General features: G+C 64.1%; 61 protein-coding genes (2 of these 61 cut by a window edge). 18 read left to right on the top strand and 43 right to left on the bottom strand.

The window, feature by feature from the left end; genetic code table 11:
* The 9 genes from ABIE04_RS12430 to ABIE04_RS12390 form a co-directional block, all read right to left on the bottom strand.
* A protein-coding gene (locus ABIE04_RS12430) for a M28 family metallopeptidase (protein ID WP_354550587.1) crosses the window boundary here: on the bottom strand, positions 1–684 show its beginning. It extends 981 nt beyond the left edge of the window; the window shows 684 of its 1,665 coding nt (coding positions 1–684); its start codon is at positions 682–684; its stop codon lies off the left edge, out of view.
* A gap of 205 nt (positions 685–889) precedes the next feature.
* Complete coding sequence (locus ABIE04_RS12425) at positions 890–2,656, bottom strand: tetratricopeptide repeat-containing diguanylate cyclase (RefSeq protein WP_354550585.1); 1,767 nt, start codon at positions 2,654–2,656, stop codon at positions 890–892.
* Positions 2,657–2,708: 52 nt separating this feature from the next.
* Positions 2,709–3,008: a hypothetical protein gene (locus ABIE04_RS12420; RefSeq protein ID WP_354550583.1), complete on the bottom strand. Its 300-nt coding sequence runs from the start codon at positions 3,006–3,008 to the stop codon at positions 2,709–2,711.
* Positions 3,009–3,435: 427 nt separating this feature from the next.
* Positions 3,436–5,217, bottom strand: a complete 1,782-nt coding sequence (locus tag ABIE04_RS12415; protein ID WP_354550581.1) for a sensor domain-containing diguanylate cyclase — start codon at positions 5,215–5,217, stop codon at positions 3,436–3,438.
* Positions 5,218–5,252: 35 nt separating this feature from the next.
* On the bottom strand, positions 5,253–5,534 hold the full coding sequence (locus ABIE04_RS12410) for a hypothetical protein (RefSeq protein WP_354550579.1): 282 nt from the start codon (positions 5,532–5,534) through the stop codon (positions 5,253–5,255).
* 82 nt (positions 5,535–5,616) lie between these two features.
* On the bottom strand, positions 5,617–5,883 hold the full coding sequence (locus ABIE04_RS12405; protein WP_343852200.1) for a hypothetical protein: 267 nt from the start codon (positions 5,881–5,883) through the stop codon (positions 5,617–5,619).
* 145 nt (positions 5,884–6,028) lie between these two features.
* Positions 6,029–6,850 carry an SAM-dependent methyltransferase gene (locus tag ABIE04_RS12400; protein ID WP_354550576.1) on the bottom strand — a complete coding sequence of 274 codons (822 nt, stop codon included), beginning with the start codon at positions 6,848–6,850 and terminating at the stop codon, positions 6,029–6,031.
* Between the two features lie 65 nt (positions 6,851–6,915).
* On the bottom strand, positions 6,916–7,692 hold the full coding sequence (locus tag ABIE04_RS12395) for a slipin family protein (protein ID WP_354550574.1): 777 nt from the start codon (positions 7,690–7,692) through the stop codon (positions 6,916–6,918).
* A 37-nt stretch (positions 7,693–7,729) separates the two neighbouring features.
* Entirely contained in the window at positions 7,730–9,121 is a 1,392-nt protein-coding gene (locus ABIE04_RS12390; protein ID WP_354550572.1) for an NfeD family protein, read from the bottom strand.
* A 156-nt stretch (positions 9,122–9,277) separates the two neighbouring features.
* Between ABIE04_RS12390 and ABIE04_RS12385 the strand changes: the two genes are divergently transcribed.
* Positions 9,278–9,733, top strand: a complete 456-nt coding sequence (locus ABIE04_RS12385) for a cupin domain-containing protein (RefSeq protein ID WP_354550570.1) — start codon at positions 9,278–9,280, stop codon at positions 9,731–9,733.
* 7 nt (positions 9,734–9,740) lie between these two features.
* On the opposite strand, the gene ABIE04_RS12380 is transcribed toward ABIE04_RS12385, so the two are convergent.
* From ABIE04_RS12380 to ABIE04_RS12370, 3 genes are all read right to left on the bottom strand, one after another.
* Entirely contained in the window at positions 9,741–10,148 is a 408-nt protein-coding gene (locus tag ABIE04_RS12380) for a hypothetical protein (RefSeq protein WP_354550567.1), read from the bottom strand.
* A 234-nt stretch (positions 10,149–10,382) separates the two neighbouring features.
* Positions 10,383–10,988: an RNA 2',3'-cyclic phosphodiesterase gene (thpR, locus tag ABIE04_RS12375; protein WP_354550565.1), complete on the bottom strand. Its 606-nt coding sequence runs from the start codon at positions 10,986–10,988 to the stop codon at positions 10,383–10,385.
* Positions 10,989–11,018: 30 nt separating this feature from the next.
* Positions 11,019–11,864 carry a DUF3014 domain-containing protein gene (locus ABIE04_RS12370; RefSeq protein ID WP_354550563.1) on the bottom strand — a complete coding sequence of 282 codons (846 nt, stop codon included), beginning with the start codon at positions 11,862–11,864 and terminating at the stop codon, positions 11,019–11,021.
* Between the two features lie 223 nt (positions 11,865–12,087).
* On the opposite strand from ABIE04_RS12370, the gene ABIE04_RS12365 reads away from it, so the two are divergent.
* Positions 12,088–12,777 carry a class I SAM-dependent methyltransferase gene (locus tag ABIE04_RS12365; protein ID WP_354550561.1) on the top strand — a complete coding sequence of 230 codons (690 nt, stop codon included), beginning with the start codon at positions 12,088–12,090 and terminating at the stop codon, positions 12,775–12,777.
* Between the two features lie 150 nt (positions 12,778–12,927).
* Positions 12,928–13,425, top strand: coding sequence for a hypothetical protein (locus ABIE04_RS12360; protein ID WP_354550559.1), 498 nt, complete (start codon positions 12,928–12,930; stop codon positions 13,423–13,425).
* A gap of 8 nt (positions 13,426–13,433) precedes the next feature.
* Here the strand turns inward: ABIE04_RS12360 and ABIE04_RS12355 are convergent, their stop codons facing one another.
* The 3 genes from ABIE04_RS12355 to ABIE04_RS12345 form a co-directional block, all read right to left on the bottom strand.
* Positions 13,434–14,195 (bottom strand): ABC transporter permease, encoded by a 762-nt coding sequence (locus tag ABIE04_RS12355; RefSeq protein ID WP_354550556.1) that lies wholly within the window; start codon positions 14,193–14,195, stop codon positions 13,434–13,436.
* Positions 14,192–15,082 carry an ABC transporter ATP-binding protein gene (locus ABIE04_RS12350; RefSeq protein ID WP_436410388.1) on the bottom strand — a complete coding sequence of 297 codons (891 nt, stop codon included), beginning with the start codon at positions 15,080–15,082 and terminating at the stop codon, positions 14,192–14,194. The genes ABIE04_RS12355 and ABIE04_RS12350 overlap by 4 nt, the downstream gene beginning before the upstream one ends.
* A 246-nt stretch (positions 15,083–15,328) precedes the next feature.
* The gene (locus ABIE04_RS12345) at positions 15,329–18,238 is read right to left on the bottom strand and encodes a TonB-dependent receptor (RefSeq protein WP_354550552.1); all 2,910 of its coding nucleotides are present in this window, start codon (positions 18,236–18,238) and stop codon (positions 15,329–15,331) included.
* Between the two features lie 634 nt (positions 18,239–18,872).
* Here ABIE04_RS12345 and ABIE04_RS12340 point away from each other — a divergent pair.
* Positions 18,873–19,412 (top strand): lipocalin family protein, encoded by a 540-nt coding sequence (locus ABIE04_RS12340; RefSeq protein WP_354550550.1) that lies wholly within the window; start codon positions 18,873–18,875, stop codon positions 19,410–19,412.
* A gap of 243 nt (positions 19,413–19,655) precedes the next feature.
* On the opposite strand, the gene ABIE04_RS12335 is transcribed toward ABIE04_RS12340, so the two are convergent.
* The 3 genes from ABIE04_RS12335 to ABIE04_RS12325 are packed head-to-tail and all read right to left on the bottom strand — an operon-like array spanning position 19,656 to position 20,948.
* Entirely contained in the window at positions 19,656–19,841 is a 186-nt protein-coding gene (locus tag ABIE04_RS12335) for a hypothetical protein (protein WP_354550548.1), read from the bottom strand.
* A 12-nt stretch (positions 19,842–19,853) separates the two neighbouring features.
* A complete protein-coding gene (locus ABIE04_RS12330; protein WP_354550546.1) occupies positions 19,854–20,138 on the bottom strand; it encodes a hypothetical protein in 285 nt (94 codons plus the stop codon).
* A gap of 51 nt (positions 20,139–20,189) precedes the next feature.
* Positions 20,190–20,948, bottom strand: a complete 759-nt coding sequence (locus tag ABIE04_RS12325) for a hypothetical protein (RefSeq protein WP_354550544.1) — start codon at positions 20,946–20,948, stop codon at positions 20,190–20,192.
* Between the two features lie 124 nt (positions 20,949–21,072).
* Here ABIE04_RS12325 and ABIE04_RS12320 point away from each other — a divergent pair, with 124 nt between their 5' ends.
* From ABIE04_RS12320 to ABIE04_RS12300, 5 genes are all read left to right on the top strand, one after another.
* Positions 21,073–21,540, top strand: a complete 468-nt coding sequence (locus tag ABIE04_RS12320; RefSeq protein ID WP_354550541.1) for a MarR family winged helix-turn-helix transcriptional regulator — start codon at positions 21,073–21,075, stop codon at positions 21,538–21,540.
* Between the two features lie 99 nt (positions 21,541–21,639).
* Entirely contained in the window at positions 21,640–22,065 is a 426-nt protein-coding gene (locus ABIE04_RS12315) for an organic hydroperoxide resistance protein (RefSeq protein ID WP_354550539.1), read from the top strand.
* Positions 22,066–22,226: 161 nt separating this feature from the next.
* Positions 22,227–23,597 carry a sensor domain-containing protein gene (locus tag ABIE04_RS12310; RefSeq protein WP_354550537.1) on the top strand — a complete coding sequence of 457 codons (1,371 nt, stop codon included), beginning with the start codon at positions 22,227–22,229 and terminating at the stop codon, positions 23,595–23,597.
* Positions 23,598–23,764: 167 nt separating this feature from the next.
* Positions 23,765–24,532: an ATP-binding cassette domain-containing protein gene (locus ABIE04_RS12305; protein ID WP_354550534.1), complete on the top strand. Its 768-nt coding sequence runs from the start codon at positions 23,765–23,767 to the stop codon at positions 24,530–24,532.
* The gene (locus ABIE04_RS12300; protein WP_354551454.1) at positions 24,532–26,055 is read left to right on the top strand and encodes an ABC transporter permease/substrate-binding protein; all 1,524 of its coding nucleotides are present in this window, start codon (positions 24,532–24,534) and stop codon (positions 26,053–26,055) included. The genes ABIE04_RS12305 and ABIE04_RS12300 overlap by 1 nt, the downstream gene beginning before the upstream one ends.
* Before the next feature lie 7 nt (positions 26,056–26,062).
* Here ABIE04_RS12300 and ABIE04_RS12295 read toward each other — a convergent pair whose 3' ends face one another.
* Positions 26,063–26,407: a zinc ribbon domain-containing protein YjdM gene (locus ABIE04_RS12295; RefSeq protein WP_354550532.1), complete on the bottom strand. Its 345-nt coding sequence runs from the start codon at positions 26,405–26,407 to the stop codon at positions 26,063–26,065.
* Positions 26,408–26,527: 120 nt separating this feature from the next.
* On the opposite strand from ABIE04_RS12295, the gene ABIE04_RS12290 reads away from it, so the two are divergent.
* Positions 26,528–26,890: a VOC family protein gene (locus ABIE04_RS12290; protein WP_354550530.1), complete on the top strand. Its 363-nt coding sequence runs from the start codon at positions 26,528–26,530 to the stop codon at positions 26,888–26,890.
* Positions 26,891–26,939: 49 nt separating this feature from the next.
* Here ABIE04_RS12290 and ABIE04_RS12285 read toward each other — a convergent pair whose 3' ends face one another.
* Positions 26,940–28,460 carry a carbohydrate-binding protein gene (locus ABIE04_RS12285; protein WP_354550528.1) on the bottom strand — a complete coding sequence of 507 codons (1,521 nt, stop codon included), beginning with the start codon at positions 28,458–28,460 and terminating at the stop codon, positions 26,940–26,942.
* Between the two features lie 399 nt (positions 28,461–28,859).
* Between ABIE04_RS12285 and ABIE04_RS12280 the strand changes: the two genes are divergently transcribed.
* Positions 28,860–29,414, top strand: coding sequence for a beta-lactamase hydrolase domain-containing protein (locus ABIE04_RS12280; RefSeq protein ID WP_354550525.1), 555 nt, complete (start codon positions 28,860–28,862; stop codon positions 29,412–29,414).
* Positions 29,415–29,562: 148 nt separating this feature from the next.
* Positions 29,563–30,450 carry a DMT family transporter gene (locus ABIE04_RS12275; RefSeq protein WP_354551452.1) on the top strand — a complete coding sequence of 296 codons (888 nt, stop codon included), beginning with the start codon at positions 29,563–29,565 and terminating at the stop codon, positions 30,448–30,450.
* A gap of 9 nt (positions 30,451–30,459) precedes the next feature.
* On the opposite strand, the gene ABIE04_RS12270 is transcribed toward ABIE04_RS12275, so the two are convergent.
* A complete protein-coding gene (locus ABIE04_RS12270) occupies positions 30,460–31,122 on the bottom strand; it encodes a 2'-5' RNA ligase family protein (RefSeq protein WP_354550523.1) in 663 nt (220 codons plus the stop codon).
* Between the two features lie 224 nt (positions 31,123–31,346).
* Entirely contained in the window at positions 31,347–31,613 is a 267-nt protein-coding gene (locus ABIE04_RS12265) for a DksA/TraR family C4-type zinc finger protein (protein WP_354550521.1), read from the bottom strand.
* A gap of 266 nt (positions 31,614–31,879) precedes the next feature.
* Here ABIE04_RS12265 and ABIE04_RS12260 point away from each other — a divergent pair, with 266 nt between their 5' ends.
* Both ABIE04_RS12260 and ABIE04_RS12255 read left to right on the top strand, forming a co-directional pair.
* Positions 31,880–33,649, top strand: coding sequence for an acyl-CoA dehydrogenase family protein (locus ABIE04_RS12260; protein WP_354550519.1), 1,770 nt, complete (start codon positions 31,880–31,882; stop codon positions 33,647–33,649).
* A 42-nt stretch (positions 33,650–33,691) separates the two neighbouring features.
* The gene (locus ABIE04_RS12255; RefSeq protein ID WP_354550516.1) at positions 33,692–34,102 is read left to right on the top strand and encodes an OsmC family protein; all 411 of its coding nucleotides are present in this window, start codon (positions 33,692–33,694) and stop codon (positions 34,100–34,102) included.
* A 28-nt stretch (positions 34,103–34,130) separates the two neighbouring features.
* On the opposite strand, the gene ubiM is transcribed toward ABIE04_RS12255, so the two are convergent.
* A complete protein-coding gene (gene ubiM, locus ABIE04_RS12250) occupies positions 34,131–35,351 on the bottom strand; it encodes a 5-demethoxyubiquinol-8 5-hydroxylase UbiM (protein ID WP_354550514.1) in 1,221 nt (406 codons plus the stop codon).
* A 96-nt stretch (positions 35,352–35,447) separates the two neighbouring features.
* Complete coding sequence (locus ABIE04_RS12245) at positions 35,448–35,687, bottom strand: hypothetical protein (protein ID WP_354550512.1); 240 nt, start codon at positions 35,685–35,687, stop codon at positions 35,448–35,450.
* Positions 35,688–35,849: 162 nt separating this feature from the next.
* On the opposite strand from ABIE04_RS12245, the gene ABIE04_RS12240 reads away from it, so the two are divergent.
* Both ABIE04_RS12240 and ABIE04_RS12235 read left to right on the top strand, forming a co-directional pair.
* Positions 35,850–36,509 carry a glutathione S-transferase family protein gene (locus ABIE04_RS12240; protein WP_354550510.1) on the top strand — a complete coding sequence of 220 codons (660 nt, stop codon included), beginning with the start codon at positions 35,850–35,852 and terminating at the stop codon, positions 36,507–36,509.
* Positions 36,510–36,530: 21 nt separating this feature from the next.
* Positions 36,531–37,202, top strand: coding sequence for a DUF899 domain-containing protein (locus ABIE04_RS12235; protein ID WP_354550508.1), 672 nt, complete (start codon positions 36,531–36,533; stop codon positions 37,200–37,202).
* A gap of 149 nt (positions 37,203–37,351) precedes the next feature.
* On the opposite strand, the gene cycA is transcribed toward ABIE04_RS12235, so the two are convergent.
* From cycA to ABIE04_RS12155, 16 genes are all read right to left on the bottom strand, one after another.
* Positions 37,352–38,749 (bottom strand): D-serine/D-alanine/glycine transporter, encoded by a 1,398-nt coding sequence (gene cycA, locus ABIE04_RS12230; protein WP_354550505.1) that lies wholly within the window; start codon positions 38,747–38,749, stop codon positions 37,352–37,354.
* Between the two features lie 95 nt (positions 38,750–38,844).
* Entirely contained in the window at positions 38,845–39,744 is a 900-nt protein-coding gene (locus ABIE04_RS12225) for a c-type cytochrome (RefSeq protein ID WP_354550503.1), read from the bottom strand.
* Positions 39,745–39,933: 189 nt separating this feature from the next.
* On the bottom strand, positions 39,934–40,326 hold the full coding sequence (locus tag ABIE04_RS12220; protein ID WP_354550501.1) for a VOC family protein: 393 nt from the start codon (positions 40,324–40,326) through the stop codon (positions 39,934–39,936).
* A 66-nt stretch (positions 40,327–40,392) separates the two neighbouring features.
* A complete protein-coding gene (locus ABIE04_RS12215; protein WP_354550499.1) occupies positions 40,393–41,547 on the bottom strand; it encodes a GGDEF domain-containing protein in 1,155 nt (384 codons plus the stop codon).
* Between the two features lie 122 nt (positions 41,548–41,669).
* Positions 41,670–42,125 (bottom strand): VOC family protein, encoded by a 456-nt coding sequence (locus ABIE04_RS12210; protein WP_354550497.1) that lies wholly within the window; start codon positions 42,123–42,125, stop codon positions 41,670–41,672.
* Positions 42,126–42,193: 68 nt separating this feature from the next.
* Positions 42,194–42,715 (bottom strand): GNAT family N-acetyltransferase, encoded by a 522-nt coding sequence (locus tag ABIE04_RS12205; protein WP_354550495.1) that lies wholly within the window; start codon positions 42,713–42,715, stop codon positions 42,194–42,196.
* Between the two features lie 468 nt (positions 42,716–43,183).
* Positions 43,184–43,429 carry a hypothetical protein gene (locus ABIE04_RS12200; protein WP_354550493.1) on the bottom strand — a complete coding sequence of 82 codons (246 nt, stop codon included), beginning with the start codon at positions 43,427–43,429 and terminating at the stop codon, positions 43,184–43,186.
* Positions 43,430–43,816: 387 nt separating this feature from the next.
* A complete protein-coding gene (locus ABIE04_RS12195; RefSeq protein ID WP_354550491.1) occupies positions 43,817–44,107 on the bottom strand; it encodes a hypothetical protein in 291 nt (96 codons plus the stop codon).
* Between the two features lie 1,329 nt (positions 44,108–45,436).
* Positions 45,437–45,880, bottom strand: a complete 444-nt coding sequence (locus ABIE04_RS12190) for a hypothetical protein (protein ID WP_354550489.1) — start codon at positions 45,878–45,880, stop codon at positions 45,437–45,439.
* Positions 45,881–45,943: 63 nt separating this feature from the next.
* The gene (locus ABIE04_RS12185) at positions 45,944–46,354 is read right to left on the bottom strand and encodes a hypothetical protein (protein WP_354550487.1); all 411 of its coding nucleotides are present in this window, start codon (positions 46,352–46,354) and stop codon (positions 45,944–45,946) included.
* Between the two features lie 82 nt (positions 46,355–46,436).
* Positions 46,437–46,841: a hypothetical protein gene (locus tag ABIE04_RS12180; protein ID WP_354550485.1), complete on the bottom strand. Its 405-nt coding sequence runs from the start codon at positions 46,839–46,841 to the stop codon at positions 46,437–46,439.
* Positions 46,842–46,903: 62 nt separating this feature from the next.
* Entirely contained in the window at positions 46,904–47,275 is a 372-nt protein-coding gene (locus tag ABIE04_RS12175; RefSeq protein ID WP_354550483.1) for a hypothetical protein, read from the bottom strand.
* Between the two features lie 109 nt (positions 47,276–47,384).
* Entirely contained in the window at positions 47,385–47,726 is a 342-nt protein-coding gene (locus ABIE04_RS12170) for a hypothetical protein (protein WP_354550481.1), read from the bottom strand.
* A 1,038-nt stretch (positions 47,727–48,764) separates the two neighbouring features.
* Positions 48,765–49,484, bottom strand: a complete 720-nt coding sequence (locus ABIE04_RS12165) for a glutathione S-transferase family protein (protein WP_354550478.1) — start codon at positions 49,482–49,484, stop codon at positions 48,765–48,767.
* Positions 49,485–49,665: 181 nt separating this feature from the next.
* Positions 49,666–50,388, bottom strand: a complete 723-nt coding sequence (locus tag ABIE04_RS12160; RefSeq protein ID WP_354550475.1) for a M23 family metallopeptidase — start codon at positions 50,386–50,388, stop codon at positions 49,666–49,668.
* A gap of 2 nt (positions 50,389–50,390) precedes the next feature.
* Entirely contained in the window at positions 50,391–51,425 is a 1,035-nt protein-coding gene (locus ABIE04_RS12155) for a L,D-transpeptidase family protein (protein WP_354550470.1), read from the bottom strand.
* A gap of 153 nt (positions 51,426–51,578) precedes the next feature.
* Here ABIE04_RS12155 and ABIE04_RS12150 point away from each other — a divergent pair, with 153 nt between their 5' ends.
* Positions 51,579–52,295: a DUF899 family protein gene (locus ABIE04_RS12150; RefSeq protein ID WP_354550466.1), complete on the top strand. Its 717-nt coding sequence runs from the start codon at positions 51,579–51,581 to the stop codon at positions 52,293–52,295.
* Between the two features lie 54 nt (positions 52,296–52,349).
* Here the strand turns inward: ABIE04_RS12150 and ABIE04_RS12145 are convergent, their stop codons facing one another.
* From ABIE04_RS12145 to ABIE04_RS12135, 3 genes are all read right to left on the bottom strand, one after another.
* Entirely contained in the window at positions 52,350–52,712 is a 363-nt protein-coding gene (locus tag ABIE04_RS12145) for a YciI family protein (RefSeq protein WP_354550462.1), read from the bottom strand.
* A gap of 117 nt (positions 52,713–52,829) precedes the next feature.
* Positions 52,830–53,405: a peroxiredoxin family protein gene (locus ABIE04_RS12140; RefSeq protein WP_354550458.1), complete on the bottom strand. Its 576-nt coding sequence runs from the start codon at positions 53,403–53,405 to the stop codon at positions 52,830–52,832.
* Positions 53,405–54,001: a protoglobin domain-containing protein gene (locus ABIE04_RS12135; RefSeq protein ID WP_354550454.1), complete on the bottom strand. Its 597-nt coding sequence runs from the start codon at positions 53,999–54,001 to the stop codon at positions 53,405–53,407. Before ABIE04_RS12135 ends, ABIE04_RS12140 begins: the two co-directional genes overlap by 1 nt.
* A 118-nt stretch (positions 54,002–54,119) precedes the next feature.
* On the opposite strand from ABIE04_RS12135, the gene ABIE04_RS12130 reads away from it, so the two are divergent.
* On the top strand, positions 54,120–54,517 hold the 5' portion of the coding sequence (locus ABIE04_RS12130; RefSeq protein ID WP_354550450.1) for a winged helix-turn-helix transcriptional regulator. It continues 16 nt past the right edge of the window; the window shows 398 of its 414 coding nt (coding positions 1–398); the start codon lies at positions 54,120–54,122; its stop codon lies off the right edge, out of view.

Raw genomic sequence — 54,517 nt, 5'->3', positions numbered from 1 at the left:
CAGGCTCAGCTGCGGCCCGACCGAACCGTTCTGCAGTACGCTCCACGGATAGCCGGCCGCGGCGTCGCTGGTGTGCACGATGAAGCAGGCGGCAGCGCCCTGCAGCGCGGCCTCCGCGTACTTGTATGGCCAGCGGCCGTACCAGGTCATCGCGCGGCCGTTGAACAGCTTCGGATCGCGGCTGGCGAAGCCGGGGTCGTTGACCAGCACGATCACCGTCTTGCCCTTCACGTCGACATCCCGGTAGTCGTTCCAGTGCCAGGTGGGCGCATTCGCGCCGTAACCGAGGAACACCACCGGCGAGTCCTTCAGCGCGACCTCGGGTTTCGCCTGCAGGGTCTGCGCCACCATGTCGGTGCGGTACGCCAGCTTCAGCGGCTTGCCGCGGGCGGTGACGTCCAGGGTGACGTCGGTATTCAGCAGCAAGGTGGAGTCGGCCGGCACGGTCTGGTACCACGAGCCGTGGTTGCCCGGCTGCAAACCCATCCGCTTGAACTCGGCCACCAGGAAATCGGTGGTGCGTTGCGCGCCGATCGTGCCGGGTTTTCGCCCGCCGAACGCGTCGGAACTGAGCGTCTTGTCGAAGCGCGCGAAATCCGCAGCGTTGATCGACGGCGACCGCTCGACCCTCGGTCCCGTTGCCGCCTGCAGCGGAAACACGATCAGGCCCAGGGCAGCCAGCAAGACAGAACTCCTGATGCGCATCGGAACACTCCCCACCGGTGAAATCGACCACCTTTGTAGCGCGCGCCTACCCGGCTGTCCATGCAGCGGGTCCCGCCCGCGATCGCCTGCTGCAGCGGCAAACGTGCAAACGCGGCCACCGTCCTGGCACGAAGATGTTGGCGCCGGCGTGAGGGCGGCAGACTCTCACGCGTCCGCACGACATTCAGCCGCGCATACCGGCCTCGAAAAGGCTGACCCGGTTGCGCCCCTCGTGCTTGGCCTGGTACAGGGCGCAGTCGGCATCGATCATCAGTTGCCGCAGCTCATAACCGGAGGTGGCCGCGGCGGCCACGCCAAAGCTGGCCGAGATCGGTATGCCGGGCGCATCCCTGGCGCCCGAAACGGCGGCGATCGCCGCGCGCATCTGCTCGACCCGCGCCAGCACGTTGTCCAGCGTGCACTCGGGCAACAACATGCCGAACTCCTCTCCGCCGAGACGGCCGAACACGTCGGTGGAGCGCAGGTGCGCCAGGCAGGCATCGACCGCGCGCCTAAGCACACGGTCACCCACCGCATGCCCATGGGTGTCGTTGACCGCCTTGAAGTGATCCAGGTCGATCAGCACCAGGCAAACATCGCGCGACGATTTGCGGCAATAGCGCAACTGCCGCTCGGCCTCGTTGACGAAGTGCTGCCGGTTGAAGATGCCGGTAAGACCGTCGCGCCGCGCCAGCCGCATGAAGCGCAATTGCGAACGCTTGATGCGGTATGTCCACAATGCAATGGATGCCAGCACCAGCAGCAGCAACGCGATGTACAAGCGGCTGGTTTCCACCGCCTTGCGGTCCAGCTCTCCCTGAAGGGTGAGAATCCTGTTCTTCTTGTCGAGCCCGTCGATCTGCAGTTTCTTTGCCAGCATCTGCTGCTTGACGATCTGATAGGCGAGCGCTTTCGCGCTGAGCCGGCTCTGATAGTCATCATGGGCAGCTACGTATTTTTCAAGGTATGCCAGGGAGCCCTTGCTGTCGCCCAGTTCCTTGTCGACTTCGTAAAGCACCCGATAAGCATTGGTCGTCGACTCCGAATACTGCCGGTTGGCATTCGTCACCAGGGCGTCATTGGCAAACTTCACCGCCGAAGCAAGGTCGCCGCTCTTCCAATAAGCCGTGGCCAAGGAAGCCTCGAACTGGGAAACCTGGGGGGGAAAACCTGCTTGCAACACCTTGGGGTAGCTCGCTCGCAACACACGGATAGCCGACTCAGTGTGCCCTTGCCGCAGGTCGAAGCTCGCCAGCAAATACTGAAAACTGAGCGCAAACAGTGTATCGCCGGCCTTTCCACATGCCTCCATGCCCTCGTGAAGTTGATCGGCAGGAAGCTGTGCACTGCCACTTTCAAACAGCGCATCCGACTTGTAGAACCAACCCCGGCATGCACTTTGGGCGTCGGTACTTTCCTTGATTATTTGATTGGCATAGCGAACGGACGAATCGTATTGACCTGCCTCGTTGTACAACTGCGCCGCAACACCGAACCCCTGCATTCGGACGTCGCCTTCCTTCATGGTAGGTAACTGGTCAAGCAACGGATTGAGCCTGGCAAAAGCCTCCTCATACCGGGATTGGGTCACCAGTAGGTCGATCACCGTGGCGCTGGCGCGAAACGCCAGAACAGGATCCACAGCTTGATCGGCGATCGCCTTCAACGATGGCATGGCTCCTTCATAGTTGCCTGCAAAGGCGATCTGCCGTGCCATAAGGTAACGTTGATGCAGCTTCTGCTGCGGCGAAAGCCGCATCGCCATTTGATCGAGTCGCCCCATGAGCTCATCGAACTCGGCTCGATTGGAGGGTTGCGCACTTTCGGCCTGTTTTAGCAATTGCGCAGGATCGTTGGATACGAGCGCGGTCGCAGCAGTCGCGCACCCAACAGACAAGAACAGGAGTCCGCAGGAAGAAAACACTCGTCTGCATCTGCCTGCCTGGTTCATGAGTTATCCAGTGATCACAGGACCAGGAGTGGCAAGTCGTGAAGCCAGGCCTTTACTCTTCACCCTTTCCCTTATCACTATCATTCTCCTTGTCCTTCTCCTCTTCATCATCTTCGCAGCTGCCGTCGCATTCTTCCTGTTCCCCGTCTGGCTTGGCTGGGTTGATCAGGCAACAGAAGGGACCCTGTCCCAGCAGCGCCTGCAGACCCGGTTCATTCCTGGCAAGGATCGCCACCCGCAATTCCGGATCAATCTCTGCGCCGGCCAGCGCAAGCCCCACTTCATCCTGCGATGCATGACGCAATTGCGCGTCCTGCCCCATCCTTTCCAGAAAATCGATCACATCGAACATCGGCCACTCCCCTCATCAGAACGATTGATGGCCGGCGACCCAATGATGGCCACATCAATCTGTCCTGCAGGTCTCGTCCCCCACTACCCCATGCCCTGCCCGCTGCAAGCAGCACCCCCACCACAACGGGCCGAAAATACACCATCCCTTCGACGGCGCGCATGACGAACCGGCTTTTCTTGGCCAGTCATAGGTAACCCCGAGCTGCCACCGGTCCCGTCGTAACCCTTTCCAGTACAAGACCCGTTGTCCGAGCTTATCGGCACATTCGACCCGTCGATCCCGCCCTCGGACGGATAACACTTCCGTCACCGGACTTTTCGCATGGCTCCAGCGATAGCTCGACTCGGCACCGAAAGCCATACCGCCCCTTGTGATCGACCTGCATGGAGCCATGGCCCCCAGGCAGGCAGACAAACGGAGGTCACTACACCCCGTCGGTCACCGCGCCAACGGCACTCAGGTGTGGTTTTGCGCGACCGTCGCTCACGCTGACCCGGTTACGGCCTTCGCGCTTGGCCTGATACAGCGCGTCGTCGGCGTGGATCAGCAACTGGCGTAGTTCATAGCCGGAACAGGTGGTGCTGGCCACGCCAAAGCTGGCCGAGACGCAAATGTCGGGAGCATCGTCGTCACGAGCCACCGCCACGATCGCCAAACGGATCCGTTCAGTCCGGCCCAGCACCTGCTCAAGCGTGCACTCAGGCAACACAATGCCGAACTCCTCACCACCCAGACGGCCGAAAATGTCGGTGGAGCGCAGATGCGCCTGGCAGGCTGCCACAGCACGTTTCAGCACGCGATCGCCCACCGCATGCCCATGGGTGTCGTTGACAATCTTGAAGTGATCCAGGTCGATCAGCACCAGACAGGCTTCCCGCCCGGATTTTCGGCAGTACTGCAACTGCTGTTCGGCTGCATGGACGAAGTGCTGCCGATTGAATATGTCCGTGAGTCCGTCACGACGTGCCAGGCGCATGAAACGCAGCTGCGAGCGCTTTATGCGGTAGGTCCAGAAGCCAATGAAAGCCAGCACGGTGAGCAACAGCAGAATATACAGACGGCTCGTCTCGGAAGCCTTCTTGTCGAGGTTCCGCTGGAGCTGCAGAATTTGATTCTGCTTGCTCAAGGTATCAACTTGCAGCTTCTTAGCCAGCAGTTGTTGTTGCACAGTCTGATATGCCAACGCCCTGGCATTCACCGCGTTCAAATAGCCCTTGTTGGCATCCATGTACTGCTCGTGATAGGCAAGTGCAGCCTCCATGTGTCCTTGCTGCTTCTCGGTCAGATACAAGACTTGATAGGCAATACTCAGCGACTCGGCAAACCTGTTGATTTTGCTCTGGTCGACTACTGCAAGTGCATACTGCCGAGCCAACGTTAGACGGTTGGTTTTTCTATACGCCTCCGCCAATGATGCGTCGAACTGGGAGATCAGCATCTGATATTTGGTATGTTGGACATCGGCGTAGTTGCTCTTCAATATCTGGAGAGCAATATCAGTTTGACCTCGCTGCAGAGCCAAGCTCGCTTCATAGAACCTGATTCCATTGGCATAAACCAGGTCACCCACCTTGGTGCAGATGTCGATGCCCTTCTGAAACTTGCGATCGATATCTTCCAGTCTATCGCTCTTGTACAACGCCGCGAGTTCCGCGTGGCTAGCAATACAACTGTATTCACCAATTTCCGGAGTCTCTTTGAACAGCTGATCGGCATACGTAAATGCCAGATCGTACTGCCCGGCCTCTTCGTACAAATAGGCCGCAATGACAAGCGCCTGCCTGCGCGCGTCGGGATCGGTAATCTTTGGCAGTTCAGCAAGCAACAAACTTTGCCGTTGAAACGCCTCTTCGTACCGCGATCGCTCCGCCAATGTATTGACGAGCAATACCCCGGCCCTGAAATGAAGGGTCACGTCCGTGGAGTGATTCAGAAGGCCCTTGAGAAGGGAATCCGATAACTTGTAGTCGCCTCGGTACGCTGCCCCCCAAGCCTGCAGGTAACGAAGATAGTCCAGCTGATCGGGTGGCAAGCGCGCGCTGTCATTACCCAAGACATCGAGTATTTCGAGAAATTGCCCCTGATCCGACAACTTGATGCTGTCCGCTTGCCTGAGCAATGACACGGGATCATTGATAGACGCGGGTATGGCCGCCATGGCCATACCCGCGAATGACAACCCAAGCAGGATCCATCCCAGGATCATTCCCCGACGCTGCGTGCCGGACGTGAACACTGAACTTAGTCCGCGAAATCTGACACCGAACGTTCCTCGCCATCATCGGGGGAGGGGGTTTCTCCAGAATCATCCTCTTCCTGCTCTTCCCCTGGCGCCAAGAAACCACAGACAGGTGCAACCCCCATCAGAGCCCCCAGCTTCGCTCGGTCCCCGCCACAAATCGCACTCTGCAGCATCGGGTCAAGGCCAGCCAACATCAGCGCAAAATCGGGTGAGCCCTTTGTTGCGCAATTCAACTGCGCGTCCCGCCCCACCTTTTCGAGAAACTCAATGACATCGGACATACAACCCCCTGATTGCTGACGTAATCAGCGTCCCTGGCAATGCGGACCCTCTTTCACTGCGCGTCAGCGAATCCGTCTCGCCTCAAGCACGCCGCTCTTCGTAGTGTTCATCTTCGTCGTTGATCCCCGGAACCAGCAAGCACCGTACCTGCGCGGGAACCAGCAAGCAGCATACATTCTGCGCCCCCACCAGCGCAGTCAATCGTTGCTGATCCCTGGCCAGCACAGCTTGCTTGATATCCTGATCCAGCTGGCTATTGACCAGCATGTGCTGCATTTCCCCGTTGGAAGCGTAGCGCAGATTGGCATCCTGACCGATGGTTTCCAGGAAATCGATGATATTGGACATGGCGTTCTCTCCTCGAGTGTACGGTTGGTTGGAATACGCAGGCTGCCCGGCCATAGGAACGGGGTAAGCCCGTCCGATTACCGGCAACTGCAAGCCTGCGCCAAACCATCCTAGAGACGCCGCCAACACCAACTTGTCTACCTGCTCACAGAATATCCACTTGGGCTGTGGCCTCCGCCCGGTCCAGCTCGGCCAGACGCGCACGGATTTCCGTATTCGGCTGCAGCGGACCTGCAGGGGGCACGACCACCGTATCCTCCATCTCGACCTTCGCCTGCGGCAGGTCGCCCAGCCGCACCCGTTCGATCCGCGCCTGCTGGATCGGCAAGGTGGCGCTGCGGTAGATGGTGATCTCGTGATCGAGCGGGTAGTCGCGCGCCAGCACGTCGACCAGTACCTGCTTGTACGCGGGGCCCGTCGAGAAGCGGGCCAGCGACTGATCGCCCACCAGGCCCACCTGCCACAGCACCAGATAAGCGGTCGGGTCGATCCGGCGCCGGTAGAACAGCAGCTGGCTGGCCTCGAAGTGCTGGCAGCCGTAGCGACCCGGGTCGATGCCGAGGTCCGCGTAGAGGCAATCCTCGGCGGAAATGCCCGGCTCCATGTGCGCGGGGTAACCCTCGCTGCGGGCCACCTCGATCGACTTGTGCGGCGCCCAGGCGAACACGCCGGGATGGCCGTAGAACACCCCGCACACGCGCTTGCCTGCACGCACCTCGGTGAGGATGGCCTCGACCATCTCGCGGTAGGTCTGCATGCGCGACTTGCCCTCGTGGTAGTACGGCTGCAGGCTGCGCACGTCCGGATGCATCTTGTTCAGCCACAGCTCGACGATGCCGTCGGAGAGCCCGGCGAACACCACGTCCGCCTGTTCGATATGGCTGCGCGCCAGCGGACCGAGGTGCGAGCCCAGGGTCATGCCGAGGCCCACGCAGACCAGGCTTCCGGGTGAACGTGCTGCATCCATGGTGATCGCTCGTCTTGGCAGGAGGTGAGCGGCATTATTCACCCGCTTTGAACGGCTGCGCCAGTTCAGCGATTCGAGGCCGGATCGGACTTTGCCGGGAACGCCTCCATCAGCGGCCGGATCAGGTCCAGCGGCAGCGGAAACACGATGGTCGAGGACTTGCCGTTGTTGGACATGTCGGCCAGCGTCTGCAGGTAGCGCAGCTGCAAGGCCTGCGGCTGCTGCGACAGCATCGCGGCGGCGTCACGCAATTTCTCGGCAGCCTGCATCTCGCCCTCGGCGTGGATCACCTTGGCGCGGCGCTCGCGCTCGGCCTCGGCCTGACGGGCGATCGCGCGCACCATGGTTTCGTTGAGGTCGACGTCCTTGATCTCCACGTTGGCGACCTTGATGCCCCACGGGTCGGTGGCTTCGTCGAGGATGGTCTGCAAGGTGTGGTTGATCGAATCGCGCTGCGACAGGATCTCGTCCAGCTCGTGCTGGCCCAACACCGAGCGCAGCCGCGTCTGCGCCAGCTGGCTGGTCGCCTGCAGGAAGTTCTCCACCTGCAATACGGACTTGTCGGGTTCCACCACACGGAAATAGACCACCGCGTTGACCCGCACCGAGACGTTGTCGCGCGAAATCACGTCCTGCGGCGGCACGTCCATCACGGTCACGCGCAGGTCGACGCGGATCATCCGCTGCACGAACGGCACCAGCAGCACCAGTCCGGGGCCCTTGGTCCCGGTGTAGCGGCCCAGGGTCAGGATCACCCCGCGCTGGTACTCCGGCAGGATCTTCACCGCGGAGAACAGCAGCAGCGCGCCAAGAATTACCAGTACACCGACGAATCCGAACATGATCATCTCCTGCCTTTCATGAAATTGCCGCGCCGGTTCATGCCGGCTCGACCCGCAACAGCAACCCCTGCCGCGACACCACGCGCACCCGCGCACCCGCCGGCAAGGCGGTATCGCAACGCGCGCGCCAGCGCTCGCCGCGCACCATCATCCAGGCCTCGCCGCCGGCTTCCACCGGTTCCAGCAGTTCACCGATGTCCATCTGCATCGCTGCATCGCCGGTGACCGGCCCGGCCCGGCGCGAACGGAACACCAGCCACACGATCAAGGCCAGCAAGCCCGCCGCGCACACCGCGATGCCGGCGATGACGCCGAGATTGACGCCATAACCGGGCACCCCGGTATTCATCAGCATCACCGAGCCCACCACGAACGAAACCAGTCCGCCGACGCCGAACGCACCCACGCTGGGATTGACCGCCTCGGCCACCAGCAAGCCAACACCCAGCGCCATCAAGGCCAGCCCGGCGTAGTTCACCGGCAGCAATTGCAGCGCGTACAGGCCGACCAGCAGGCAGATGCCGCCGGCAATGCCCGGCAACATTGCGCCGGGATGCATGGCTTCCAGCAGCAAGCCGAAGATACCGGCCAGCAGCAACAGATAAGCGATGGTGGGGTTGGTGATGATCGCCAGGAAGCGCGTGCGCGCACCCGGCGCATACTCATGCACGGACGCGCCCTTGAGCTGCAGCGTGACGTCGCGATCGCGTACTTGCACCTTGCGCCCGTCCGCCTTGTCCAGCAGGTCGGCCACGTCTGCCGCCACGAAGTCGATCACATGCTGCTGCGCGGCCTCGCTGGCGGTCAGCGTGGCCGCGCCGCGCACCGCCTGCTCGGCCCATTGCGCGTTGCGACCTCGCAACTGCGCCAGCGAGCGGATATAGGCGATCGCATCGTTCATGACCTTGTGCGACTCGGCATCGTCCCCGGCACCCGGCTCGTCCTTGGCGGCAGAACCCGCTGCCGCCGGCTGGTCACTGGCCTTGGGCAGCGGCACCGGCCGGTCGCCGCCCAGTTGCACCGGCGTCGCCGCGCCCAAGTGGGTGGCCGGCGCCATCGCAGCGATCTGCCCGGCATACAGGATGTACGTTCCTGCCGACGCTGCCCGCGCACCGCCCGGGGCGACGTACACCAGCACCGGCACCTCGCAGGACAGCATGCTGGCGATGATCTGCCGCATCGACTCGGCCAGCCCGCCGGGCGTGTCCAGCCGCAGCACGATCGCCACCGCGCCATCGGCCACCGCGCGCTTCGAGGCGTCGTCGAAGTACTCCGCCGCGGCGGGGCCGATCGGGCCATCCAGGGTGATCTGCGCCACCATGCCATGGGTCGCCGTGCCGCCGGCAACCGCTGGCTCGACGGCAAACGCCGCTCGCATCGGCAACGTGCAAAGAACCGCCACATAGACCAGCCACAGCCAGCGCCTCATCTCACCGACCTCCGCATGACATCAGCGATGATGCCGCCACTGTAACCCGGTCGAGGTTCAAAAACCGATCATCGACCAGGACGGCGCAGCAAAGGTCTGGCCGATGCGCAATGATTCATCATGGGAAGTCTCTTCATCGTCACGAGGAACAAGCTCATGCCGAAAGTCGATACCGCCAAGGTCCCCGAACGCCAGGGCTCGGACTATCCGGCACCTTACGGAGAACCCGTCAGCGAGCGCATCCGGCAGGCGCTGGGCCGTGCCGGTGGCCTGACCGATTTCGGCGTCAACCTGGTGCACCTGCCGCCGGGGGCGTGGTCGAGCCAGCGCCACTGGCACAGCCACGAGGAGGAGTTCGTCTACGTGCTGGCCGGCGAATTGACCCTGGTTACCGAAGCCGGCGAACAATTGCTGCGCGCCGGCGATGGCGCGGCCTTTCCGAAAAACGTGCCCGATGGCCACCACATGATCAACCGCAGCGAAGAAACAGCCGTCTATCTCGACATCGGTACCCGCTGCGACGACGACACCTGCCACTACTCAGACATCGACCTGCACCTCGAGCCTGGCGTCGATCACTATTCACACAAGGACGGCACGCCCTACCGCTGATACGCCCTCATTGTCCCCCGGACGTCTTCGGAGGATTAACTGCCGGCGATTCACCAGCGTAATCCCGCCGCGGATCTCCAGCATAGGGTGATATCTGGCACTTTACCTGGGTGTGTATGTCGTCACGGCAAGCCTTGGAGCCGAGAGTACTCAGATAACTCACGTACTCTCCCTGCGAAAGCCGATGATCGTGATTTGCATCATATTGATCGAAATGCGCCCGCAGTTCAGGCAGATCCTTCGGAACCTCGGAGCGGCTGATGGCCCCGTCGCCGTTCTTGTCGACATTCGTGAAATAGAGCGGCGAATCGGCAGGGTTCCCCGCGACGGCATCCTGTGCTGAAACAGGTGACGACAACGAGGCACCACCCACCGCCAAAATCATGCAAAACGTCGCAAAGCCGAACTTCTTCATGATTCACTCCATCGAGTCAATGACAACACAGACATCAGTCCTGGATTTGTACTATTCCGCACGCCTACCGCGTGGCGAACGACACATACGCAACACCATCGCCGGCCCCTTCAACAGATGACGGCCGGCCCAGCATACCCCACGGCAAGTGAGACACAACATAGGGTTTCGCGGCTATCGGGCAACCGATACTTTCGCCATCACTAAGACACACCCGCGAACGGTTCAACTGTCCTACAACGCCCACTCCGCCAGCACCTGATAATCCTGCTGACCGACCACGCTGTGGACCAGCGCAACGCGTTCGACCCGCCATGCCACGGGTTCGATCGGCGTGACATCCAGCAGCACAGCATGGCTGTAGGCGACGGTGACATGCGGCGTAAAGCTGCGTGCGACATGGCGGCCCTGCCCGGCCAGCACGAGCGCACGGCGCAGGTCCTGCCATAGCTGCTGCAGCGGCTCGGGCACGCTCGAGCTGCGCAGGATGCAGGGCGGTTGCCGGCCGCGGAAGCTGGCCGCTTCATGCAGCACCCATTCGAATGGCGCCATGCGCAGCTCGGTCGCAGCAGCCATCGCTGCATCGACCACGTCCTGCCGCAGTAGTGCGTGGTCGCCGAGAAAATGCAGCGTGGCGTGATAGCGCGCAGGACTCACCCAGCGCGCGCGCAGCCCCGGATGACTGGCCTTGAACGCCTGCGCCGCTTGCGCCAGCCGTGCACGCGTCGCGGCATCCGGCAGCAGCGCGAAGAACAATCGGTGCACTTCGGCAGGCCGGGCATCGGCCGTTCCGAGCAGGTCGAGCTGAGGTTGGTCGGAAGGCGTGGGTCGAATGGCCATCGTGGCAGATCGAAAGCTGGGCGCGCGAGTCTACCCGGCCGTGCCCGCTGGCGCCGGATGCAGATCCTGCCCGGTCAGCTGCGTGCGGATCGCGCGCAGCTTGGCCTTGATCTTCGCCTCGTTGGCGGGCCCCACGCGCAACAGCAGCTTCTGCCCGGTGGAGCGCGATTCCAGCGCGGGATCGGTGTAGACGTAGAACGCCTTCGAGCGCACCACGGTCGGTGGCTGGACCGGTTCCGGCGCGGCCAGCAGGTCGTCGATCACCACGATCAGGCGGTCGTTGAAATAACCCTTCGGGTAGCCCAGTTGGCGGTATGCCTGCTGGAACAGCGGATAGGCGTGCACGTACCAGGCCACCAGCGCCTGCGGATCGACGGCGTCGACGATCTGCATGTACGGCGCGTAGCGGGCAACGTTCCGCTCGCCGGTCACCGTGCCACCGTTGGCTTCATCGACGATGAACGCACCCTTCGGCACGCGCGCCGGCAGCGTGAACACGGCCAGCCCGTCGTGACGCGGCAACGCATCGATGGTCGCCACGATGCGCGCGATGACCTGCTGGCGCACCAGCAGCGGGGACAGGTCGTTGCCGCCGGCTACCGCGGCGAGTGCGGCGATCGTGCTGGCGTCGCTGTCGTCCAGTGCCGGCAACGCGCTTGTGGAAGCCGTCGCCGGCGCGATTTGCGCCTGTTCGATCGGATGCTGGATCGGCGCGCTGGCGGCGCTCGCGGGAGCCGATGCCGACGCAACGGGTGCGGTGGTCAGCGGTGGGCCTGGATGCATCGCCTTGCGTGCCAGGTACACACCCGCCACCACGATGGCCAGCACCACCACCACCGCCCCGATCCAGCTGCCCGCCGATGCTCGTCTGCTCACGATCACTCCCGTTCTACCATCGAATGCCTGTGTTGGACTTGTCCACGCCCGATTCGTTCATCCAGCCCGATCGAGCCGGCCTCTGGCAACACCCTACCGACATTGCAGGTAAGCTGGCCAGGCTTCCGCTTCTCCCCAGCGCCTCGCGGCGAGTGCCGCTGCGCTCCCACCCACGTTTCATCCCGCCTGCCGATAGCCGGGACGATACCCTACGGGAGCCCTTATGCCGGGATATTCCACCCGCGAACTTGTGGTCCGCCTCGGTGGCCACGACTACCGCATCCGGGCGCTGAGCGACCTGCAGCAATTCGCCGACCCGCACCAGCTGGCCAACCGCATCGGCATCTCGTCGGCGCTGTGGAGCCTGTTCGGGCAGGTATGGCCGGCCGGTCGGGTACTGGCCGAGGCGATGGCCACCCACGACATCGTCGGCAAGCGCATCCTGGAACTCGGTTGCGGGCTGGGCCTGTCCAGCCTGGTATTGCAGCAGCGCCGCGCCGACATCACTGCCAGCGACCATCATCCGCTGGCCGAATCGTTCCTGTGTCACAACGCCACGCAGAACCAGTTGGCGACCATCGTCTACCGCGACCTGCGTTGGGAAGTGCCCGATGTCACGCTGGGGCGCTTCGACCTGATCATCGGCAGCGACATCCTTTACGAAAGCGGCCACGCGGACTTGCTTGCGGCGATGGTCTCGCGCCACGCGCTGCCCGATGCCGAGGTGCTGATCACCGATCCGGGCCGCGGCAACAGTGCGCCGTTCACCCGCGCGCTGGTTGGCCAGGGCTTCGCCGTCACCGAACTGCGCAGCCGTTTCGACGCGGCCGACGTCGCGCCGTTCCGTGGCCGCCTGCTCAGCTACCGGCGCGGCGCCGTGATGGCGAACGGCACGCCGGTGCGATCCCATTGAGTCGTTTTTGATAACAACTATGTCACGCGTCCGCAACATGATGGCGACAAGGATAGATACTGCTCGTCCGCTTTGCCCGCGCGGTACGCCTGCCCCCCGAGAACGCCGTCCGCGCGAGTGACGTCACGCCGGAACACGGAGGGAGACCTCATGAAAACCCGATGCGTATTCAGCACACCCGATCTGGCCGCGGCACGCGCCGCGATGACCGCGGCACGCGAGGCCGGCATCGACGACAACGACATCTCGCTGGTCGCCCGCGAGGACATCGAGCTGGAAAAGATCCCCGACCACCTGATGCAGGGACGCAATGATTTCTACCCCGCCGCCGTGCGTGGGGGCATCTGCGGCGGCGGTACCGGTCTGCTGCTCGGACTCATCGCGGTTGCCGTGCCGCCGCTGGGCGTGACGCTTGCCGGCGCTGCGGCGATGACCATCGCGGGCGCCGCATTCGGTACCTGCATCGGCGAGATGGTCGGCTTCGAGGTGCCCGACGTGGTCAGCCGCAAGTTCAAGGACGAGATCGCCGCCGGTCGCATCCTGGTGGTGATCGACGCCAGCAAGGACAAGCTCGGCGTGGCCGAACCCGCGGTCGCGCGCACCGGCGCCACGCCGCTGCCGTTCCGCGCGCATACCGCGCTGACCTGACAACCCGCTCAGGCTTTCAGCCGGTAGCCGCTGCGGAAGATCCACCACACCGCTGCAAGGCAGATCGCGAGAAACACCAGGGTCATGCCCACGCTGACGCCCACGCCGACGTCGGCGACGCCGTAGAAACTCCAGCGGAAACCGCTGATCAGGTACACCACCGGATTGAACAGGGTGACCTTCTGCCAGAACGGCGGCAGCATGTGGATCGAATAGAAACTGCCGCCGAGAAAGGTCAGCGGCGTCACCACCAGCAGCGGCACCAGCTGCAGCTTCTCGAAGTTGTCCGCCCAGATGCCGATGATGAAACCGAACAGGCTGAAGGTCGCCGCGGTGAGCAGCAGGAACGTCAGCATCCACAGTGGATGCTCGATCTGGAACGGCACGAACAGCCGCGCGGTGACCAGGATGATCAGGCCCAGGATGATCGACTTGCTCGCCGCCGCGCCCACATAGCCGGCGACGATCTCGAACGGCGACACCGGCGCCGACAGGATCTCGTAGATCGTACCCACGAACTTCGGGAAATAGATGCCGAACGAGGCATTGGAGATGCTCTGCGTCAACAGCGACAGCATGATCAGCCCCGGCACGATGAAGGCACCGTAGCTGACCCCGTCGATCCCTTTCATGTGCGAACCGATCGCCGCGCCGAACACCACGAAGTACAGCGAGGTGGAAATCACCGGTGAAACGATGCTCTGCAGCAAGGTGCGCCAGGTGCGCGCCATCTCGAACAGATAGATCGCGCGAATCGCGTAAATGTTCATGCGCGCTCCCTCACCAGGCTGACGAAGATGTCTTCCAGCGAACTCTGGCTGGTCTTGAGGTCCTTGAAGTCGATGCCCGCCTCGCCGAGCCGGCGCAGCAGCATGTCGATGCCGGTGTGCTCGCCCTGCGCATCGAAGGTGTAGACCAGCTGCCGCCGATCGGCCGACAGTTCCAGCGGGTAATCGGCCAGCGCCGCAGGGATGGTTTCCAGCGGATCCTGCAGATGCAGGGTCAACTGCTTGCGGCCGAGCTTGTTCATCAACTCGGCCTTGTCCTCGACCAGGATCAATTCCCCCTTGTGGATCACCCCGATCCGGTCGGCCATCTCCTCGGCCTCCTCGATGTAGTGAGTGGTCAGGATGATGGTGACGCCGGTGGCGCGCAGCGCGCGCACCATCGCCCACATGTCGCGACGCAGCTCCACGTCGACGCCGGCGCTCGGCTCGTCCAGGAACAGGATCTGCGGCTCGTGCGACAGCGCCTTGGCGATCATCACGCGCCGCTTCATGCCGCCGGACAGGGTCATCAGCCGGCTGTCCTTCTTGCTCCACAACGAGAGGTCCTTCAGCACCTTTTCGATATGTGCCGCGTTCGCCGCCTTGCCGAATAGCCCACGGCTGAAACTGACCGTGTTCCACACTGTCTCGAATGCATCGGTGGTCAGTTCCTGCGGCACCAGACCGATCTTCGCGCGTGCCGCGCGGTAGTCGCGCACCACGTCGTGGCCGTCAGCCAGCACCGTGCCCTCGCTGGGATTGACGATGCCGCAGATGATGCTGATCAGGGTAGTCTTGCCGGCGCCGTTGGGGCCCAGCAGGGCGAAGATCTCGCCTCGGCGGATCTCCAGATCGATCTGCTTCAGCGCTTGGAATCCGGAGGCATACATCTTGCTGAGTTGACTGACGGCAATGATCGGCTGCACGCGAACTCCTGGGGGATGACGGCGGGGAGCGCCGATGGTATGCCCATCCGCACCGTTGCAGCCAGCCCGATGCCGTACTCCTGCCGTGACCTTCCTCGGAAACTCGTTTCCCGAACACGCGTGAACCCGACTTCCGAAAAAAAGAAAGCCGCCGGACAAAACCGGCGGCTTTCGAAACGACTGCGTCAGGCTGCCCCGACGCTTCTCGAGTTACAGCGAGAAGTCGTAGGTGACACCGAACTGCACGTAGCGCGGGGTCTGGAACGCCAGCGGACGCTGGTAATCGTTCGCAGGATCCTCGCCGCCATCGACCTGCGACAGCGTCTTCTGGCTGTTGAACAGGTTGAACACGGTCACCGAGAACGCCAGGTTCTGGTCCGCGCCAGCCCACAACGGGCGGTACTGCGCGTTGAGATCGGCCTTGAAGGTCCACGGCAGGCGACCACGCGAGCCACGAGGTGCCGGCTGGTTGTTGCACTCGAAGTACGAAGCGCCGTACTGGATCGCATCCACCGGATCGAAGCCAATGCAGTTCATCGGACGACCCGAGGCAATCGCCACGTTGGCGCCGAGCAACCACTCCTTGTTGAGCTGGAAGAAGCCATAGGTCTTCAGCTGATGGGTGCGATCGTTCGGCAACGGGCCGTTGGAGTACTGCATGATTTCCGGCGCATCCCAGTCCTGCGTCACCGACGGATCGAGCTGGCCGATGTCCGACTTCAGCTGACCTTCGGAGTTGCCGTAGCTGCGCGAGAAGGTGTACTCCATGCGGGCAAACCAGCGCTCGTCGAAGTGGTGCTCCAGGTACAGATCCAGCGAGTAGTACTTGCGCTTCAGCGGCGGGAAGGCCACGCCGGCCGGCGTGGTGAAGTCTTCCATGGTCAGCTTGAACGGCACCAGGTTACCCTGCCCGTCCACGTCCACCAGGAACGTGTTCGGAACGCCCGGGTTGAACAGGTAGCAGCCGGGAATGCTGGCGTTGGTGATGTCGATGTTGTTGCGCGCAGCGTATTTCTCGAACGGACGCGAATCGCAGAAGTCGTCGATCGAGCTCTTCAACTTGCGCATGGTCGCCTTGGCGCCGAAGCTCCAGTCGTTGTTGATCGCCTTGTCGAAGCCCAGGATGTACTCGTCCTGGTAGTACGCCTTGATGTTCTGCGCCGCGACGGTACGGGGGTTGAGATCCGTTCCATCTTCGCCGTTGAGATAAATCTTGCTGCCAAACGGCACAAGGTTGAGCGGTTCGCCATTCGGGCCTACACCGTTGTAGGTGTAGTACTGGCTGGAATACAGAGACGCCGATGCGCCACGGATGGCCACATTGGACGGAATCGCCAAGTGGTAGCGACCTGCATTCGCATACACTTTGAAGGTGGAGTCGCCAAACACGTCCCAGGTTGCACCTAGGCGAGGAGCCAACTGGTGACGCTGCTTGACATAGACGTCGCCGGCACCGTTGATGTTCTTGAACTGCTCGTTGCGCAGGCCAAGGTAGGCCATCCAGCGATCGCTGACCTGCCAGCGATCCTCGATGAATTGCGCTTCCTGTTCCACCTTGACGGACGCGCCGGTGATGAAGGTGCGGTTCTCCACGTAATACTGGGTCCCGGCTGGCACTGTAGCGTCCGGGCGCCCGGGGAAAACACCATCTGCGCGGACGTTACGGTAACGCCAGCGGTAGCCGCCTTCGTACTGGTTGCCGCTGGTCGACTCCAGCGTCTGGGTATCCAGACCAGCGCGCAGGTCATGTGAGCCCAACTGGTATTCCACGTCGAGGCGCCAGCCATGGGTCTTGTCGTTGGCTCCTGGGCCAAGTACGGTGCCACCGACCAGACCGCAGCCGACGATCGGGTTGGTGATGCCGGTGCGGGAGTCGGTAATCCACGGGCAATTCGGGTTGGTCGCATAGGCGAGCGTGCGCCGATGCGTGGTCTTGCTGGTGCCATACAACGCGTTGACGGTAAGGCTATCGGTGAGATAGCCGGTGTACTTGCCGACATAAACATCGCCACCCGGTGCGGAACCAGCCAGGGACGCGGCGTTCTTCAGCGTGTCCGTACCGATCAGGTCGCCACGCGACTGGTTCGCATAGCTGTACTTGTACACCGTGCGGTCGGTATCGGTCTGGTCCGACAATCCGGTGAACTGCAGGATATGGTTGTCGGTGATGTTCCAGTCGATCTTGGCCAGCCACTTCTTGGCCTTGGACACCTCGTCGGTCGACTGCGGCGTGAGGATGGAACCAGTCGACTTGCCGCTGGTGCGGGTGAAGTCGGCCGCCGCGTACAGGAACAACTTGTCCTTGACCAACGGGCCGCTGACATAGCCGGTGTACTGCATCGCCGTGCTCTCGTTGTCGCTGCGGTTCTGGTAAAGCTGACCATCCTTGCGATGAATGCTCTTCGGCGTGGAGCGCAGCGCATCCGGCGTGGCGTGCAGGCCCACACCCGCCTTCCAGGTATTGCCGCCGCTCTTCGTGACCACGTTGATCACGCCACCGGTGGAGCGTCCGTATTCCGCACCGTAACCGCCAGTGTAGATCTGCTGCTGATCGATGGCATCGTATGGCAGGCTGGTGAAGCCGAGGCCGGTCAACGCGTTGGTCACTGCGTAACCGTTGATGTAGTACTGGTTCTCCGACGCCGACGCACCACCGAAGGAGGCGACGTTGCCATAACGCGAATCACCCTGGACCGTACCCGGAGCCAGCAGCGCCGCAGCGGTGACGTCACGCGCCAACGGAAGCTTTGCCAGTTGCTCGGATGTGAGCACCGTGCGCGAGTCGACCGACGATACGTCGATGGCCGGCAACGCCGATCCCACCACCGTAATACCTTCCAGTGTCTTCGCGCCGCCTTCACTGGCGGCTGCGTCGAACGACACATCGGTACCCGAACCCACGCGAACCTGCACGTTCTCGCGGCTCCCCACCACCTGGCCATCACGCTTCAGGGTGACGGTATAGGTGCCCACAGGCAGCGACGTCGCGCGGTAGCGGCCATTGGCTTCCACCGTTATGTCGCGGCTCTGCCCGGTGTTCACGTTCTGCAGATGGACTGTTGCTCCGGGAACGTCCCCGGCATTGCCGAAAATGACACCCGAAGCATTCGACTGCGCCATGGCGACTCCGCCAAGGCTCAGGCTCAAAGCTACCGCCAGCGCCGTGTGGCGCCACAACTTGGTACGACCATACCCAACAACACTCATGATTTCTTAACTCCCCGGTGAAATGAAGCATTGGATGCGTGACTTGGCGAGTCACTGCAGTAAGCGCCGAAAGAGATCACGTCCCCTGACCCCTTCGGTGCGTTCGAATCGTAATTTCAAACGCACGTCGAATATACGCTACCTCTGCACGTATGCATAACATTTTTTAAACCTTATATTCCATTATTAATCAATTACTTATGTAAATTCTCAATCAATGTTGAGACGCGTGGATGCCCGTTGGAACATGCGAATCTGCGTCCGGGGTGCGTTTTTCGCATCCCGGAATAGTAAGTTTTTGCGCCTTCGCTGGACTCAATTTTCATGGATGGCCGCTCAAGTCCATCGCCGTGACCCTGCCACCTACCACACCAGCCGACACGGCTTGGCGAGGTTGGACCGTTACCGCGATCAGGCCTGCCGGAACACTTCGTGGTGCTGGTCACCCACTTGCTTCCCATGCAATCAAGCCCCGTCACGCTTGGCGTTCCCGTAGTCGACAACGGACACGACGACGTACCATGCATGAAACCGATGGAGTCAGACCATGCGCATGTTTCGCCGGCTGTTGATGGCCGCGCTGCTGGCCGCTGCCCTGCCGACGGTGGCCGCCACCTTGCCGAATCAGCCCGTGCCGTCGCTCGACATCCATCGCTACGCCGGCCAGTGGCACGAGATCGCGCGCCTGCCGATGTATTTCGAGCGCAAATGCCTGGATGCCGTCGTCGCCACCTACACGCCGAATCCCGACGACACCGTCCACATCCACAACGCCTGCCGCACCAGCAAGGGTCGGATGTCCGTCGACGGAGTGGCGCGGATGAAGGACAACCAGCCCGCGGCGCTGGAGGTGCGCTTCGTGCCCGCCTGGCTGACCTGGCTGCCGATGGCATGGGCCGACTACTGGGTGATCGAGGTGGACGCCGACTACCAGTGGGCCGTGATCGGCAGTCCCGGGCGCAAGCACCTGTGGATACTCGCGCGCCGCCCCACGATGGATCGCGCGCTGTTCCAGACCCTCAAGGAACACTCGCGCCAACGTGGCTACGAGGTCGACCAGCTGATCATGACCGCGCCGCTGGATTGAGCGCCAAGTGCATCACGAAAATCAACGGACGAAGCCCACGCCTCCGTCGACCGGAAAGATCGCGTTCCCCCGCAGGCAATCGGTGTCACTCGGCGCATGCAAAGCCTTGTCGATTCATGCCGGAACACGCGGCGATGCGGCACCCGGCCTGCAGAAACGGCCACCGTCAACGCGACAAGCCGGCCTTGTCAAAGGCTACGCGCTGGCATGCCTGCCGAGTGAAGCTCCGGCGTGGGATACCTGCTACTTCACGTTGCCCAGCGGGGTCGGCGCGCAGCCCGTCTTCTGCACGGTGTAGCTGGTCCCGGCGATACGCCAGCCGCCGGGGCCGCGCACCAGGCTGAAGCTGTCGATGCCGCAATGGGACAGTTTGCCGTCGAGGTGGAAATCGTACGGCGCCCATATCTGGGCGAGGTTGCCCTGCACCATCACCTGCGCCTCTCATATGCGCTCGCGGAATACTTCCTTGTGCTTGCCCAACGTCTCCAGGTAGCCGGTGTCGGGCTCGATCTTCACCGCGCCATCGGGCAGCACCACCACGAAACTGGCACCAGGAAGGATCAGCCGGCGCGAGGCGTCCACGTCATGCTTCGCCATCGCAGCGAACAGCGCGTCCACCGCGCCGAGCGCTTCACGTTGTGGTGCGCTGTAGGTGTCTTTCGCCTGCACATTGCTGCCGGCCAGCACGGCGAGTGCGGCGATGCCCAATGTCGCAAGGCTTGTCATCCGAAGGTTCATGCAAGGGCTCCATGGTGGTTTTTCAGCAGGTCATCGCCATCAGGTCATCGGCACGTCGGCCCGGCCGGCGTGCTGTATCGGTTTCGCGGCCGGTGCCCGCAGCAACTCTGCCGTATCGAGCAACTGCACGCCGGTCGCCTGGGCCAGGTGCCCGCGCAGCCAGTAGCCATGCTCGGCACCCACGAGTACCACGATGCGCTTGCCCGGGTTCTCTTTCGCGGCCTGCAGGATGACGGCGAGGAACTGCCGGTTCCAGCGTTCCCAGCCGATGCGTTCGCCGTCGCCGACCATCGCCTGCTGCAGCTCGTGCTTGGCGCGCAGTACGGCATCCGTCACCGCGTCGTTGACCCGTGCGGGCGACGTCCAGTACGTCTGCAGGCCGATGTAGGCGCCATCGCTGTAGCGCGAGAACGCCTCGGCCTGCTCCGGCTCCCGTACGCTGAAATCGTGGCCCGCCTGGATGTACGGCGTGAGGATGTCGCTGTAGGTGGGTTCGGCCGGCTCCATCGCATACACGCGATAGTGATGGCGGTCGATCAGCGGATAGACGACCCGGGGATATTCCTGCTTGGTCGCCTCCGCCGGGCGCCGCTGCAGGTCGTCCGGCTGCAGTTCGACGCACAGCACTTCGGGCTGCAGCCGCTCGATGACCTGGCCCAGCGTATCGAACGAATAGGCCGGCGTGGTCGCATGCAACTGGTGCAACGTGGCAAGCACGGCCACCTCGGCCGGCGGAACCTTCGCCGCCGCCAGAGCCGGCAATGCCATGGCCAGGACCAGCAGAAACCGCCTGAACATCACTTGCCCCTCGCCCGATGCATACGCGCTACCTTAAGCCAGCGACCACGGCTTCACCCGTGCCGGAAGCCATCCGGTAAAAATAGCTTGCAATTGAATTGTGCACTATATATGTTGCGCAACCATGAGCACGTCCCGCACATCGTCGACGCTTGCCGCGAACGCCACGCCCCGGCTGGACGCGCAGCTGTGCTTCGCCCTGTACTCGGCCGGGCTGGCGATGAACAAGGTTTACCGCAAGCTGCTCAAGTCGTTGGACCTCACCTATCCGCAATACCTGGTGATGATGGTGTTGTGGGAGGACGAAAGCCTCAGCGTGTCGGAGATCGGCGAACGGTTGTTCCTCGATTCGGCCACGCTCACCCCGTTGCTGAAACGGCTGGAAACGGCGGGACTGGTGACGCGGCTGCGTTCGCGCGACGACGAGCGCCACGTGGTGATTTCGCTGACCGCGCGCGGCAAGGCGCTGCAGACAAAGGCCGGCAAGGTGCAGGAGTCGGTGTTCTGCGCCACCCGGTGCACGCCGGACCAGTTGATGCACCTGAAACGGGAACTGCAGGACCTGCGCGGCAAGTTGTCCGACAGCGTCTGACCAAGTCGTTGAATATTTTTGCCTAATTAAATAGTGCACTATCAAATAGCCAGCAATACATTCACCGCCACACCCCACCCACCTGAAAAGGAAACACCCATGTCCATCGAAAAAGTCCTCTATCGCTCCAAGGCCACGGCCACTGGCGGCCGCGACGGCCGCGCCACCTCGTCCGACAACGTGCTCGACGTCAGGCTGACTACACCGAAGGAACTCGGCGGCGCCGGTGGCGACGGCACCAATCCGGAACAGTTGTTCGCCGCCGGCTACTCGGCCTGCTTCCTCGGCGCGATGAAGTTCGTGGCAGCCCAGCAGAAACTGCAACTGCCGGCCGATACCCAGGTGACCGGCCAGGTCGGCATCGGCCAGATCCCCACCGGCTTCGGCATCGAAGTCGAGCTGACCATCTCGATCCCCGGCCTGCCCCGCGCCGACGCCGAAGCGCTGGTGCAGAAGGCGCACGTCGTGTGCCCGTACTCCAACGCCACTCGCAACAACATCGACGTGACGCTGACCATCGCCTGAGCGCACGCTCCTGCGCCGGGCCGCCCGACCGGCCCGGCGCAGGCACCTGGCGGCCGTCGCGAGCGGCGCCGGAAGCGCGTGTAGACATTTTCCGCACGGATTCCGGATAGGCTTCGAACCGGCATCGCCGCCTCGCCAGGCAACACGCTCGAACAGATCGAATGAACCAACCGTCTTCTCCGCTGGAATCGGGCGCCGGCCTCCCCTTCAGCAACGTCATGGACCTCCTGCTCGACGCGATCTGCGTAGTGGACGTCCAGGGCCGCTACGTCTTCGTCAGTGCCGCCTTCGAACGCATCTTCGGCTACACGCCGGAAGAGGTCATCGGCCGGCCGATGATCGAACTGGTCCACCCCGACGACCGCGAGCGTACCCTGCAAGCGGCGAACGAGATCATGGCCGGCCAGCCCAAACCGCATTTCCAGAACCGCTACGTGCGCAAGGACGGCCGGGTCATCCACATCATGTGGTCGGCGCGCTGGTCGGAGGCGGACCAGGTGCGGATCGCGGTGGCGCGCGACGTCACCGAGCTCAAGCGTGCCGAACTGATGCAGGTGGCATTGCACGCCATTTCCGAGGCGGCGCACTCGGCAGAGGATCTGCTGACATTGTTCCTGCACATCCACCAGATCGTCGGCAAGCTGCTGCCGGCCAGGAATTTCTTCGTGGCCTTGTACGACGCGCAGAAGGACGAGCTGAGCTTTCCCTACTTCGTCGACGAGTACGACCAGCCGCCCCCGACGCAAAGCCTGGAATCGGGCACACTCACCAGCGAGGTGATCCGCAGCGGACAGGCGCTGCTGCTGACGCCGGATACTCGGGTGGAACTGCCCGCGCGGGTGCGCCCGATCGTCGGCCGGGATTCGCTGGAATGGCTCGGCGGACAACAGGGCGTGATCGGCGCGCTGGTGGTGCAGAGTTACTCCGGCGAAGTGCGCTACACCCAGCAGGACAAGGCGCTGCTGCAGTTCGTCTCCACCCAGATCGCCGCGGCGATCGAGCGCAAGAAGAGCGAAACCCGGCTGCAGTACCTCGCCCAGCACGATCAGCTCACCGACCTGCCGAACCGCGAACTGTTCCACGACCGGCTGCGCACCGCATTGGCCAGAGCCCGGCGCGATGGACAGCGGCTGGCCGTGCTGTACCTCGACCTGGACCAGTTCAAGCCGGTCAACGACAAGCATGGCCACGACGTCGGCGACCTGCTGCTGCGCGAGGCGGCCGCGCGCATCAGCCAGTGCGTGCGCGACTCCGATACGGTCGGCCGCATCGGCGGCGACGAATTCGTGGTGCTGCTCAACGGCATCGACCTGCCCGAACACGTCGTCACGATCGCCGCGAAGATCCATGCCGCGCTCAGACAGCCGTTCGAACTGGCCGGCTGCCGGCTGCAAGTGTCGGCGAGCATCGGCATCGCCCTGTACCCCGATCACGGCGAGGACGGCAAGCTGCTGCTGCGGCATGCCGACGACGCGATGTACGACGCCAAGCGGCAAGGCGGCGACCGCGCGCTGATGAGCGGTGCGCCATAGCGGCCCGGCGCCGGTGCCGCGCAAAGACCAGGCCAATGCAACGCGACCAACGTTGGCGCAGCCATCCGCCCTGCTGATAGGCTCACGCGTACCGCGGCCGTGGCGGCATCGTCGCCCCGCGCTGCTTTCCCGCCACCGAACTGAAGGCCGACCTGCCATGACGCGCCATGTCCACGGCTGAGTCTCCCGGCGGCATCGCTTTCGCGCTGGTGCAGGCGGGCAAGCGCTACGGCAAGGTGCATGCGCTCGAACAAACCAGCCTGGCCTTCGCTGCCGGCACCACCAGCGCACTGATCGGCAGCAGCGGCTCGGGCAAGTCCACCGTGCTGCGCCTGCTGCTCGGATTGGAGTGGCCGGACCATGGCCACGTCGAAGTCGACGGCAAACCCCTGCAGCGCACCGACGTGCTGCAGCTGCGCCGGCGAGTGGGCTACGTGATCCAGGATGGCGGCCTGTTCCCGCATCTCACCGCACTGGGCAACCTGGCCCTGCTGCCGCGCCACCTCGGTTGGAACCGCGAGCGGATCCAGCAGCGCGCGGAACAACTCGCCGCGCTGACCCATCTGCCGGTTGGTGTGCTGGAGCGCTACCCGGCCGAACTGTCCGGCGGCCAGCGCCAGCGCGTGGCGCTGATGCGCGCCTTGATGGTCGACCCCGACGCGTTGCTGCTGGACGAACCGCTGGGCGCGCTCGATCCGGTGGTGCGGCACGAACTGCAGGACGAGCTCAAACAGATCTTCGACCGGCTCGGCAAGACCGTGATCGTGGTCACCCACGACCTCGCCGAAGCAGCCTGGTTCGCCGAACGGCTGGTGCTGCTGCGCCGAGGCGCCGTGCTGCAGGACGGGACTTTCCACGACCTGCGCGACCGCCCCGTCGACGCCTTCGTCAGCCGCTTCGTCGAGGCGCAGCGACGCCTGCCGGAGGCCCCATGATGCGCTGCCTGCTGCCCGCACCAATGCTGCTGGGCGTTTGCCTGCTGCTGGGCGCGTGCCTGCTGCTGGGCGCGTGCCTGCTGCCCGCGTCGGCACAGGCCGCGCCGGTGCGCATCGGTTCCAAGCAGTTCACCGAGTCGGTGATCCTGGGCGAACTGGCGCTGGCCGGCGCGCGCGAGGCCGGCATCGATGCGGTGCACCGGCGCGAACTGGGGGGCACCAGCATCCTGTGGCGCGCCCTGCTCGAAGGCGAGATCGACGCCTATCCCGAGTACACCGGCACGCTCACCCAGGAACTGCTGAAAGGCGTGCCGGCGAATGCGGACATCGCCACCTTGCGCGCGCGGCTCAAGCCGCTGGGGATCGGCATCACCGACTCGCTCGGCTTCAGCGACACCTATGCGATCGGCATGCGCGACGATGAAGCCGCGCGGCTGGGCATCAAGGACATTTCCGACCTGCTGCGGCATCCCGACCTGCGCTTCGGCTTCTCCAACGAGTTCATGGACCGCGGCGACGGCTGGCCCGGCCTGCGCCGGCGCTACGGCCTGCCGCAGACGAACGTGAGCGGCCTCGACCACACGCTGTCGTACCGCGCGGTGGCCAGCGGCGCGGTCGATGCGATCGACCTGTACAGCACCGACGCGGAAATCCCCTACTACCACCTGCGCACGCTGCGCGACGACCGCCGCTACTTTCCACGCTACGAGGCGGTCTACCTGTACCGGCTGGCGCTGGAGCAGCGTGCGCCCGCCTTCGTCGGCGTGCTGCACAAGCTCACCGGCAGCATCGACGAGGAGGCGATGCGCGCGATGAATGCGCGGGTGAAACTGCGCGGCGTCAGCGAAAACGTGGTGGCCGCCGACTTCCTCGGCATCCATGCGGACGGCCACGACGGCGGACTGTGGCCGCACCTGCTCCAACGCAGCGCCGAGCACGTCAAGCTGGTGGCGATCTCGCTGGGACTGGCCATGCTGCTGGCGATCCCGCTGGGCATCCTGGCGGCCCGCTTGCGACGCCTGGGCCAGTGGGTGATCGGCCTGACCGGCGTGCTGCAGACGGTACCCTCGCTGGCGATGTTCGTGTTCATGATCCCGCTGCTCGGCATCGGTACCTGGCCGGCGATCGCCGCGCTGTTCCTGTACAGCCTGCTGCCGATCGTGCGCAATACGCACGCCGGCCTGGTCGGCATCGCGCCGGAATTGCGCGAATCCGCCGCCGCACTGGGCCTGCCGCCCGGCGTGCGCCTGCGTCGGGTGGAACTGCCGCTGGCGATGCGCTCGATCCTGGCCGGCATCAAGACCGCCGCGGTGATCAACGTGGGCACCGCCACACTGGCGGCATTGATCGGGGCCGGCGGTTACGGCCAGCCGATCCTCACCGGCATCCGGCTGGACGATGTGGGGCTGATCCTGCAGGGCGCGATCCCGGCCGCCATGCTGGCACTGCTGGTGCAGGGCCTGTTCGAGCTTGTCGAGCGCTGGTTGACGCCACGCGGGCTGCGGCTCGAAGCGCGCCAGTAGCTCCGTCTCAGGCCTTCTTCAGGAAACACACCTTCAGCACCAGCCCCTTGATCTTGTCCGAACTGCCTTCGATGTGCTCGTCGTCGCCATCGACCAGGCGGATGTTGCGGATCACCGTGCCCTGCTTCAGCGGGATCGACGAGCCCTTCACCTTCAGGTCCTTGATCACCGTCACCGTGTCGCCGCTGTTGAGCACGTTGCCGTTGACGTCGCGCACCACCAGCGCGGCATCGGCCGCATGCGCGCCCGCCGCGATCGGCCACTCGTGGCCGCAGTCGGCACAGACGTAGTTGTCGCCGTCCGGGTAGGTGTTTTCCATCGCACACAGCGGGCAGGTGGGAATATCGGACATCGGTCGATCCTGGTCGTTCCATCAAGGGAAGCGGAGATTATACGGGCGCGCGGCGCGTGCCTTCACGCGGCCGACATCGGCATGGCGTTAAATCTACGCGCACCGCCACGGAGATTCGCCATGCCTGCCCACCAGGTTCTCGCCACGGTTGCCGTGAGCGACTTCGCTGCCTCCAGCGCCTGGTACGCCCGCCTGTTCGGGCGCGTTCCCGACAACGGCCCGAACGCCTCCTGCGCCGAATGGCAGATCGCCCGCTGCACGCGGATCCAGGTACTGCCCAGGAATGCACTGGCCGACGCAGGCCAGCGTGCCGGCGCGGCGCTGGGCATCATGGTGGACGACCTCGACGAGATCCTGCTCGGCCTGCAGGGGCGGCAGATCGACGTACCGCCACCGCAACTGGCGACCCACTACGTGCGCTTCGCCCCGATATGCGACCCGGATGGCAACCTGGTGACCTTCGTCGAGTCGGCGACCGCCTGAGCCGAAGGCGGGCCGGCCGTTCGCCGACCCGCCCGCCGGTTCGCGCCGGTTACTTGCCCAGATCCTGCAGGAAGCGCTTCGTGTATTGCAGCGACGTGGTGCCGCTGACCGAGTTGCAGATCGGCGAAGCCGTTCCGCCGCCGCCCGCACACGGCGTGTCGCGGTCGAGCGACCAGAAGTGCACGCCGGCCATGCCCTGGCCCACCGCGTACTGGATCACGGTATCGACGTCGGCGATCGTGAACACCTCACTGCTGACGTCGTTCACGCCGATCATCGGGGTCAACTCGATCCGGCTGGCCGGGATGCCGTAGGTATGCTCCAGGTTCAGCGCCGCCTGGATCGCGGACTGGCCCATGTTGCACTGCCCGTTCGACACCACGCACACGCCCGGGCTGGCCGAGCCGAAGTCCATCACCATCAGGTTGATCGTGTAGTTCGGCAGGTTCGCCGCCTTGACCGCGCGCACCACCATGTCGCCGACGCCATTCAAGCCGCCGTAGCTGCCGTCCGACGCCGCCAGCGTGGCCAGGGTGAACGAGAAGCGCAGGTTCGGGTACAGGCTGTGCGCGTATGCGGCGTTGGAGATCAGGTTGTTGATCTGCGTCTGCGTCTGGCCGCCCTCGATGTCGAAGTCCAGGCCGACCATGTACGGCGACGCATAGCGCGAAAGGAACTGCGCCATGCCGGCCGGCGTCGAGCAGGTGAAGCTGCCTGCCTGGCCACCGGTGGAGATCACGTAGCTCACCCCTGCGTTGACCAGCGGCTGGATGTTCGCACTGGCAAAGCTCGCCGCCGGGATGCCGCCCCAACTCTCGCTGCCGCACTCGCCGGAGGCGAACGCCAGGGTGACCGCACCGAGGTTGGGCAACGCGGTGGCCACCAGGCTGCCGCTGCCCACCAGCGGGATCGGCGTGCCGGTGACGGCGGTGCGCATCACGTTGGTGTTCCAGTCCAGGTTGATGGTCACGTCCTTGTACGGGCTGAACAGGAAACCCGCGGCGGGTGGATTCGGATCGCCGGGGTCGCCCGGATCACCGGGATCGCCCGGATCCGTGCCATCGCAGGCACCTTGCGATGTCCACGGCTGACCGGTGCCCACCGCGCCACTGTGGGTGGCCGGGTCGTCGCCCTGGGTCCACCAGTTCGCCTTGTAGTTCACGCCGTTCTCGCTGACGACGCTGCCGCCGCCATAAGCGGTCGTTGCGTTCCAGGCCGCGTCGCAACCGCCGGAGGCCGGCGGCGGATCGGTCGGCGGTGGCGTCGAGCCGCCGCAGGCGCCTTGCGACGTCCACGGTTGGCCCGAGCCGCTGGGCCCGCTGCTGGTGGCTGGGTCGTTGCCCTGCGTCCACCAGTTCGCCAGATAGTTCGTACCGTTCTCGCTGGCGACACTGCCGCCGCTGTAGGCGGTCGTGGCGCTCCACGCTGCGGCGCAGGCCGGCGCGGATTGCGCATACGCCGCCTGCACCGGCATTGCCGCCAGCAAGGTCACCGACATGCCTGTCCCCACTGCACTGCCCAGCGCACTCAAGGCCAGGCCTGACCACACAGCCGATCGTTTCACAAACATGGAATCTCTCCTGATTGGAATGGCATCGCTACGGGTGAGTTGCAGGCGAATGCATGGCTGCGCTCCGATCAGCCGTGTGGTTGGGGACCCGGTCGCCTTTCCGCCTCCCTGCTCGCTACCGCTTGTCATGGTTGGAACGGTCCCGTCTTAGATTTGAATGACAACGTTGTCTATAAGCCTTTTTCCAAACTGTGACGGCTGGCACGCAAGGTATTCACTGGGACATGAAGCGAACGATGTCATACGCAGCGTGCTGCGACGCAGTATCAATGCCTGCGGACAGGGCGAGGATGACAACGTTGTCCAATCGGCTCGGCGCACAGTCTCCGTACGCGCCTGCAACAAATCGCCCGGCCCGCTTCGGCTATCGTGTCCGTTCCCCGAAGCGAGGTATCCGAAATGCTCCGTTCGCTGCTGTTGTCGCTGGTACTCGCCATGGCCGTCGGCAGCGCGACGGCCGCCGCGCCGGAGGAAGCCGCCATGGCCGGACTTCCCCATGTCGCGTTCCCGGCGCCGCACCGCGTGGCGTCCGGGCGACTGCAGGCGGGCGACATCGCCACACTGAAGCATGCGGGCATCCGGCAGGTGATCGACCTCAGCCTGGACAGCGAGACGCCCGGTTTCGACGAAGCCGCCGCCGTGCGCGCAGCCGGCATCGGCTACCACAACCTGCCGATCCGCGGCGCCGGCGACCTGACCCGCGCCAGGGTCGCGCAGTTCGACCGCCTGCTGCGCGACGCCGGCGACCAGCTGACCCTGGTGCATTGCGCCAGCAGCAACCGGGTGGGTGCGATGATCGCCCTGCGCGCTGCGCTGATCGACGGCCGGTCGAGCGAAGCGGCGCTGGCCGAAGGTCGCCGCTGGGGACTGAAGAGCCTGGAGCCGGCCGTGCGCGAACGGCTGCAGGCGTGGTCGGGCGACGGATCGGACGCCGCCGCGCCGACCGCGCGCTGAAGTTCGACGCCAACGGCACAGGTGCCGTGCCGCTTGCCGCGCGAAAGCCGATGTGCAAGTTGGGGTACCATGCGCGCCTGCTTGGCTATCCCACGGCACGGACCTGGATTCGACCCCCGCATCGCCGCCCTCCTCCACGCCGCTCCCCCTGCGCGCCGTGCTGCTGATGCTGGGCAGTGCCAGTTTCTTTGCCTTGATGGCAGTGTCGATCCGGTTCGCGTCCGCCCAGTTGCATCCGTTCCAGATCACCTTCTTCCGCAGCACCTTCGGTGCGCTGTTCGCGCTGCCGCTGCTGCATGTGCACGGCTGGCAGTTGCTGCACACGCCACGCTTCGGTTTCTACGTGATGCGCTGCGTACTCGGCATGGGCGGCATGCTGGCCGGCTTCTGGGCGATCGTGAACCTGCCGCTGGCCGAAGCGGTGGCGCTGTCGTATTCCTCGCCGTTGTTCGTCACGATCGGCGCGGTGCTGTTCCTCGGCGAGATCGTGCGCATGCGCCGCTGGAGCGCGGTGGTCGCCGGCTTCATCGGCGTGCTGGTGATCGTGCGGCCCGGCAGTGCCGCGTTCACCGCCGGCAGCCTGGTCGCCCTGCTGGCCGCGGGATTGACCGGCGCGGTGACGATCAGCATCAAGTCGCTGACCGGCAGCGAACCGGCCGACCGCATCGTGCTGCTGACCACCCTGCTGTGGGTGCCGCTGTCGCTGCCCGCCGCACTGGCCGTATGGCAATGGCCGCACGCCGGCATCTGGCCGTGGCTGGTGCTGTCCGGCGCACTCGGCACCGGCGGGCACTACTGCTGGACGCGCGCGCTGCGGCTGGCCGATGCCTCGCTGCTGGCGCCTTTCAGCTACCTGCAACTGCTGATCGTGGCGGTGCTGGCCTGGTGGATCTTCGGCGAAGGCGTGGATCGCTACACCGTGGCGGGCGCGACCATCATCATCGGCGCCAGCCTGTACATCGCCCACCGCGAACACAGCCTGGCCCGCCAGCGGCGCCGGCAGGTCCCGGCGGCGAACGCCGAACCGCCAATCTGACAGCGCGGGTCATGCCTCGTCGGGCAGGTCCGGCAAGCTCGCCATCTCCGCCAGCATGTCGACCGGCTCGGCCACGGGCGGCGCCGCCAGTGGCCAGCGGCCGATCACCTCGTACCTCGACTCGCCGAAAAAGCTGCGGATCAGCGCGAATTCGGACACCCACCAGTGAATCGTCGTGATGGATTCCTCGATCGCATCGACCGCATGCCCATGCAGCATGGTGACATGCGGCAGGAAACTGGAGACCCCGCTGACCTGCAACCCCATGCGAGCCTGCGCAGCCGCAATCGCCTTGCGCAGGGCCAACGCCGCCTCGGTGGTGGCGGCATCCGCACACAGCACGAACGGAAACTGCCCGTCCCTGGCGCTGAAGCGCATCGCCGAGTCCAGCGCCGCCATGAATCCCTGCGCGCGAACTTCGCCGGCGGCAGCCAGTAACGCCTCCTCCAGCGGCTGCCGCAACCGTTCGGGCTTGCCCATCGGGCACAGCGTCATATGCAGGCTATCGATGCCGACCGGCGACCCGCCAACCCGGTGTGACTTGCGGAAACGCTCGGCCACGCCGACGATCGCGGCGCGTGCCGGGGTATCCGGCAGCAACGCAAAAAAATAGTTGATGCCGGCGGCAAGCTCGGAGGGGTTCGACAAGGGGGAAATGAGCTGTGCCTCCATGCAATCACGCCAGTGGCCGGTCGCCGGTGCCCCACGATACCCGAGCCGGCCCGGCCGATGGGGTCCGAGCTTGCCGCTTGTCGACGGGGCACACAAGTACTCGCCCTCGAACGCGCGCGTTGCTGACCGGTCCCGGTCCCGAAACAGTGCGGCGGGTCACCCCGGCGCTGATGCAGATGAAGGGGATCGACGCGAATAGGCTGCAGCCGGCGGCCGGGTGTCCGCTAGCGCAGCTGGCTGTCCTTGCTGCCGCGGCGGTTGTACAGGCTGGCACTGCGCTGCTCCGCGTCCTGCGCTTCCTGGCAGGCCACGCACAGGCGCACGCCGGGCACGGCCTTGCGCCGCGCCGCGGGAATCGGCGCATCGCATTCCTCGCAGTGCGTCAGGCCAGGGCCTTTGCGCAACTGCTGGCGCGCCCGTTGCACCGCATCGTCGACCGTGGCGTCGATCTGATCCTGCACGGCGCCGTCACCTGCCCAACCGGTTGCCATGGCCTACCTCCGCAAGACGGGAATGTGGCGCTGCGCGCCCAGTGCGTACTTGCCCGCAAACCCTCGATACAAGCTAGTTCATACAACGACTTGGGTTCGCCTGGCATCGGTTTCAAGCCGCCCCACTGCGCTTGCCAACCCTCTTCGCAGGCAGAGCGGCGCGGTATGAATCGAAACGGCGGCTTGCGCAAGCTGCGTCGATTCGCGGCATGTCCAGCGGCAGTCGAAGTGCCAGAATGGGCCTTCACCCGCCCAGGAGAATGCACGTGAGCACGCCCTCGCCCACCGGTAACGAGCAGCCCGCACTGCGCAGCGACGACAGTGTCGCCAAACAGCTGTTCCTGGGCAACATCGTGGAGGAAAACCTGTTTCCCTACCCGCAGATCCGTGCGCGCGACAGGGAAATGCTGGGCGCGATGACCGACGCGATCGACCAGTTCCTTGCCGACAAGACCGCGGAGCTGAAGCAGTACGACCGCGATGCCGAGCAGCCGGCCGAGTTCATCCAGGCGCTGCGCGAGATGGGCCTGTTCGGCCTGATCATTCCCGAACAATTCGGCGGGCTGGAACTGTCCAACGGCGCCTACGCGCGCGTGCTGGGCCAGACCAGCAGCCACGACAGCTCGGTCTCGCTGACCATCGGCGCGCACAGCTCGATCGGCATGAAGGGTGTACTGCTGTTCGGCAGCGACGCGCAGAAGCAGCGCTACCTGCCGAAGCTGGCCATGGGCGAGATGATCGCCGCGTTCTGCCTCACCGAATCCGGCGCCGGCTCCGATGCCGCCTCGATCCGCACCAAGGCCGTGCGCAACGATGACGGCAGCTGGACGCTGAGCGGCGAGAAGATCTGGATCACCAACGGCGGCATCGCGGATTTCTACACCGTGTTCGCGCGCACCGACACGCCCGAGGGCAAGATCACCGCGTTCATCGTCGAAGCCGTGTGGCCCGGCGTCAGCCACGGTCCACACGAGGACAAGATGGGCATTCGCGCCTCAAGCACCACCACGGTCGCGTTCGCCGACGTGCGGGTGCCGCCGGAGAATGTGCTGGGCCCGGTCGGCAAGGGCTTCAAGGTAGCCATGAGCATCTTGAACAGCGGCCGCACCGGCCTGGGCGGCGGCGCGGTCGGCGGCATGCGCTCGCTGATCCGCCTCGCCAGCGCGCAGGCGAAGGAGCGCAAGCAGTTCGGCCAGCCGATCGCCGAGTTCGGCCTGGTGCGCGAGAAGATCGCGCAGATGACGGTGGATTGCTTCGCCGCCGAAAGCGCGGTGTGGATGGTCGCTCACCTGATCGACGGCGGCGGCAGCGACTACTCGGTCGAGGCGGCGATGAGCAAGGTATTCGCCAGCGAGGCGGTGCAACGCGCGTCGTACGAGGCGCTGCAGATCGCCGCCGGCAACGGCTTCATGCGCGAGTTTCCGTACGAGCAGATCACCCGCGACACGCGCATCCTGTCGATCTTCGAAGGCACCAACGAGATCCTGCGCCTGTACATCGCGCTGTCCGGCCTGAAGGGCGTGGGCGCCGGGTTGAGCGAGCTGAAGGCCGCCGTGGGCGACATCTTCAACGACCCGATCAAGGGCTTCGGCGTGCTGGGCACCTACACCGGCCGGCGCATGCGCGAGGCCACCGGCTACGGCATCGACCGCATCGTCCACGAGCTGTCACCGCGGCTGCGCAAGGTCGCCGCCACCTATGAGAAGTACACGGTGGAACTGTCCAAATCCGCCGACGCGCTGCTGCGCCGCTACGGCAAGAAGGTGGCCGACCAGCAGCACGCGCAAAAGCGCCTGGCCGACATCGCGATCGACCTGTTCGTGGGCCTGTGCGTGCTGTCGCGCGCCGACAGCCTGGCAAGGCAATCACACCCGGCTGCCGACGAGGCGATCGGTATCGCCGAGATTTTCGCGAAGCAGGCGCGCCGGCGCATGGCGCGCAACGTGCGCGGCCTGGAGCGCAACGAGGACGAGGCGATCGAACGGCTGGCCGGTGCGGTGCTGGCGAACGATGGCTACATGTGGGATGTGATCTAGACGACACCCAGCGACGCACCATCCCGGCAGGAGAACACACGCATGACGATACCCACGGTCCACGCCAGCACCGGCACCACGCCCTACACGGTCAACTTCACCGACGACACCGGCCACGCCTGGCTGGCCGACGAGCCGGCCGAATTGGGTGGCGGCAACGCCGGCCCGGCTCCGCACCGGCTGCTGCTTTCCGCGCTGGGCGCGTGCACCGCGATCACCCTGCAGATGTACGCGTCGCGCAAGCAGTGGCCGTTGCAGCACGTCGGCGTCGAGCTCAAGTTCAATCCCGACGGCACGCCCGAGTCGGGCAACGACATCACCCGCGTGATCACCCTGCAGGGCGAGCTGAGCGACGAGCAGCGCGAACGCCTGCTGCAGATCGCCAACGCGTGCCCCATCCACAAGGTGCTGACTGGCGAAGTGCGCATCGCCTCGCAGCTGGCGGCGACGTAGCGCCTCGCCACGATGCGCGGGCAGCGGCCTACGCCGACCCGCGCCGCAACAGCCGCAACGGCGCCGGGACACCGCCGCCATCGGCGGTGAGGCCGGACATCACCAGCCGCTTGAACGGTCCCAGCCGCGCGCCGGCGCCCAATGCAAGTTTGCGCAATACCCGTGCCGGCCGGCGGTCGTCGGTGTACAGACCGGCCAGCATCTGCGTGGCCAGGTACAGCGGCCGCGTGGCCAGGCGATGTTCGCGTTCGTAGCGTTGCAGCAGCGCCGGGCTCCAGATTGGCCGCCCCACGTTCGAAGCCGCGCGCAACTCGCGCGCCAGCGTGGCCTGCCCGAGCAGGCCGAAATTGAAGCCATGGGCAGTCACTGGATGCATGCCCACCGCCGCATCGCCGATCAAGGCAAAGCGTTCGGCCACGAAACGTTTCGCGTACACCCCGACCAGCGGATAGGCGCAACGCGGGCCAGCCACACGCATCGTGCCCAGGCGCTGCTGGAAACGTTCGGCCATCGCCGCTTCCAGCGCCGCATCGTCCAGCGCCAGCAAGGCCTGCATCGCCTGCGGGCGCAGGGTCAGCACCACCGATGACGTATGCGGGTCGTGCAGCGGCAGCAGCGCCAGGGTCTGGCCGACGCCGAACCACTCCCACGCCACCTGCTCGTGCGGCACGTCGTGTTGCATGCGCAGCACCAGCATGGTCTTGCCGAAATCGTGCATGCCGGCGGCGATCCCCATCGCGCGACGCGTCTCGGAGAAACGGCTGTCCGCCGCCACCACCAGTTGCGCGCGCAGCGTGCCGCCGTTGTCGAGGCCGACCTCGGCACCATCGACGCCGGTGCGTATCGAGCCGACCCGCGCGCCGGTGATGCGCTCGACTTCGGGCAGGGTCATCACTTCGGCATACGCGGCGCGGCGGATCGCGTGGTTCGGCAGCAGCCAGCCCAGCTGCGGCTTGCCTGCCTCGTCGTGGCGGAACATCAGGCCGTCGCGGTCGTCGCCGTCGAGCACCATCGCGTCGCGCAAGGTGCCGATCTCCTCCTCGCGCAGCCGCCCCCACAGCGCCAGTTCGCGTATCAGCCGCTGCGAGTGATGGGTGATCGCGATCTCGCGCCCGTCGTCCGCCGGCGCCACCAGCGCCGCCGCCTCCTGCCGCTCCACCAGCGCGATGCGCAGGCCGCTACCGGCCAGCGACCGCACGAAACACAGCCCGGCCGGGCCGGCCCCGATGACCACGATATCGAACGACATGAACAGAACGCTCCGGGGGAATGACCGTCGGCAGGCGGCGGGCGTGGCATCGGCCCGCGCCGACGCCGGCCGGGAAAACCGTAGGTCGATGCCGCGTCAGCCGCCGCAGCCGCCACAGCAGATCGACGGCAGTTGCACCACCTGCTCCGGTGCCACCGGCCAGCCGACCTGGCGCAACACCTCGACCAGGTCTGCCGCCGTCGCCGAGGCGGATACGCGCAGCACCAGCCCACTCATGTCCAGATCGGCCACCGCGGTGGGGTCGACATTGAACAGGGCGTCCTGCACGACGGCTGGATCGGGAGCGGCATCTGTCAAGGCAATATGGAATTCCATCGGACTTCCTCGTTTCACGGGCACCGTATCGATGCCGTCGACACGATGTTCGGCCGGCTCGCCAGCTGCCGCCTTGACCCCGGTCAAGTATGAGCCGGACCATGTCGATCCAGCCGACGGCCATTCGTCGCATGGACAACCTCCCTCGGAAGGCAATCCGCCATGCCACTTGAGCTCTACGCCCACCCGTTCTCCTCCTACTGCCAAAAGGTGCTGATTGCGCTCTACGAGAATGGCATCCCGTTCGAATGGCGCCTGCTCACGCCGGATGATGCGGTCACCGACGCCGAGTTCACCGCGCTATGGCCGATCCGCCGCTTCCCCTTACTGCGCGACGGCGAACGCACGGTGATCGAATCGAGCATCATCATCGAGTACCTCGACCGGCATTACCCCGGCAGCGCGCCGCTGATTCCCGCCGACGCCGACACCGCGCTCGAGGCGCGCACGATGGACCGCTTCTTCGACAACTACGTACAGACGCCGCAGCAGAAAGTCGTGGCCGACAGCCTGCGCCCCGCCGCCGACCGCGACCCCTACGGCGTCAAGGAGGCGCGCGCCAGGCTCGACATCGCCTATGCCTGGCTGGACCGGAAGCTCGCCGGCCGCACCTGGGCCACCGGCGGCGATTTCAGCCTCGCCGACTGCGCCGCCGCGCCCGCGCTGTTCTACGCCGACTGGACCCATCGCATCCCGGCGGGCTACGCCAACGTCACCGCCTACCGGCAACGCTTGCTGGCACGCCCCTCGTTCGCGCGCGCGGTGGACGAGGCACGGCCGTACCGTTCGTACTTCCCGCTCGGCGCGCCCGATCGCGACTGAGCGAAATCGAAGGAGACCGCCATGAACCATCCACCCATCGTCACCCGCGAACAATGGCAGGCCGCGCGCCGCGCCCTGCTCGTGGAAGAGAAAGCGCACACCCGCGCGCAGGATGCCCTGAGCGCCCGCCGCCGGCGCCTGCCGATGACGCGCGTCGACGACGGCTACACGTTCGGCTCGCCCGCGGGCACGCACACGTTCGCCGACCTGTTCGAGGGCCGGTCGCAGCTGATCGTCTACCACAACATGCTGGCGCCGGATTCGGACCACGTCTGCCCCGGCTGCTCGTTCTACTGCGACCAGATCGGCAACCTGGCGCACCTGAACGCACGCGGCGTCACCTTCGCCGTGGTCTCGCGCGCCCGGGTGTCCGAGATCGAACCCGTCAAGGCACGGCTGGGCTGGAGCTTCCCCTGGTACTCATGCTTCGGCACCCGCTTCCACGAAGACTTCGTGACCGCCGAAGGCGCACCGTTCGGCCTGTCGGTATTCCTGCGCACGGACGACGGGATCTTCCAGACCTGGTTCACCACCGGCCGCGGCATCGAGCTGCCCATCAGCACCTTCGGCCTGCTCGACGTCACCCCGTGGGGCCGCCAGGAAGTCTGGGAGGATTCGCCCGCGGGCTGGCCGCAACATCCCACCTGGAGCCAGGTGAAGATCCACGACCAGTACTCTGCCAGCAATCCCTAATAACCCGCCCTGGAACACACAGAGCAACCGATCCTGTGCGCGATGTCACGCACAGGATCTGTTCCAGAAAGGCGACCTCACCTCGGACCCACGATCGCAGATGCTGCCGTTGGTCATGCACAGCGCTGCCGACGCGTTCGACCGAAGAATTACTCGGCGGGCAGAACCGCGGCCCGGCGTGCCTGGCGTCCCTTCCACAGGTAGCCGATGGCCAGCAGCACGAACCACACCGGACTGGCGATCAGGGCTTCGCGGGTATCCGGCTGCAGGCTCAGCAGCACCAGCACGAACACGAAGAAAGCCAGGCAGACGTAACACATGAACACGCCGCCGGGCATCTTGTAGATGGATGCCTCATGCAGCTGCGGGCGCTTGCGCCGATAGGCGATATAGGCAAACAGGATCAGCGACCACACGAACATGAAGAGCACCGCGGACAGCGTGGTGATCAGGGTGAACGCGGTGACCAGATCGGGGATCAGGTAGATCATCGCCGCGCCCAGCAGCAGGCAGAAGCAGGAGAACAGCAGGCCCAGCGACGGCACCGCCGCCCGCGACAGCCGCGCGAACGTCTTCGGCGCGTGCTGCTCCTCGGCAAGGCCATAGAGCATGCGGCTGGTCGAGAAGATGCCGCTGTTGGCCGAGGACGTGGCCGAGGTCAGCACCACGAAGTTGATCAGGCTGGCCGCGGCCGGGATGCCGGCCAGCACGAACAGCTCCACGAACGGACTCTTGCCCGGCTCCACCAGGCGCCACGGCGTCACCACCATGATCGCGACCAGGGCCAGCACGTAGAAGATGATGATGCGCACCGGGATCGAGTTGATCGCCTTGGGCAGGTTGCGCTTCGGATCGGCCGTCTCGGCGGCGGTGGTGCCGACCAGCTCGATGCCGACGAAGGCGAACACCGCGATCTGGAAGCCGGCGAAGAAACCGCTCATTCCCTTCGGGAACACGCCCCCGTCATTCCACAGGTTGGCGAACGAAGCCACGTGCCCCGACGGCGAGCGGAAACCCCAGGCCACCAGCGCGAAACCGGTCACGATCAGTGCGCAGATCGCGATGATCTTGATCAGCGCGAACCAGAACTCCATCTCGCCGAACAGCTTCACCGTCACCAGGTTCAGGCTCAGCAGCAACAGCACACACAGCACCGCGGGGATCCACGGCGCCAGCCCCGGAAACCAGAACTGCGCATACGCCGCAATCGCGATCACGTCGGCGATCGCGGTGATGATCCAGCAGAACCAGTAGGTCCAGCCGCAGAAGAACCCGGCCCAGGGCCCGAGCAGGTCGGTGGAGAAGTCGATGAACGACTTGTACTCGAGATTGGACAGCAGCAACTCGCCCATCGCCCGCATCACGAAGAACAGCATCACGCCGATGATCAGGTAGACCAGCAGGATCGACGGCCCGGCCAGGCTGATCGTCTTGCCCGAGCCCATGAACAGGCCGGTGCCGATCGCGCCGCCGATGGCGATCAGCTGCAGGTGCCGGTTGGAAAGGCTGCGCCTCAGGTGGTCCGGGTGTTCCAGCGATGCGGTCATGCGGCGCGCCTTTGCGTTGGGAAGGCGCCAACATACAGAAAAGCGCACGCCGCATCCACGCAACGCACAGCGCGCCGCCTTCCGTCAGCGCCTCGCTAGCCCTGCCCGCGTGGCTTCGCCGGCAGGCTGCGGAAGTAGGCGTACAGGGCGCCGACCTCCTCGTCGGTGAGGAAGCGGGTCACCCGCACCGGCATGTAGTCGGTCTTCAGGGCCCGGCCACCCGGCGCCACGCCATCGCGCAGCGCCTTCTTCAGGTCGGCCTCGCTCCAGTTCACCAGGCCGCTCGGGTCCGATGTGAGGTTGGCGGCGTCGGGCCAGTCCGGCGGCGTGCCGGGGATATGCCCGCCGGAGAAACCCTTGCCGTGGCAGCCGGCGCAGGCGGTGGCGAGGTAGGCGCCGTAGGCGGCGGTGGGACCGGCCACGGGCGGCTCGCTCCGCTGCACGGCATGGTCGACGATCTCCGCCGGCAGCAGCGGCACCTTGCCAGCCACGAACAGCACGCGTCCCAGTGGGCCGACCCGGTTCGCCGGCGGCGTGCGCTCGACCGCCGGCACGCTGTGCAGGTAGGCCAGCAGGTCGCCCAGATCCTGATCGCCGAGGTGGCTGAACTCCTGCGCAGGCATGAACAGCAGCGAGCGCCCGTCCGGCGCCACGCCGTGGCGGATCGCGCGCACCCGGTCGACGTCGGTGAGCTTGCCGCCCGCCCCGCCGGGAGTCAGGTTGGTGCCCGACAGGCGGGCGAACAGCGGATCGTCGATGAAGGTGGCGCCGCCCAGGTCGGCGCCATGGCAGTCCTTGCAGCCGCGGATCGCGGCCAGGTGGCTGCCGCGCTCGACCGCCGCCGCATCGGTGGGCACCGCCGGCACCGGCGGGTCGATCCGGTACACCTTGGCCATGCGCCGCTCACTCAGCCCATAAGCCGAAAGCAGCACCACCACCAACAGGACCAGCACGCCGGCCGCCAGGCGGCCGAGCCACTTCCAAGCCTTGCGCATAAAGCCCCCTTCCCCATTCCGCGATGCGGAGTGCGCAGGCTAGCGCGATGTCAGGTGCCGCGCCATCGGAATCCGCGGTACTACCCCTGCGTATTCGGCAGGACCACCTGATGCCTTCCGTACAGGTCCAACGCTGAAGACAAACAGCACGCGGAACGCGCGTGGCGTTGACGGGAAGTCTCTTGCGGCTTATCGGGCGGCAGAGAGCGCACTGATCGTGACGTAATACCCGTCCGGATCCCGCAGCGAGAACTCCCGGGTCCCCGTGTTCGGGTTCACCTGGGGCTCTTCTTCGAGCCGAGCGACGAGGGTGCGTGCCCTCGACAACGCCATGTCGAAATCATCGACACGGAAAAACAGGAGGAGGCCGTTGCCAGGCTGCGCTCGATCGGGGCTGGTCAGGGAGGGATGCTCGTGGGCGCCCCACGCGTGAAGGCAGAGCAAGACCGTTCCATCCGAGTCGAGGATCTGGCCGAAATAATCGTGAGCGGGAGCCGTCTTCGGCAAGCCAAGTAGCGACTGGTACCATTTGAAGCTGCCAGGCACATCGCCAACCCCGATGATCGTCCACGTGCGCCTCATGAAGATCCTCCTGCGACTGAAAATGCGGGTGCCACAGAGGGCGAAAACGCCCTTGCCGCGCTCCCTCTACGCCCCCTGATTCCACGCCACCTGATTGCGCCCCAGATGCTTGGCGCGATACAGCGCGACATCGGCGGCGCTGATCAGATGCTCGAAGTTCGCATCAGTGGCGGCGGCGCCGCCGACGCTGGTGGTGATGTTGATGGTGCGGCCGTCGAACGCCGCCGGCTCCGCCGCCACGGCGGCGCGCATGCGTTCGGCCAGGATGCCGGCTTGCGTGGGCTCGATCGCGGGCAACAGCAGCACGAACTCCTCGCCGCCGTAGCGCGCGAACAAGGTGTCGCGCGTCAGGCCCATGCTGCGGATCACATCGACGAAATGGCTGAGCACCGCGTCACCCGCGGCATGGCCCCAGCTGTCGTTGATCGTCTTGAAGTTGTCCAGGTCGAACATCAGCACGCTGCAGGCCTGCCCGCGCGTGCGGCAGGCATCGACCAGGCGGGCGCCCGCTTCGATCAGCGCGCTGCGATTGAGCAGGCCGGTGAGTCCGTCGGTGCGCGCCAGCCGACGCAGGTCCAGAGTCAGCCGCTCCGCCAGCATCAGGGTGAACCCGGTGCTCAGCAGGAACGAGGACAGGATGCCGAACAGGTAGTTCCAGGTGGTAAGCAGCTCGTCGAGCCGCGTGTGCGCGAGCAGGTGCGGAAACAGCACGACCACCGAACGCAGCAGATAGAAAACCGCGTCGATGATGAAAATCAGCGCGGTGAAGCTGCAGGTGTTGCGCATGTCCCGCGGCGAGCGCCACAGCAACACCCAGACCATCCACACGTCCCAGACCACGCTGTACGCCCCGAACATCAACGCCGATGCCGTCTGCGAAGGCGGCAGCAGGTAGACGTGGACCTGATTGGCGACGAACAAACCCACGACCGCCATGGGCCAGCGCCAGCGCAGCGGATAGCGCAGGTGGATGGCGATGCCCATCAGCATCAGCGCATTGGCCAGCGCGATCAGGCCGCCGCCCGCGACCGTCGAAAGCAGGCTGCCGTTTTCGTTGAGGCCTTGCGCGAGCGCGGCGACGGTCAACACCCAGAATGCGCTGGCCCAGATGCGCAACGCCGGCAGGCCGCGCAGCACCAGCCCGAGCAGGGTGAAACTTACCGAGATGGCGATGCCGATGGCCGCGCCGATGACACCGAGCGTAAAAAGATCGAAATGCATGCCCATTCCCGTATGCAGACCCGAAAGCCAGGGTCAGCGTGCGGGTTCCATGAAGCGCACGCGGGACTTTCGGGCTGACACGGCTTTCAAGGTAGCACGGCTGTCGGGGCCAGCTCGACCGCTTACCGATTCAGCAGCGCATTTCCGCGACATTCAATTTCGGCTGGCTCCAGATCCTGCTTCCAGGTCAGGAGTACCCAGACATGACCGAAGGGATCGCGCACGCTGGCGGAATTGGCGCCATAGAACAAGTCTGTAGGTGGCTGAATTTCTTCGGCGCCGGCTTCGACTGCGCGCCGCAGCAAGGCCTCGTTGTCATCGGAAAAAATATGGAGACTCGCCGTGCAGCGGCCAAGCGCCCGTGGCTCCGCGTAGAGCTTGTCGTCCGGGTCGCCAATCATCACCAGCGAGCCGCATACCGAGATCTCGGCGTGCAATATCTTGCCGTCGGGACGGTTGACCCGTAACAACTCAACCGCACCGAACGCCCGGTCATAGAAGGCGATGCCATCCGACGCTCCATCGACATAGATGTGAGGCACGACAGTGTTCCGATAGCGGGTCGGTCGTTCGATCATCTCGCCCTCCTGCACTAGATCATGGGTTGATCAGATTCGTTCCAGGCGAAGGAGGTGTGACGCTGGAGTCAAGCGTTGCGCGGCTCATCGCGCGCCCGTCTGGACGAACTGTTGGGCGCCAACTCGCCGATCTCCTTTGTCATGAACACGCTATTTGGGTCGGGTTTGTAGTTCCCAAAGGGAGCGCATGGCTGGAATCCATTTGCCTCATACAAACGCCGTGCAGCAGCAAAAAACTCCATTGAACCTGTTTCCAGACTCAGCCTCGAATAGCCACGAGCGATGGCCTCCTGAATGAGGTGTTGAAGAATTCGAGACGCCACACCTTGCCGCCGGTGCAATGTGGCGGTGCGCATGGATTTGACCTCTGCGTGTGACTCCGTCAAGTGCTTGAGTGCACCAAACCCGGCCAGCACCGGCCCGTCCCAAGCGCTCCAGAAAGTGATATCCGGCCCACGCAGGCCATTGAGGTCCAGGGCATGCCGGCTTTCTGGCGGAGCAGTAGGCGCGATGGATTCGAGGTGCTCGCGCAGCAAAGCACGAACTTCGGAGCTTCCCAGATCGTCAAGGTGGATGTCGAAAGAAGTCATCTTGGCATTAACGCTGGAGTTAGGCGGCGCGTATCCGCCTACGAGATCAAACTGAGCAAAGCGCAGGACATTGGAGCCGACAACAAGCCGGCAAAGTATCGGACGTACAAGTTGGATGGCTTTGGAATGAATGCTAGCACCGCCCACACTATCGCAAGCGCTAGGTAAACAACAAAGACATCATCCACACAGCAGAAAAGGGAAACCTGCCGGAAGGCTCTCCCGTTTCGAAAAAATACGATCCCGCCATGAGGACGTAAGCGACCAACAAGGGTGTCACGGCTCCCAGCAACAAGGCAGCGAACTTCCGCATTCCGGGCGCGAACGCCAAGGCGATGACCGCTGCAACAGGCACGCCAAGCTCGAACGCCGCAGCTCCACGGTCAAGCAGGTCTCAGAGATGTCCATTGCTCTTGTGGCCTGAGGCTGTGGCTAAACAACGGCGAAGTCGACTGGTCAGGCAAGCTGTTAGTCGCGATAGGCGGACCAAGCAAGCCAAATGAAGCCCGCACAAACCACTGACCAGAAAAAGATGGTGAACCAGAATTGTGATGCCTGTGATGCGTCGTGATACACAACGCCCGCTATGAGGTCTGCTCGGCTAAAGCCGGGCAAAGAGCCGCCCCTGAGACCCGACACGATCAGGGCGCCAGATACGAGTGCGCCGATTACGCCGATGAAGATCTTGAAGTAACGTCTAATGGCATATTGCATATGCACTCCCTTGACATACCTAACCCTGGAGTTAAGCGACGGCGCAGCCGTCCGCCTTGAACGCGTGGTTAGGCGCGCGGCCCGCCACGTTTGCCGACCTTACCTAAAATTGTCAGAAGCAAACCAACGACGCCTGCTGCAAGAGCCCATATGCTGCTGATGCCAGTTTCATCGTGGAGCTGCCATAAGACCAGTGCGCCGACGAAGACGAGCAAACCAACTACCTCAAGTCCACCTAACGGTCGATTACCGATCTGATAGTACCTACCATCATCGCGGTTGATCCTTTGTCTGAGCTTGGCTAGGAAACTCATTTTGAGGGTACGCCTAACGCTGGAGTTGAGCGGCGGCGTAGCCGTCCGCCTTGAACGAGTTTTAGCCGAGGCGCTACGGCCCCCAATAGTCGAACCTAAAGATGCTTTGCGCGGGAATGGAAAATGAAATTTCCCCACCACATTTGATGACATGATCTCCGGGCTCTATTTGACCACGTGCACCTATGGGGTAGGCCCAAATCTTGCCATCAACTGTCAGCGGACCACATTGACCACCATTGTCGTCGGCCACAACCAGATAGGTGCGGCCATCTGACGAGGGCGTGACAGAACCCCGAAGGTCACGGTGGCCGCAAGCGGCACAACCAATTGCCAGCAGAGCTAGAACGAACTGGCGACTCATGGCCATGGGCTTCCTTTGCCGGCTAACGCTGGAGTTAGGCGCCGGTACGGCATCCGCTTGGACGAAATGTTATGCCTGCCGCGATGCAGAAGACTAAGCCCGAAAGCAGGCCTAACGCGCCAGACAACAGGATGCTTACCCCCGCTGGGTGGAATGTGCGGGCCAGTTAGCCAGCCAAAAACTGGTATGGCAACAATTGCTGCAAGGACTGCACCGATGCAAACAAACGAAAATGTGAGAGCACCACGCGCCCTGAGCCACAGCACGTAAGGAAGCCCGATGATGAGCATGGCCGCGTAGGTAACCGGGAGGGCAAAGACAAAGAAGCCGAGCAGAACGGGCCAGCCCTTGAGCCCGCTAACACCCTCTGTGAAGAGGACGGCAAAAATTGACCAAAGCACAAAAGCGAGCGGAACAGCCCATGGCGTAACCAGCACGGCAAACCAAATGGGGCGACGGTGTTGGCTCATAGAGGCATAACGCTGGAGTTAAGCGGCGGCGAAGCCGTCCGCCTTGAACGAGTGGTTAGAGCTGCGCCCGTTCAACTTTACGTTTGTTGAAGCGACGCACCGCTCTAGTGATGGTGTATGCGATGAAACTTGGAGTTATTGTCACGCCCCCAAAGAGCCACGCAAGGAACTGTTGGGACGAATCCGAGTGCGCAAAATGCAAGCAAGTTCCCCCGAAAACCACGAGCCAGACGATGGCTATCCCCGTAGCCCACCACAACATTTTTTTGAAAAGTGCTCGACCATTTGGGGCGCTGAGTTTGGTAGCTAGAGTGATCTTGTGTGTGACGTCATGGACAGCGTAAGAAAAGCGAGTGAGGAACGACCAGCTCAACAATCCGATGGAGGCTCCGAGGAAAAAGGCGAAGAAGTTCATAGGCTCTAACGCTGGAGTTAAGCGGCGGCGGAGGTGTCAGCCTTGGACGAGTAGTTAGATTTCCTTACCCGAGACTGCACTGTGAGGCTCTCCTGACAAAGGTAGACCACAATTCATGCAGCGCTGGGCAAAGGGATTTGACCACGAGGGCATGCAAAAAGTGTTGCCACATTTTGGACAGTTGCTGAAGGCGCTCAACACGGCGGAATACAGAAGCACCGCCGCGTAGCAAGCCGTAACCACGCCCGAAACGTTGCCGGATTTAAACACAAGCGATGTCAGCCCCATGACTGGCAGGAAGCCAAGAAGCAGCACCAGCACACGTCGCCGCCTTGCACGTATGCGTCGAAGCCCAGCATCAATGTTTTGGTTGGAGCCGATTGCCATGGCTAAATCTAACGCTGGAGTTGAGCGGCGGCGAAGCCGTCCGCCTTGAACGAGATGTTAGGCGGAACGCGGCCACCACCAGAAATAAAGAGGTGGTGACAGTCCTATGCCGAAATCTCCCTCGCCCTTGGGGATTCCCCTAAGTCCTGCTTCAAGCTGCCGCAAAAACTTTCCGCCCACGGTGAGGGTAGCTGGCTCAAGCTCAAGGGGAAACTGCCAAGTGTCTTCCGATGTGCATTGAAGGCGCCATTTGGCTGGGGCGGACCACAAGGCATCCCCTTTCTGGAAGTTGGGTACACGCAGCACCGCGGGCGAAGGCGGCATGACAGCAACCGTGCGATAGGCACCAGGGGTGCCGACAAGCAACTGCAGCAGAGCTAGAAGCGACGAGATGCCGTCGCTATTGGCGGTGATGTGCCAGCCGCCGAACTTCTTGGGGAACTCTGTGTATCTCCAGAGCGAGACGGTGCCTTCTTGCTTCCAAGAGGGATGGTCCTTCATGTGCCGCCTAACGCTGGAGTTGAGCGGCTGCGTAGCCGTCCGCCTTGAACGAGATGTTAGGCATCACTTGCCCCACGGAATCATGAACAGCCCAAACACAATCAATCGGGCTGCCCAGCCGAAGAATGCTTTCCAAGTCTGTGCGGTGGCCTTCTTGCGTCCGGCGGATGAATATAGCAACGCTGCAACTATTGCGAAAAGATCGGCAAAAATAAAACTGAGGATAAGCACCAGTGCATTTGCAGGAAGTTGAGCGTGAGTTGTCTCAGCTTCATCTTTTTCATGTAGTGCTGCGGCAGCATGGGATGCAAGGGGATGGTTTGGTCCATCCACTCCGCGGCCATGAAGTTCCTCGCGAGCGAGATAAACTGCCTCCTGCGTAAAGTCTGCGGATTGTACGAAAGCGATTCGCACCAACTCATCCACTCCGGCATCTTTGTATCGAGCCATCGCGGCCTTAACATCAAATTTCATAGGCTGCGTCCCCTTGTTTGTGAAGCCTAACGCTAGAGTTAAGCGGCGGCGTAGCCGTCCGCCTTGAACGAAATGTTAGGCATCATGGCGCTTCGATTGGGCATACAGCTGGGCTTGCAACATATACTTTTGAGTTAACGCGCATAACGCCGTCTCGGTAGGCTTGGATGTTGTCGACAGCACCAGCTTCGACAACGGTGAGCAAATTTGTCTCTTTGCAAAGCTCCAACTCTACGTAAGAACCAGCTGGACCGCTGCTACCTGCAAAAGTGACAAAGACCAGATGCCGGTCGTGAGCAGCGATAGCAGATGAGACCAGCCCATGAGCAGCGTCCGTGTAGCCACTTTGAGCTGGATGTTGCCGATTGAAAGCGCTTAAGTACGCACGAGAAAGATCGATTGCCAAGCGCTGATCGTAGTGAAATGCATCAGTTGCGTAAGCGCTGATACTGATGAAAACCATAAGGGCTGCAAGGAGTCTCTTCATGAGGTCTAACGCTGGAGTGAAGCGGCGGCGAAGCCGTCCGCCTTGAACGAGATGTCAGACGCCTACGGTGAGCTCTGCGCGCTAGCCGGTTGCGAAGCAGCCTCACGCGCCTTGGCTTTGAGATAGAAGGCTGTCGCAAATAGGGACTGCTGCTCCTTCTCGGAGGTGTCTTTTTGTAGAAAGATGACCTCGCCATCGCTGGAAACTTGAGCAGTTCCGTCTGAGGGCTTAGCCAACATTACAATTTGAAGAGTCGTGGGGTCGGAGTCTTCGTGGAAGGTGTTCGGAGTGGCTCCCGAGCCGTCAATCATCACGACCTTGGAATGGACGGCTATATCTTGCATAGCGGCCTGAAGTTCTTTCGTGACGGTTACTTCCCCGGCCGAAGCAGCGAAGGCGTAGATGGCAGCAGCAGCTACGGTTATTTTGTTCAAGTGACGCACGTTATTCCCCTGTGTCTAACGCTTAAGTTGAGCGGCGGCGAAGCTGTCCGCCTCGAACGAGTGGTTAGGTGGCACCGATGTATGGCGACCATCGGCGAATTTACTCAGGATACGCACGACTGATGATGTCTTTGAATGTTAGACCGTCCAACTCTTTGCGACAGCATCTGATGCTGGCTTGACCACCGAGGTTCTTGGTTAAGAAGGGTCGTCCAGGAATTGGCTTGGTTGAAAGGCAGCCAAGTGGAGCGAGAACAATAAGCTCTGCCAAGCTCAGACGCAGGCGGTCTTGCGATGAAATGGACTCAACGAGGTGGGCATGGCTGCGATCGAACGCAGCGTCAGAACTGCCGTCGATTGTTGGTACAGAATTGCAGGCGGCGATGCCAAGCACAACCAACAGCGCGGTAGAGCGTTGTGTGAATGTACCCAGTAATTTCACGTGCCACCTAACGCTTGAATTAAGCGGCGGCGCAGCCGTCCGCTTGAATGAGATGTTAGACGGTTGCGACGAGGTGCGCTTGGGCGAGGCTGTTGGCCTGGACGAGCGAAGAACGATGAGCAACCGACCCCCACAAACTACCAGCTCTGAAAGCTGAGGACTTGCCGCGACGTTGCGCGAAATGCTGCTGCGGCGACGGACGACAAGCCAGTGCGAAGCTGGGCGAAACACATGCAACGAAGAACCAACACGAGCTGCCGACTAAGCGGCGGCGTAGCCGTCCGCCTTGAACGATTTGTTAGGCGCCGCCGAGAGGCCCGATTTTGACAGCGCCGGTGGAACAAGATAGCTCGTATTTTTTGCCAGCGATGAATTTGTGCCTGATGCTGGGAAACCCATCTACGTACATCCAACCGGGGCATAAAAAGGCAATCTTGTGGTTGCCAGATGGAAGGAAGAGCTCGTATCGCTGGCGGGCAGCTACAGCGTGCCCGTCAACGGCGAAGATGCCACCCAAACGGTTGGGCTGCAAAGCTTCGGTAGACCCTTTGAGGATGAGGCTGGCGGATGTCTCCATTGGCTCATTTTGAAACGGAGCGCTGGAGCAAGCTGTAATGGCGATGACGAAGGGGAGAAGGATTTGCCGCATACGCCTAACGCTTATTAGACCCCAAATTAGGTCATATGCACGGATGGTCGGCGCTTTCGCCGGTCTTCGTCAAGCGCACAAATCTTATGGCCCGACAAGAGGTTGCCGGATGGCGAGGGGCGTTTCAGATGGGTGAGGATGGCTTTGCATATCCCGCGAAATCGAGGCGCCAAGTCTTGTGTCCGCGAAAACCCGGTAATAAACCGTATGATGAATGGTGCGTGGGTGCCGTTGTACTGCGTGAGACTCCCTGCGTGTTGCAGTTGAGACCTTGCAGCCCGCCGGCGAAAGTGTTGACGTAACTGCAGACCGGTTCGATCGCTTTGGCATCCCCGCACTAGCGCAACTTCACCCACTTCGGGCCGATGCCACGTACGGGTTGAACAGGCCTACCATGCATGCCCGGGGTAGTAGCGCTGCATCATGCGGGCCACGTAGTCGACCAGGTTCGGATGCGCTTCCACGGCTCGCCGCAGGGGCGTGTCGAAGAACGGTGTGGCGACGCAGGCGAGCATGCCAGCGGCGGTGGCGTCGACGCCGCTGGGGAAAGCGCCCATGAAGAAGGGCTGGTCGCCGAGCAGCTTTGCCAGCGCGTCGATCGAGCGCGTGCCCAGTTCGGCGATCTGCGCCGGCGGGTGGCGCCCCAGGCCTTGCGCATGCAATTCGGCCGTCTTGCGCGCCTGCATCTCCTGGCGCATCCGCGCGCGATCCGCTTCCGGCGCGCTGTCGGCGAAGTGCGCCGGCCCCTTCGCGAAGTTGTCCGGATCGATCCAGCGGAACCAGACCATCGCGAAATACAGATGATCCTCAAGCAGGCGCTCGATCGTCCAGGCCTGGGCTCGCTGACGCACATCCAGCTCCGCGTCCAGATCCACGGCGTACTTGCGTTCGAGGTGTGCCCGGATGAAGGTCGAGTCGCTGATCACCACGCCATGGTCATCGATGAAGGGCAGCTTGCCGTTCGGTGCCTGCGGCGGAATCGCCGAAGCGCGGTCGTAGGCCACCCCGGCCATCTTCAGCTGCACCTCGGTCTTGATCACGAACGGGCTGGTATCGGGCAGGCCGAAGCCCGGGCGGGTGGCGTAGAGAGTGAGACCCGTCGATGACATGCGCGCACCTGGTAGCGAAAGATGCGCAGAGCTTGATGCCGGGCTGCTGCCAACATCGTGTCAGCAGAGATGGCCCTGCCCTTCGGGCAGGATGCCTCGCATCGTCAGCGGCGTGAAGTCGTCGGCCTTGCGGGAGGCGTGCAGGCTTTTCGTGCCTGCACGCCACGCTGCCGCCGGGCCATTACTGGCCGGCGAAGCGCCCGTAGGGATTGATCGAGGTGGCGTGCCACCACTGTTTTTCCGGGCCGAGGATCTGGATCTCGAAATGCAGGTGCGGCGCGTCGGCGCTGGCGTTGCCGGTGCTGCCGACGAAGCCGATCGGATCGCCCCGGCGCAGGATCTGGCCTTCGGCCAGGCCCGGCGCATAGCTGTCCAGGTGCGCGTAGTAATAGATCACCTGGTCATGTGGATCGAACTGGTACACCGTCAGCCCGCCCGGCTTGCTGGTGAACAGCTTGACCACGTGGCCGTCGTTCGCCGCCACCACCGGCGTGCCGCGCGCCGCCATGATGTCGATCGCGTCGTGCACGCGGCCCGTACCGCGCGCCTGGGTAAACGTGTCCACCAGTTCGCTGGCCTGCACGCCGACGACCGGTATCAGCAAGCCGTTCACCGCGGATGGATCCGGCGTTGCCGGGCCGACCGAAGCGGCAGCCGCCGGCGCGGCGCTGGACACCGCGACTTCGGGCAGGTTGCCGACCGGCCACGGTTCGACCGATGCGGCTGGGGCCGCGGGAGTGGCACGTTGCCGCGATGTGGCCGGTGCCGGGAGCGCCATCGTGGCGGGCACTTCGCGTACCTGGCTGCCCTGTCCAAACAGCGTTGCGGGCCACCGCCCGGCCAGAGGGAGCATCGCCGCGGCACCGCATGCCGCACCCAGCAGAAAGACGAATGGCCAGCGCATGCTCACTCCTGCAAGGTGACGACCATGCCGGGCTTCACCGCCTCCGACACTTCCTGCGCGCTCCAGTTGGTCATGCGGATGCAGCCATGTGACTGGGTCTTGCCGATCTTCGACGGCTCCGGCGTGCCATGGATGCCGTAATGTTCCTTGGAGATATCCACCCACACCACGCCGACCGGGTTGTTCGGGCCGGCGGCGAGCGTGGCCTTGGTATCCCTCGCGTCCGCATCCCAGAACAGCCTGGGGTTGTAGCGAAACACCGGGTGCCTGCCCACGCCCTTGATCTTCCAGTTGCCGAGCGGCAACGGGTCATGCTCGCTGCCGGTGGAGGCCGGGTACTGCGCCACCACCTTGCCGGCCTCGTCCAGCAGCGACACGGTGGAGTCGGACTTGTCGACCACCACTTTCGCCACCGGCGGCATCGGGGTGCCGGGCCGCACGTCCGGCACCACCAGCTGTTCGCCGGCACGCGCAAAATCCTTGTCCGGGTTGAGCAGGCTGAGCAAGGCCGGGCTGGCGTGGAAGCGCTCGCCCAACGCCTCGATCGGCGAGGCATAGCCCAGCGCGTCGAGTTTCGCTTGCGCCAGCATGCCCGATGGCAGCGGCCGGAACGGTCCGGCCACATCCGCGGCGCTCAACGTCACGCTGACCAGGACCGGCGCCCTGTCGCTGTCCAGCGCGGCCCAGGTCGGCGCATCCATGCTGCCGCTGACCTCGAGGCCGCGGCTGGCCTGAAAGCCCGCAATGGCCCGATGCAGGTTGGAGCCGTCGATGGCGTCGATCTCGCCCGGGGAAAAATGCGCACGCTCCAGCAGGATCTGCGCGCGCAACACGGCGGCGCCCTTGTCCCCCGCTTTCACCGGCACCGTCAGGCCGGCATCGTTGACCAGCCCGGGCGTCAGCACTTCCGGCAACGCGCTGGAAGCAGTGGGGGCCTGCGCCATCGCCGTGGCCGTGGCCAGCGCGGAAGCAAGCAACCAGATCGTCGTACGGGCGATTTTCACGAAGCGGTCTCCTGTGGGGGATCGAGCATGCATGACGGTTTGTGAAGAAAGCCGGGGTGCGGCGAGCTGCGGTTCATCCGGGCTTGCAGCTGCGCTTGCATGGCGATGTCGCCACCGGCGCTTCCCTTGTCGATTCCGTGCCGGCCCGTTCGTCATACGAAGAGAAGCCCACCAAGGAGATCGTCCATGCCCCATACGCATACGCCACCCCTCGTGCCCGCCGCCGAACTGGCCGGGCGCAACCGCATGCGCTTCCCCAACGAAAGCGACGACTACCGCCGCGCGCGCACCGCCCTGCTCGCCGAGGAGATCGACTTGCGCCGGCACATCGAGCGCGTTGCCGAACAGCGCCGCGCGCTGCCGCCCGGCGGCGAGGTGAGCGGCGACTACCGCTTCCAGGGCGAACATGGCCCGGTCGATTTCGCCGGCCTGTTCGGCGACAAGCAGACCCTGGTCGTCTACAGCTACATGTTCGGCCCGCAGCGCGCACGGCCCTGCCCGATGTGCACCTCGCTGCTGAGCGCGTGGGACGGCGAGGCACGTGACGTCGACCAGCGCGTGGCGCTGGCCGTGGTCGCGCGTTCGCCGATCGAGCGCCTGGTCGCGTTCAAGAACGAACGCGGCTGGCGCGACCTCAAACTGTATTCGGACCTCGACGGCGCCTACAGCCGCGACTACTTCGCCATCGACCCGGATGGTGGCGACGGCGACCAGGCCGCGCTCAACGTGTTCACCCGCCGCGACGGCGCGATCCGCCATTTCTGGAGCGGCGAGATGGGCTTCGAGAGCGCCGACCCCGGCCAGGATCCGCGCGGTGCGCCCGACCTGATGCCGTTGTGGACCATCCTCGACATGACGCCCGAGGGACGCGGCACGGACTGGTATCCGAAACTCGAGTACTGACCGCAAGGGGATGGAGACCCGATCGCCTCCATCCCGCAGCAGCGATGCGCGGGTTCACGGCTTGGGCGCGCACCCCTCATCCACCGGGCGCACTTCGCACTCGATCTCCCACTCGTCGCCGTGCACCTTCAGGAAGCGCGAGGTCAACTCGAGCGCCTCCTGCATCGAATCCGCCTTCAGCATGGCGTAGCCGCCGATCACTTCCTTGGTTTCGGTGAACGGGCCGTCTGTGGTCTTCAGCTTTCCATGCGACAGGCGCATGCGCGCGCCCTCGGCCGTCGGCCTCAGCCCCGCGGTATCCAGCAGCACGCCAGCTGCGGTCATCTCCGCGATCAACTTGCCCATGTCGGCCATCAGCTGCTCGCTGGGCCGCTGTCCCGAGCTCTCGTTGATCCGGATCATCGAAAGAAATCGCATCGTCGCCTCTCCTGTGGTCGTGGCGGAGCCGTGCGACCGGACGATTCCGGCCCGCCCAGCGTGCCCCTGTCATGGCGACGAACGACCCGGGACCGGATCGACACGGTCCGTGCACTTCTACGGAAGGGGATTCCGCGTCGTCGCCCCGGCACCCACCTCGCAACGGCCATCGGCGCAATGCTCCGCCGCGGGCGCGGCGTCGGTCGCTTCCAGGCGCTGCTGCTCCAGCTCCGCCAGCAAGGTGCCGATTTCCGCGCCAAGCAGCAGGTCGTCATGCACGCCGAATACCTGGCGGCGCAAGCGCCCCTGCGCGTCGATAAGAATCGTGGTCGGCGTGCCCTGCATGGCGTACGCGCGCATGGTGCAGGGAATCGGATCGCCCGCCGGGCCCGGCGCGTCGATGCCGACTGGAAACGGCACGCGATACTCGTGCAGGAACGCGCGCAGCGACTCCGGCCCCATCGCCGCGTGATGCTCGAACACCGTGTGCAGGCCGACCACCGCCAGCGGCGCACCCTCGAACAGCTTCGCCACGCGCTGCGCCTGCGGGATGCCGTGCGCCACGCAGCCCGGGCAGAGCATCTGGAAGGCGTGCAGCAACACCACGCGCCCGCGGAAGTGCCCGAGGCTCAGCGGCTCGGCGGTATTCAGCCAGGCGCTGGCGCGCCACTCGGGGGCCGGTTCCGGCGTCATCAGAAATCTCCGTCCTTGATGTACGGGTAGGTCCACAGCGTCATCTGCAGCAGACACGACTTCAGCCATGCGGCGTACATCTTCTCCACGTCCCCGGCCGCGTGCCCCTTGCTGGCGAGAAACGGCCTGAGCGTGAAGGTCACCGGATAGATCAACGGAAACAGGTCGCGAAATGGCACGATGGCGGTCGAGGCGGCGCCGTCGGTGTGGTTCTTCTTCGCGCGGTGGTGGCGCAGGCCGATCTCGTGCTGGTAGTCGAGCCAGCGCTGGTCGTACTCGGCGGCGGCCGTGTCGAGAATCCACTGGCCGAAGCGCTTGCGCACGGCGCCGAGATAATCGCCCAGCGGCTTGCCGTCGGCCCGGTCGGTGAAAGACGCCAGCAGGTGCGGCTGCGAGCCGACGAAGCCGTACCAGACGTCGAGGATCGCCTCGACCTGATCCGCCACGATACCGCGCGAAAGGCGCAGATACTTGACGTCCTCGTCGTCGAACAGGATGCTCCTCTTCATCAGCTCGAAGTCGCCGAGCGTCACCGGAGAACGCGCGATCGCACGGGTGCCGAAGGTGTATCCGGGAATGGCATGGGTTTCTTTCATGGCCTGTTTCCTCTCGTTTCGCCAGGTTCGGCGCGCGGGCCTGCGCTCCGTGGCCACGGACTCTAGCGACGGCAGCGGCGTGCGTCAGGAAGGCACTTTTCGGTAAGGTGGTTACGACATGGGCGAACACGAACCTGCAGCCAGCAGGCGGCCGGACACGGCGGACGCCGCTCCCGCACCCGTTCCCGTCGCCTCGATGGTCGAAAGCATCGTCGGCTGCAAATGGTCGATCCGGCTGCTGCAGCTCTGCGCGGAAGGAAACCATCGCCCCAGCGCGCTGCTGCGCGCCTGCACGGGGCTCTCCGCCAAGGTAATGAACGAGCGCCTGCGCAAGATGACCCGCTTCGGCATCATGCATCGCACCGTGCACGGCGAAAAGCCGCCGGTCGAGGTGGAATACCGGCTGACGCCGTTCGGCCGCCGCTTCATGGGCATCCTCGAAGAGGTGCAGCGGCTGCAGCAGGCGGTCGAGTGCGGGGCGATCGGGGAAGCCGGCGACGCCGCGGAAAAGACGCG

Origin of the sequence: Rhodanobacter soli, assembly GCF_040548735.1 — a bacterium.
Lineage (GTDB): Bacteria > Pseudomonadota > Gammaproteobacteria > Xanthomonadales > Rhodanobacteraceae > Rhodanobacter > Rhodanobacter soli_A.
Note: the sequence above shows the minus strand (reverse complement) of the source record. Positions and strands in the feature narration are given on the sequence as shown.

What these genes read in the sequence shown, in the direction of transcription:
- ABIE04_RS12425 (WP_354550585.1), bottom strand. Translation starts at nt 2,656, where the DNA reads ATGAACCAGGCAGGCAGATGCAGACGAGTGTTTTCTTCCTGCGGACTC.
- ABIE04_RS12420 (WP_354550583.1), bottom strand. Translation starts at nt 3,008, where the DNA reads ATGTTCGATGTGATCGATTTTCTGGAAAGGATGGGGCAGGACGCGCAA.
- ABIE04_RS12415 (WP_354550581.1), bottom strand. Translation starts at nt 5,217, where the DNA reads ATGATCCTGGGATGGATCCTGCTTGGGTTGTCATTCGCGGGTATGGCC.
- ABIE04_RS12410 (WP_354550579.1), bottom strand. Translation starts at nt 5,534, where the DNA reads ATGTCCGATGTCATTGAGTTTCTCGAAAAGGTGGGGCGGGACGCGCAG.
- ABIE04_RS12405 (WP_343852200.1), bottom strand. Translation starts at nt 5,883, where the DNA reads ATGTCCAATATCATCGATTTCCTGGAAACCATCGGTCAGGATGCCAAT.
- ABIE04_RS12400 (WP_354550576.1), bottom strand. Translation starts at nt 6,850, where the DNA reads ATGGATGCAGCACGTTCACCCGGAAGCCTGGTCTGCGTGGGCCTCGGC.
- ABIE04_RS12395 (WP_354550574.1), bottom strand. Translation starts at nt 7,692, where the DNA reads ATGTTCGGATTCGTCGGTGTACTGGTAATTCTTGGCGCGCTGCTGCTG.
- ABIE04_RS12390 (WP_354550572.1), bottom strand. Translation starts at nt 9,121, where the DNA reads ATGAGGCGCTGGCTGTGGCTGGTCTATGTGGCGGTTCTTTGCACGTTG.
- ABIE04_RS12385 (WP_354550570.1), top strand. Translation starts at nt 9,278, where the DNA reads ATGCCGAAAGTCGATACCGCCAAGGTCCCCGAACGCCAGGGCTCGGAC.
- ABIE04_RS12380 (WP_354550567.1), bottom strand. Translation starts at nt 10,148, where the DNA reads ATGAAGAAGTTCGGCTTTGCGACGTTTTGCATGATTTTGGCGGTGGGT.
- thpR (WP_354550565.1), bottom strand. Translation starts at nt 10,988, where the DNA reads ATGGCCATTCGACCCACGCCTTCCGACCAACCTCAGCTCGACCTGCTC.
- ABIE04_RS12365 (WP_354550561.1), top strand. Translation starts at nt 12,088, where the DNA reads ATGCCGGGATATTCCACCCGCGAACTTGTGGTCCGCCTCGGTGGCCAC.
- ABIE04_RS12360 (WP_354550559.1), top strand. Translation starts at nt 12,928, where the DNA reads ATGAAAACCCGATGCGTATTCAGCACACCCGATCTGGCCGCGGCACGC.
- ABIE04_RS12355 (WP_354550556.1), bottom strand. Translation starts at nt 14,195, where the DNA reads ATGAACATTTACGCGATTCGCGCGATCTATCTGTTCGAGATGGCGCGC.
- ABIE04_RS12350 (WP_436410388.1), bottom strand. Translation starts at nt 15,082, where the DNA reads ATGTATGCCTCCGGATTCCAAGCGCTGAAGCAGATCGATCTGGAGATC.
- ABIE04_RS12345 (WP_354550552.1), bottom strand. Translation starts at nt 18,238, where the DNA reads ATGGCGCAGTCGAATGCTTCGGGTGTCATTTTCGGCAATGCCGGGGAC.
- ABIE04_RS12340 (WP_354550550.1), top strand. Translation starts at nt 18,873, where the DNA reads ATGCGCATGTTTCGCCGGCTGTTGATGGCCGCGCTGCTGGCCGCTGCC.
- ABIE04_RS12335 (WP_354550548.1), bottom strand. Translation starts at nt 19,841, where the DNA reads ATGGTGCAGGGCAACCTCGCCCAGATATGGGCGCCGTACGATTTCCAC.
- ABIE04_RS12330 (WP_354550546.1), bottom strand. Translation starts at nt 20,138, where the DNA reads ATGACAAGCCTTGCGACATTGGGCATCGCCGCACTCGCCGTGCTGGCC.
- ABIE04_RS12325 (WP_354550544.1), bottom strand. Translation starts at nt 20,948, where the DNA reads ATGTTCAGGCGGTTTCTGCTGGTCCTGGCCATGGCATTGCCGGCTCTG.
- ABIE04_RS12320 (WP_354550541.1), top strand. Translation starts at nt 21,073, where the DNA reads ATGAGCACGTCCCGCACATCGTCGACGCTTGCCGCGAACGCCACGCCC.
- ABIE04_RS12315 (WP_354550539.1), top strand. Translation starts at nt 21,640, where the DNA reads ATGTCCATCGAAAAAGTCCTCTATCGCTCCAAGGCCACGGCCACTGGC.
- ABIE04_RS12310 (WP_354550537.1), top strand. Translation starts at nt 22,227, where the DNA reads ATGAACCAACCGTCTTCTCCGCTGGAATCGGGCGCCGGCCTCCCCTTC.
- ABIE04_RS12305 (WP_354550534.1), top strand. Translation starts at nt 23,765, where the DNA reads ATGTCCACGGCTGAGTCTCCCGGCGGCATCGCTTTCGCGCTGGTGCAG.
- ABIE04_RS12300 (WP_354551454.1), top strand. Translation starts at nt 24,532, where the DNA reads ATGCGCTGCCTGCTGCCCGCACCAATGCTGCTGGGCGTTTGCCTGCTG.
- ABIE04_RS12295 (WP_354550532.1), bottom strand. Translation starts at nt 26,407, where the DNA reads ATGTCCGATATTCCCACCTGCCCGCTGTGTGCGATGGAAAACACCTAC.
- ABIE04_RS12290 (WP_354550530.1), top strand. Translation starts at nt 26,528, where the DNA reads ATGCCTGCCCACCAGGTTCTCGCCACGGTTGCCGTGAGCGACTTCGCT.
- ABIE04_RS12285 (WP_354550528.1), bottom strand. Translation starts at nt 28,460, where the DNA reads ATGTTTGTGAAACGATCGGCTGTGTGGTCAGGCCTGGCCTTGAGTGCG.
- ABIE04_RS12280 (WP_354550525.1), top strand. Translation starts at nt 28,860, where the DNA reads ATGCTCCGTTCGCTGCTGTTGTCGCTGGTACTCGCCATGGCCGTCGGC.
- ABIE04_RS12270 (WP_354550523.1), bottom strand. Translation starts at nt 31,122, where the DNA reads ATGGAGGCACAGCTCATTTCCCCCTTGTCGAACCCCTCCGAGCTTGCC.
- ABIE04_RS12265 (WP_354550521.1), bottom strand. Translation starts at nt 31,613, where the DNA reads ATGGCAACCGGTTGGGCAGGTGACGGCGCCGTGCAGGATCAGATCGAC.
- ABIE04_RS12255 (WP_354550516.1), top strand. Translation starts at nt 33,692, where the DNA reads ATGACGATACCCACGGTCCACGCCAGCACCGGCACCACGCCCTACACG.
- ubiM (WP_354550514.1), bottom strand. Translation starts at nt 35,351, where the DNA reads ATGTCGTTCGATATCGTGGTCATCGGGGCCGGCCCGGCCGGGCTGTGT.
- ABIE04_RS12245 (WP_354550512.1), bottom strand. Translation starts at nt 35,687, where the DNA reads ATGGAATTCCATATTGCCTTGACAGATGCCGCTCCCGATCCAGCCGTC.
- ABIE04_RS12240 (WP_354550510.1), top strand. Translation starts at nt 35,850, where the DNA reads ATGCCACTTGAGCTCTACGCCCACCCGTTCTCCTCCTACTGCCAAAAG.
- ABIE04_RS12235 (WP_354550508.1), top strand. Translation starts at nt 36,531, where the DNA reads ATGAACCATCCACCCATCGTCACCCGCGAACAATGGCAGGCCGCGCGC.
- cycA (WP_354550505.1), bottom strand. Translation starts at nt 38,749, where the DNA reads ATGACCGCATCGCTGGAACACCCGGACCACCTGAGGCGCAGCCTTTCC.
- ABIE04_RS12225 (WP_354550503.1), bottom strand. Translation starts at nt 39,744, where the DNA reads ATGCGCAAGGCTTGGAAGTGGCTCGGCCGCCTGGCGGCCGGCGTGCTG.
- ABIE04_RS12220 (WP_354550501.1), bottom strand. Translation starts at nt 40,326, where the DNA reads ATGAGGCGCACGTGGACGATCATCGGGGTTGGCGATGTGCCTGGCAGC.
- ABIE04_RS12215 (WP_354550499.1), bottom strand. Translation starts at nt 41,547, where the DNA reads ATGCATTTCGATCTTTTTACGCTCGGTGTCATCGGCGCGGCCATCGGC.
- ABIE04_RS12210 (WP_354550497.1), bottom strand. Translation starts at nt 42,125, where the DNA reads ATGATCGAACGACCGACCCGCTATCGGAACACTGTCGTGCCTCACATC.
- ABIE04_RS12205 (WP_354550495.1), bottom strand. Translation starts at nt 42,715, where the DNA reads ATGACTTCTTTCGACATCCACCTTGACGATCTGGGAAGCTCCGAAGTT.
- ABIE04_RS12200 (WP_354550493.1), bottom strand. Translation starts at nt 43,429, where the DNA reads ATGCAATATGCCATTAGACGTTACTTCAAGATCTTCATCGGCGTAATC.
- ABIE04_RS12195 (WP_354550491.1), bottom strand. Translation starts at nt 44,107, where the DNA reads ATGAGTCGCCAGTTCGTTCTAGCTCTGCTGGCAATTGGTTGTGCCGCT.
- ABIE04_RS12190 (WP_354550489.1), bottom strand. Translation starts at nt 45,880, where the DNA reads ATGAAGGACCATCCCTCTTGGAAGCAAGAAGGCACCGTCTCGCTCTGG.
- ABIE04_RS12185 (WP_354550487.1), bottom strand. Translation starts at nt 46,354, where the DNA reads ATGAAATTTGATGTTAAGGCCGCGATGGCTCGATACAAAGATGCCGGA.
- ABIE04_RS12180 (WP_354550485.1), bottom strand. Translation starts at nt 46,841, where the DNA reads ATGAAGAGACTCCTTGCAGCCCTTATGGTTTTCATCAGTATCAGCGCT.
- ABIE04_RS12165 (WP_354550478.1), bottom strand. Translation starts at nt 49,484, where the DNA reads ATGTCATCGACGGGTCTCACTCTCTACGCCACCCGCCCGGGCTTCGGC.
- ABIE04_RS12160 (WP_354550475.1), bottom strand. Translation starts at nt 50,388, where the DNA reads ATGCGCTGGCCATTCGTCTTTCTGCTGGGTGCGGCATGCGGTGCCGCG.
- ABIE04_RS12155 (WP_354550470.1), bottom strand. Translation starts at nt 51,425, where the DNA reads ATGCATGCTCGATCCCCCACAGGAGACCGCTTCGTGAAAATCGCCCGT.
- ABIE04_RS12150 (WP_354550466.1), top strand. Translation starts at nt 51,579, where the DNA reads ATGCCCCATACGCATACGCCACCCCTCGTGCCCGCCGCCGAACTGGCC.
- ABIE04_RS12145 (WP_354550462.1), bottom strand. Translation starts at nt 52,712, where the DNA reads ATGCGATTTCTTTCGATGATCCGGATCAACGAGAGCTCGGGACAGCGG.
- ABIE04_RS12140 (WP_354550458.1), bottom strand. Translation starts at nt 53,405, where the DNA reads ATGACGCCGGAACCGGCCCCCGAGTGGCGCGCCAGCGCCTGGCTGAAT.
- ABIE04_RS12135 (WP_354550454.1), bottom strand. Translation starts at nt 54,001, where the DNA reads ATGAAAGAAACCCATGCCATTCCCGGATACACCTTCGGCACCCGTGCG.